This is a genomic window from Actinomyces sp. 594 (assembly GCF_019325145.1).
In the GTDB taxonomy this organism is placed as follows: Bacteria; Actinomycetota; Actinomycetes; order Actinomycetales; family Actinomycetaceae; genus Actinomyces.
The window spans coordinates 49,264-98,048 of the sequence record NZ_PIZC01000021.1 but is presented as its reverse complement, the minus strand read 5'-3'; the positions used below and the strand labels follow the sequence as shown (position 1 = coordinate 98,048).

Genomic DNA, 48,785 nt, shown 5'->3' with positions numbered 1-48,785 from the left:
ACGGCCGGCGCCGGCCGGGCCTCGGGACGACGGTCCCGAGGCCCGGCTGGCACACATCCTGCGCGTGCTGGTCGCCGCCCAGGGTCCAGTGAGCGTATTTGACCTGGCGGAACAGCTGCACGTATCCGAGTCCACGATCGAGGCCGACCTGGGCAAGGCCCGGCCGCTGGTGGCCCAGTTCGGCCTACGTCTGGCCCGCGACCACGAGCGGCTGTCGCTTCAGGGAGAGGAGCCCGCGCAGCGCCGCCTCATGCGGCGCATCCTCACTGGGGCCGCCGTGCGCCGGCCCCAGTTCATCGACGTCGAAGAAGTCGCTCACCGTCTCCAGGAGCCGGAACTGCTCGGCTTCAAGAAGCAGCTGCGTGAGGTACTGGATGACTTTCAGCTTTCCATCAACGAGTGGACGGCCGACGAACTGGTCGCCCACATCGCCATCATGGTGGACCGGGTGCGACATGGGCGCTCCGTGGACGCTTCCCGCCTGACGCCCGATGACGCACTCGCCCCGGTGTCCCGTGCGGTGAGCGAACTGGTGGCGAGAGTCTTCGGGGTGCAGGTGCCGGAGCGGGAGGTCGCCTACCTGGCGCTCCTGCTGCTGACCAAGGCCGCCCCCGCCTATCCGGAGGAGACGTCCAGCCCGGAGGTCAGGGCCTTCCTCGACGAGCACTACCTGGCCATGGTCACCCGGATCGTTGCGAAGCTCAACAACAACTACCTGGTGGACTTGTCCGACGAGCGTTTCATCGCTTTTCTCGCCATGCATGTGCGCAGCCTGGTGCAGCGGGCCGCGCAGCATGGCTCGGCGCGGATTCCCGTGGGGCAGTCTGTGAAGAACACTCACCCGCTGGTACATGAGCTGGCCGTGTTCATCGCCCGGCATATTCAGCTGGAGACCGGTATAGAGGTCAGTGAGGACGAGATCGGCTTCATCGCCTTCCACGTGGGCGGGCGCCTGCTGTCCATGCATGCGCAGGACGACGAGGTTGCCGTCGCCGTCGTCGTCCCCCGCTACTACGATGTCCACGTCTCCCTGGCACACGCCGTGGAGGCCGCGGTGGCGGGAACCGGGCGCGTGGACCGGGTGATCACGGATGTCGAGGACGTCGGGCCCGACCTGTCTGCCGACCTGATTGTCACGACGGTGCCGCTGCCCCGTGCGCCCGATGTGCCGGTGATCCGGACGGGGCTGCTGCTCACGGACGCAGACCTGGAGCGGATTCGGGAGATGACGGCGAACATTGCTGCCGGCCACAAGCGCTTCAAGGCCGCCGCGTGGCTGACCACGGTGATGGAGCCGGAGTTGTTCACCCGGATCCCGGGCGGGCAGGATCGCGATACGGCCCTGGAAACCGCGGCGAGTCTGCTCGCCCGTGCCGGTGCTGTTGGCCCGGAGTTTCTCGATCAGGTCAAGGAGCGGGAGCGGTTATCGACCACGGCCTTCGCCTCCGGTGCCGCGATCCCGCACACGATCGAGATGACCGCCGCGCGCACCGCGATTGCCGTGTGCCTGGCCGACCGTCCCGTCGACTGGGGCGGCACGCCGGTCAAGCTCATCGCCATGCTGTGCCTGTCCGCTGACAGCCGGGACGCCTTCGGGGATGTGTTCGACGCCGTGATCAAGGCGCTGGTGGATCCCGCCAAGGTCGCCCGCCTGGCCGCGGCCGACTCCTACGACGCCTTCGTGGCCACCATGCTGGACATGCTCTGAGCCGGGCGGGGTGTTTGCCGTGGTCTGTTGTGTCGCGGGACAACCAGGCACGTCCCTGTCACTAGATGCACCACATTCGCGTGCCCGGATGCTCATCCTCCCTGCCAAAGCCGCGGATTCATGCGGCTGTGCTGTCGCGTCCCGAACCCGACCGAGTGGAAAGTGGTGCAATACGTGACAGCTGCGAGCGTCCTCGGGCATTCGCGCGCGTCTAGCGCCAGGAAATCACGCGCAACGAGGATGATGTCGGCGTCTCCACCCCATATCGACCGACCTCGGTGAGGGGAGGGGCGGGGATGAACGGGGATGGGGGACAATAGGCGGCCTGATGAGTGACAACGAGCGACCAACCCGGCGCGCGGACCGCCCTGAAGCCGGCAGCAACAACGGCGATGGCAGGAGAGGGCGGCGTTCACGAGGGGCCCGCCGCGGGCGCGGCCGGCGCCAGTGGCGGGGCTTCACCCCCGAGCAGCTCGAGTCCCGCCGCGCCGCCGTCCCGGTGATCACCTACCCGGAGGAACTGCCCGTAAGCGCCCGCCGCGAGGAGATCGCCGCCGCCATTCGCGATAACCAGGTAGTGATCGTGGCCGGCGAGACCGGCTCCGGCAAGACCACCCAGCTGCCCAAGATCTGCCTCGAGCTCGGCCGCGGCATCACCGGCATGATCGGTCATACCCAGCCGCGCCGCATCGCCGCCCGCTCGGTGGCCGAACGCATCGCCTACGAGCTGTCCACCCCCATCGGCCCGGACGGCGTGGTCGGCTACCAGGTGCGCTTCACCGAGGAGACCGGCCCGGGCACACTGGTCAAGCTCATGACCGACGGCATCCTGCTGGCGGAGATCCAGTCCGACCCGCTGCTGCGCCGCTACGACACGATCATCGTGGATGAGGCGCACGAGCGCAGCCTCAACATCGACTTCATCCTCGGCTACCTGGCCCGGCTCCTCCCCCAGCGCCCGGACCTGAAGGTCATCATCACCTCCGCCACCATCGACTCCGAGCGCTTCGCCGCCCACTTCGGCCAGGCCGCGCCCGCCGCACAAGACCCTCCGCCCGCCGCGCAGGAGGCCCCACCCGCCGGAGGCGGCCGCACCGACGCCGCCACCCGCACCAGCACTTCCAGCCGCCCGGCGGGGCCCTCCCGATCACCGGCGCCGGTGATCGAGGTGTCCGGGCGCACCTACCCGGTGGAGATCCGCTACCGACCGCTCGTGCCGGACCCCGCGGACCCCGATGCTGCCGCCACCATCTCCGGCGCCCAGGACTCCTCCCCCGCCGCCCGGGGACGTCAGGGCACCGGGGCTACGCCCCCCGCGCCAGAGACCGAGCGCGACCAGGTCACCGGCATCCTCGACGCCGTCGACGAGCTCATGGCGGCCGGCAGCGGCGACATCCTGGTCTTCCTGGCCGGTGAGCGGGACATTCGCGACACCGAGTCGGCCCTCATTGACCATCTGGGGCCGCGCTACACGCCGCACGGGCGCACCGCCACGCCCGGCGCGGTCGAGGTGGTGCCGCTGTTCTCCCGCCTGTCCGCCGCCGAGCAGCACCGCGTGTTCGAGGCGCACGCCTGCCGCCGCATCGTGCTGGCCACCAACGTGGCCGAGACCTCCCTGACCGTGCCAGGCATCCGCTACGTCATCGACCCCGGGCTGGCGCGCATATCCCGCTACTCCAACCGCACCAAGGTGCAGCGCCTGCCGATCGAGCCGATCAGTCGGGCCAGCGCCAACCAGCGCTCCGGGCGGTGCGGACGCGTCGCCGACGGCATCGCCATCCGCCTGTACTCCCAGACCGACTTCGAATCGCGCCCGGAGTACACCGAACCGGAGATCCTGCGCACCTCCCTGGCCTCGGTGATTCTGCAAATGGCCGCGCTCGGTCTGGGGGACGTGCAGGACTTTCCCTTCCTGGACGCCCCCGACTCCCGCGCCGTACGCGACGGCCTCCAGCTGCTGGGCGAGATCGGCGCCATCGAGACGGCCGGCGCCGGAACCGGACGGCGACGGCGGAGCGGCCGGGGCGGCAGCGTCGGCGGGCCACGTCTGACCGAAGTGGGCCGGCGCCTGGCCCGCCTGCCCATCGACCCGCGGCTGGGGCGCATGCTGCTTCAGGCCGGTGAGCTCGGCTGCGTCAGCGAGGTCATGGTGATCGTGGCTGCGCTGTCCATGCAGGACGTGCGCGAGCGCCCGGCCGACCACCAGGAGGCGGCCGACGCCCTGCACCGGCGCTTCGCCGAGCCGACCAGTGACTTCCTGACCTATCTGAACCTGTGGCGCTACCTGCGCACCCAGCAGCGCGACCTGTCCGGCTCCGCCTTCCGGCGCATGTGCCGGGCCGAGTTCCTCCACTACCTGCGGGTGCGCGAGTGGCAGGACGTGTACAACCAGCTGCGGCAGCTCGCCCGCCCGCTGGGGCTCGCCGCCGCCCCCGTGGACCTGCCCACCGCGAGCGCCGTGCGCGCGGCCGCCGCCGGCCTGGAGCCGGGCACGCAGGCGGCAACCATCGCCCACGGGGACGTGGCGGCCGCCGTCGTCGCCCTGGGGCGCAGTGCGGACACGCCCAGCGCCGACGCCATCCACCGCTCCCTGCTGGTGGGACTGCTTTCCAACGTGGGTACCTGGGATGAGCGCCGCCGCGAGTATGCGGGCGCGCGCGGCAGCCACTTCGTGATCTGGCCGGGCTCGGGGCTGCGGCGCAAGAGCTACGACTGGGTGATGACGGCGGAGCTGGTGGAGACCTCCCGCTTGTTCGCGCGCACCGTCGCCAAGGTGGACGCCCGCTGGATCGAGGAGGCGGCCGGGGCGGCTGGGCTGCTGCACCGCGTGTACGGGGAGCCGTACTGGTCCACGCGCCGCGGCGCCGCGATGGTGCACGAGAAGCTGCTGCTGTACGGGATGACGCTGGTGGCCGACCGCCCTGCCACGCTCGCCTCGGTGGGTACGGCCGATGCGCGCGAGTTGGCGCGGGAGATGTTCATCCGCTCCGGGCTGGTGGAGGGCGGCTGGCACGCCCGGCACGGGTTCGTGGAGCGTAACCGGGCGCTGCTGGAGGAGCTGGCCGACGTCGAGCAGCGACGCCGGGAGCACGGGCTGCTGGCCGGCGACGAGGCCCTGTTCGACTTCTACGACGACCGCCTACCCGACGACGTCTACGGCGCGAACGACTTCGACGCCTGGTGGAAGCGGGAGCGCCACAACCGTCCCGACCTGTTCGACTTCACCCGCGAGCTGCTGCTGCCCGGCGGGGACGACACCACCGGCTACCCCGACACCTGGGTGCAGGGGGATCTCACCCTCGGCCTGGAGTACGTGTTCGATCCGGGTGCCCCAAATGACGGGGTGAGCGTGCTGGTTCCGGTGGAGGTGCTGGGGCGCCTGGAGCCGTCGGGCTTTGACTGGCTGGTTCCCGGGCTGCGGCCCGAGCTGGTGGTGGACACCATCCGCGCCCTGCCCAAGCGGGTGCGTCGTGCGCTGGTGCCCGCGCCCGACGTCGGGGCGCAGGTGTGGGAGGCGATCCGCCGGGAGGTGACTGGTGCGGCCGGGGGCGCGGGGGCGCCGTCGGCGCCGCAGGTACCCTTCCGCGAGGCCTTCGCGGATGCGGTGCTGCGGTTGCGGCAAGTGGAGATCACCGAGGCCGACTGGGAGGAGGCCGCCGAGCGGCTGCCCGACCACCTGCGCATGGCCTTCGTGGCGGTGGACGGCGCTGGCCGGGAGCTGGATCGGGACAAGGACCTGGTGTTGTTGCAGCGCCGTCAGGCGGGCCGCACCGAGGCGGCTGTGCGCGACGCCGTACACGGGGCGATCGCGCAGGCCATGGCTGATGCGCAGCGGACGCAGGGGCGACGCCGAGGCGGGCGTGGCAAGCGGCGCGGCGCGGGCACGGTCGCGCCGGGAAGCGCCCGGGGCGGCGTCGGCGGTCACGCCACGGGAGCGTCGAGCGGTGGTGCGAAGGGGATGCGCGGCGTCGGGCCGGGCCTGGCCGAGCGCGCGGGGCTGACGGACTGGCCCAAGGGCGTCACCGGCCTGGAGGGCCCGGATCGCTCCACCATTCCGGCCACAATTGAGACCCCGGGCACGGCAGGGCTGGTGGTGCGCGGCTACCCGGCCCTGGTGGCGACCGGGGTGCGCCGCGCGGATCTGCGGATCCTGCCCGACGCCGTCGCCCAGGAGCGCGCGCACGGCGCGGGGGTGACGGCGCTGGCGCTGGCCCGCACCGCCCTGCCCACGGCCCGCATCACCTCCCGGTGGAACCCCACGGAGACGCTGACGCTCGCGGCAAGCCCCTACCGGAGCACCGAGGCGCTGGTGGAGGACATGCAGCTGGCAGCCGCCCGGGTGGTTGCCGGTCGGTGGGCTGCCGCGCGGCGCACCTCCCTGGCGGGCGTGCGGGAGCAGGTCGTGTTTGAGGAGCTGGTGGCCGTCTTGCGGCAGGAGCTGGAGGATGAGGTCTACCGCGTAGCGCAGATCGCCGCCAAGACACTGGCCGCCCAGCGGGAGGTGGAGCGGGAGGTGTCGGCCCACACCTCGCTAGCGCTGCTGAATACGCTGCAGCAGGTGCGCGAGCATGCGGCGGCGCTGGTGAAGGACGGTTTCATCGCCGCCACCCCGCCGGAGCAGCTCCCGCACCTGCCCCGGTACTTGAAAGCGCTGGCGATGCGGGTGTCCAAGGCGGAGTCCTCCCCCAGCCAGGATGCGGCACTCGCCTACCAGGTAGAGCAGGCCGGGCAGCTCTTGTCCGATGCCCGGGCCCGGGCCGCGGCGCTTCCGGCGGACCCCGAGCGGGAGGCCGCGCTGGTCGAGGCGCGCTGGCTGATCGAGGAGTTGCGCGTGAGCCTGTTCGCGCAGACGCTCGGCACCGCCCGCAAGGTCAGCGTGCAGCGCATCAGCAAGCTGCTGGCGAAGGTATGAGCGGTATTCGGGGCAACCGTCACCGGAGGACCGGCCCAAACACGGGGCTTATTCGATACGCTGTCTGAGTTCGCGCGCCATACGGACAACACAATCGACCTCTGCCATGGCAGCTTCAAGCTCGCGGCCTGCGCGAGCCATCAGTAACATCGCGCCGTCGGCCTCATCTTCACCAGAGAGAGCGATAAGGGCGCGCTCAGAGGCGTCCAACACACCAAATACACTAAAAAGCCCTCGAGCGATGCCCTGCGAATCACCCGCGCTCGCCTCAATCGCACGGAGGCTGTCGCCAACAGCTGCAAAATCAGTGCCCACCGAGGCCGTCACCCGGATCATCATCGGCCTCAGCGTCAGGCACCCACCTCAACACGCTAATCTGAGAAGCACCACTTGCCGCGTCTCCGCAGAACGTTGAACAATTATGTATCTGAGCCGCTGCACGAGATGCTGCGGCATACATGTCTTCGCCACCAGGCGTGCCACCAACCGCCGCCTGAATACTAACACAAAGGTCAGCGCACTGACGGCCGAGCACAGCGAGCATGTCGTGCGCAGTCAACAAGCGATCGCAGGCCTCTTCGCGAAGCCGTTCTCGCACAGGATCGACTTCCCATCCCATGACAGCTCACTTCGTCACATCAGCGATGAACAGCTCGCTAACGGAGATGAGCCCCTGTAGCCTCGCCGCACCATCCCTGACCGCCCGTTGAGCCGAGTCGATCTCGGCGACCGCTTGCTCACCCGTCTTCGAGCCTCGAACTACCGTCATCAGTGATCGAGAATGCTTTCCGAGCGCGTCAGCACAAAGCACCGAACGCGTTACTACATCCTGGGCATCAGTGCTGACGCGATAGACTGCATCGACCACATCCTGAATCGACTGCACGAATAATACCTCCTCATAGCTGCTCAATACGGAAGAGCGCATCCTTAGCACGCCGCACCTGTTGCAGAGACTTCTTTAGTGAGTCATCCGCCTGCTGCAGGGCGGTCATCATTCTACGGTCATATCCCGTATTACTTCCGCTCAACGCATCCCGAACCTGACGCATTTGCTCTGAATTACGTCGAAGAAACCCGCTGATTAGAACCTCCTGGTCGTCGAGCTGTCTACGCAGATGGGACACCTGCGCGACGGCCTGTTGCAGCAGTGACATCGTATTCCCTCCTATGCACCATAGCTAGACACCTGGACAAAGTTGCTCAAAGGATGGGACCACTGTATACGGAATGATTGTACGCGGGTACGACATGCCTATAGCATCCCATGCAAGCATTCGATTATCACGAGGAGTCCATTCGAGTAGCGGGTCATCGAACAGACGGCGTGCGGACTGACGATCCAAGCCATATCCGAGTTTGACGTCGAAATGCGCAGCACCACCAAATCCCACCAAGTCCTGAAAGGCACCGAACTTCGACCACCAACAAACGAAATGAATGCCGTTGAGCGGGCCTTCCGCAATGAGCGACTCGAAGGTTGCGGACGACCTCAAACGTTCCATCCCCATTCCGACAACATATACCTCATGCTCCCCTGCACCCCCTGACCGCACAGCACCGATCAATTCCTCTAGATATCCCTCAACGCCGTTACCATCTATTGTGCGGACAACGGCACCACAAGAGCGTAGCCCCTCCACCCAGTCCTCATCATCCCCAGCAGTGTCGCGCATCGAATTCGACAGGTCGAGGATGGCGACCTCCGGCCGTCTGCCTCTACCTGCCGGTAGCACCAGTGAAGTAACGATGGATAGCAGCGGCGCGACAGCATTCGTCGGACCGACTAGCGCAATGTTGCGTCCTAGGCCGCGAGACATGTCGGCTTGAAGGCAAGTACCGTCAACATCGAGCTGTTGACCTATCCAAGCGATGGGGGGAGAGTCCTCGTGTACTGCGTGCTCGGCAAGCGCCCGGTCGTCAACCAGAGAACGAGCATCCTCACCTTGAAACACGTACGGTCCGCCCTGCCCCTGAAACAGAGAGAACCACTCATGTCGCTTCGGAGCCAGTACAGCCTCGTCGGCAAATGCGATTGCGACCTTCTTATTTGCCGCGGGCTCACCGTAATCAAGATTGACGATTGCCTCCCTGCTGCGTAGGTATGACGCAGCGGAGTTGTTCGGGCCCAGAGTAGCGTGCGACTCCGCCAATGAGTTCTTCAGCGCGACTCGCACCGGGACCTGGCCGAACAAGCCTTCGGCAGCGGCACCCATCAGGGAGGCGTTTCCGCCTATAGTTTGCGATGCCAGTATGATGTGTATACCGGCGGCGCGAAACAGCCGTACCGCCTTTTGAAGAAGATCGGCTATCTCATCGGAGACGCGGTCGCGCTCCGCGAACATCATCTGGAACTCATCTACTATGAATAGGACACGCGGCATCGCAGCACCAGGGCGCATACGACGATACTCGCGGATGTTCTGTACCCCAGCGGACTTGAAAGCGCGCATCCGTTCGGCATACACATCGAACAGGTGTCGCAGCACCGACAAACCAAACTCGCGATCTGCCTCCAACCCGATTACCCTGGCGTGAGGAAGGAAATCTCCCTTTGCATCGCCAGCGAATCGCTGGAGAGTGACCCCTTCCTTGAAATCAAGAAGATATAGCTGCAGTTCCTCGGGCGAGTAGCGCCCACATAAGGAGTGCACTATCACCGAGATCAGATTCGATTTACCCTGCCCAACTGCACCGGTAATCAGCGCATTGTGGCGCTGATTCACCTCATCACCGAGAGTTATTGATATGGATGCCAGCCCGTATCGCCCGATTGCAAACGTTATTCCTTCAGCCGAGGAATGCTGCCAGGACTCCCCAGCGGGCTCAATGTCATGGAACGGCACCACTGCAACCGACTGCGTACGCACCTCACGACTGACACGACGCGCCGTTGTTATTAATGAACGAGCGTCCGGTGGTGTGTAATGCCCCAGGTGACGGCCTTCGGCGGTGCGGACAACTGTGCCGCTGACATTGAGGCGTTCAAACATGCCGAGAACATACTCATTTACCCCTAGGTCCATCGAATGGACCAGAAAAGTCACTCCGTTCTGAGGCCCGACCTTCGAGAGGGTTACTAGGTCATTTTGTACGGCCTCGTCCAGCAGTCCGAAGTCAGTTGCGATCACAACAAGCTTGTATCCCTCGATTGGGAACTGAACGTCATCCCGAAAATCGACTAGGGAAGCACAGCGTCCTTGAACCACATTTTGTACACCCTGGATGTGTCCGCGCAGATACTCAATCATCTGCGAGAGCTCTTTAGAGTTGCTCACCACCCTAAGGAGCTTTTCGCCCCCATTATTGATGTCTTGAAACGGTGACGCTATGCCTGACAGCGCGTCATCGTACACAATCACCTCTAGTTGGCCGGCAGTCGTCCCTTGAAGCGCTGCGGCAGTCAAGAACTGGACAAATGCGGTGGATGATGAGTCCGTTAGCGAGTCATCGACCCAAAGATTGGATGCACCAATGAATGGCACGGAGCTGGCACCCAAGTTGACACTCCGACACACGCGAAGCACGAAGCGCCCCTTTCCCGGCAGGCTTCAATTATTTGATTGTGCGCCCAGCCTCTTGTCGGATTTTCTCATACAGCTCGTTGTACCGCCTGACTTTGCTCTCATATTCCTCGATCGCCTGCTTTTGCTGCGAGATCATGTAGAACCAGACGCCAAGGACGCCCAGAATCACGAACGCGACCAATATCGTCGCGGCACTGGGCGCAGCAAACAACACGATCAGAGCCACTACCGCAGCTCCGCACAACTTGACGGGGAACCCCCAGGGCTCTTCAGGCTTCTTCTTCGTCTCATTGTCCAAGCTGATGACTTCCAGGCATTCATCGATACACTTGGTTATCGTCATCTTTGCGCCCGAGTCCGCCCGGCTAGCGGCGATCTGGGTCTTCATTGCGCCGAGTGCACGAGTCGCGACCTCGTTGTCCTCATCGGTATATGTAAGAATAACAGCTTTGCACGCGTATCCTACCAACCGCTCATGTATTACGGGCAGCACCTGCTCACGCAAGGACAGCCCGGCAAGGCATGTTTCCCATCCCGCTTTGAAGTTTTTCAGGGCAATCTGCGCCAGCGACATCCGCGCATAGATCTCAGGCTTAAACGGGTCGGGAGCTCTTTTCAGCGCTCGCTCCAGACTCGCGAGTGCTTTATCATATTTCTCGTTCGCGATGAAAGTGGCACCGCGGACCTCATGTACTTCAACCGTGTCGTCGCCCTGTTCGTCAAGAACGTAGGCCTCCGAGGCGTATTCCTCAGCGCGCCTGGAGTCGCCATCGGCCATCTCGATCCAAGCAGACACGACGTAAGCGGTTGGATCATCTCCATCGTGCTGGCGCGCTTTTCTTGCGGAGACGCTTGCCGGCCCGTAATCTTCACTGAAGTAGTAGTTCCACGCCCTGGCGACCCAATCTACTTTCGTCTCGTCTTCAGAGGAGGGCGCGGAGCTAAGCTGCCTCCGATAACGAAGCATTGAGTCCTCATCGGCGAACACCTGGCTGGCAGCATCAATCATTGATAACTGCTGCCGGATCGCATCGCCGCGCTTCCCGGCGAGTGAAGCGCGCTTCTCCCATTGGGCACGAGTGCGGTGGAGTTTGTCCTGGATCTCGTCGATCGAGGCACTGCGTTCGATCCCGAGTTCCTTGAAGTAGTCGACTACGCCAGTCTGGTCACCAGGTGCTGGGGGGGGCAAACTGCGTCATAACTGTCCTTGTCATGGGATGTGGCGCCAAGCAGCTCGCTAGGCGATCTGGAAGTTACCAGTACGTCAGCTGTGCGTCAACCCGGTTCATGTTGCTCTCGTCACAAATCTCGCTGGTGGCACAGAAACTTCCTGATCCAGATCGTCGGGCTACCTCCGACCCCGAGCGGGAGGCCGCGCTGGTCGAGGCGCGCTGGCTGATCGAGGAGTTGCGCGTGAGCCTGTTCGCGCAGACGCTCGGCACCGCCCGCAAGGTCAGCGTGCAGCGCATCAGCAAGCTGCTGGCGAAGATATGAGCGGAGCCGGTCCCGCGGGGCCCGCGCATGTGGGGCCCGTGCAGATGTCTGCACGGCGGTCTCGCCTATGACCAGTTCACGTGTTCAGTCGGCATTGATCGCGTCTATGGCGGCATTTCCTGACCGCCTGAATAGCCCCGCCTCTAGTTAGCACTGATCGCGTCTATGGCGGTCTTGGCGGTCTTCAGGTCGGCCCCGGTGCGTTCGCGGTAGGCCTTGATCGCCATAAGCAGCCGACCAGAGGTCACCAACTCGATCTCGTCCGGGTTCGGTGGCGGGAAAGAGGAGGAAGGTCCGGCGGCTGGGGAGGCGACGGCCGGGGCGCGGCCCGCCGCGAGTTCAGCGGACGCCGCGTCAATCGCGGTCTTGGCGGCCTTCAGGCCCAGTCCGGTCCGCTCGCGGTAGGCCTTGATCGCCGCTATCGGCTGACCACTGGTGATGAGATCCAGTTCCTCGGCTGAGACTTCGGCCGCCCCGATGCCGGTATCCGCCCCGGCGGGCATGCTCGCAGCGGCGGTGTTGCCCCTGACTGCGTCGACGATGGGCGCGGGCGCCGACGTGGCCTTGGACTTATCGCGTCCGAAGAGCCAGGAGAACAGGCCGGTACGTGGAGCGTCACTCATAGCAGCGCAGCCTAGATTATGCGGGTCGCCGTCGGCGCGGATTCTGCCGGACAGGCGCCTGGAGTGTCCTAAACGATGACAAACGAGGTAGGCGGGCGTCGACGTCCGCGAAAAAACCTTGGAATCATGCGGGTGCCAGATCAGGCCCGGAGTGCAGGGCGGGTGTTTGTCATCAATTTTGACAACTAGCGAGCATCACCGCACCCCCGCGGGGCTTCTGCCGCGCGTTGAGGCACACCACCACGCGGCACTCACCCGGCAACCGCCACAGTCCATGGCCCCGCTGATGCTGAGCGATCACGAGCCCGGCCGTCGAAGTGAGTACCGCTGCCGTCGCCAGCACCACGGAGACGATGATGAACGCACTCACCGTGTGGGCGGCATCGGTCATGTCGCTGCGGATGGGAACGCCCCACTGGTTGACGCCGGTGGCCGCGGACGCAGACAACAGCGAGCCGCGCATGACCATGAATTGGCCGGATACGCACGCCCCGGCCACAACCGCGACCACGCAGGCCCAGGTCTAGGAGGAGGCGTGACGCCGCAGGTCGGCTAGCAGTAGGTGCATCATTGCGTCGCGCCCGCCCCTCGAGTGTGCAGAACGGCTCGGCCGACGGCGTCACCGCCCGGTATCACAGCCATGAGGCGACCCGCTGCCGCTCCCCGCCGCTGAGTTCGTGGGGCAGGTGGCGGTCCTGGCCGGTTACCCCCAGTCGTTCCAGGGCCGCATCGACGGCGGCAACGTCCGCCCGACGCCGCCCGGGCAGCGTGATTACGCGCCGGAGTGCGGTGATGTCGATCGCCGGGGTCTAGTGCCGGGCTGCTGAGATGTCGGCTAGTGGGGCGCCTGCGGGACCGCCCGCTGTCCGCGCCGCCATCGACCTGCGTGCCGCTTATCCAGGGCTGCCCGTTGTTGTCCTGTCCGCCTGTCCGCCTACGTGGCTGGGCCGTACTTGCGTTAGCTGCTGGATGGGTGGCCCCGATGCCGGTGCGGGTGGTGTCGGCTACCTGCTCAAGGAACGCGTCGGCCGGGTCGCGACTTCATGCGGAGCCTGGACGTGGTGGCGGCCGACGGGGTGGTGGTCGACCCGGAGGTGCTGTCCCGGCTCATGCGCGCGGGCTCGTCCCTGGAGCTCACTGACCGTGGTGACCCCGAGCCCGCGCAGGGGGACGCGCACGCCGCCGCTGGACGGCGCGCAGGGCGCCGTCACAGGACTGCGGACACCAGCCGGCACACGTTGTCGATGTAGCGCCGCCACCATGGCTCCTTGGCCCACTCCTCAACGGTCAGCTCGGTGGACACACGGCGGTAGTAGGCGTCATTGGCGCGCAGCAGGGCATCCAGGTCGCCGCCAAAGGCGAGCAGCATCATCTCGTAGTTCAGGGCGAAGGAGCGGAAGTCCATGTTGGCGCTGCCGATGACGCCGACCTCGCCGTCGACCGTCATGTACTTGGCGTGCAGGACGGTTGGGGCCGGGTAGCGGTAGATGCGCACGCCGGCAGCGAGCAGTGCCCCATAGTAGGAGCGCTGAGCATGGTTGACGATGAGGTGGTCGGACTCCTTGCCGACGAACAGCTCCACGTCCACCCCCCGGTAGGCCGCCGTGGTCATGGCCGCCAGCAGCGCCTCGTCGGGGATGAAGTAGGGACTGGTGATGGATACGCGCCGGGTGGCGTTCTGTATCAGGGACAGGAACATGCGCAGATTGGGCTCGGTGGGGTAGCCGGGTCCGGAGGGCACCAATTGCATGGCGTTGACAACCGCCTCGGGGCGTCCCGGCTGCGGAGAGGGGGTACCTACCGGGGGGCGGCGCTCCAGCACCTCGGTCACGTCCGGCGCGCCCGGAAGCGCGTCCTGCACCTGTAGCACCTCGCCGGATTCGAAGAACCAGTCCATGGCGAAGACCGTCTCCGCCTCCACCACGATGTCCCCCGTTACCTCCACAGACAGATCCGCCCAGGTCCGTCCAGCACGAATGTTGGAGCGCAGCCGGTAAGTGGGGTCGATGATGTTGTGCGAGCCGATGAAGGCGCGCTCACCGTCAACGGTGAGAACCTTGCGGTGGTTGCGCAGGTCGGGACGCCGGAAGCGGCGTTTGTGCGGCAGCAGCGGCATCATCAGGCGCCATTTGATCCCGTCCTCGGACAGCCGCCTGCCGAAGTCCTTCCAGCCGGGGTACTTCCGTGAGCCAAGGTGGTCCACCAGCAGCCGCACGGTCACTCCGCGGGCGGCGGCACGGGCGAGCGCGGAGTAGAAGACGTCGGTGACCTCATCCCAGCTCTGGATGTAGAACTCCACGTGGACGTGATTCTGGGCGGTGTCGATCAGACGGGCCATGGCCGCGTAGGTCTCCGCCGAGTCTGAGTGCAGGGCCACGACCTCACCAGTGACGCAGGGTAGGCCGGTGAGCTTGCGGTTCATGCGCAGCACCGAGCCGAGGTGGGGTGAGGGGCGCGCGCCGGCCGGAGCGTCGGGCATGCCCGCAGTGAACTCATTGACCGCCGTATTGGCCTCCAGCTGCTGCTGGTAGCGCTTGCCGTGCACCCAGGGGCTGCCCAGGAACACGTACAGCGGCAGGCCCACAACAGGCAGTAGGAAGATCAGCAGCAGCCAGGCAGTGGACGACGACGGGCGGCGGTTCTCCGGGACGGTTCCCAGCGCCGCGAACTTGATCACGTACTCCAGGACGACCCACGCAGTCGTCAGTACTGGGTGCCACTCCATATGAGTAATCCTCACACGTCGCCGTCACGCGGCGCATCGGCGCGCCTGGTGCCGGGCGAGCCTGAGACGGACGCGCGCAGCGTGTCACTGCGCAGTCGATGGCGTCGGGTCTCCGAAGAGCGCGCGGTAGTAGCCGTAGAAGTTCCAGTTTCCCCAGCTGGTGCAGTCATCACCGCCGGAGGCGGCGGCTGCGTTGGCCAGGTAGGGCGTGTAGTTGTACAGGCCCGCAGTCGCCTGATTGGCAGCGGTCAGCTCGCCGGTTCCGCACTGTGCGTCGGGCGAATACGCGAGCTGCGTCGTCGTACCCGCAACCACCTCGAATCGGTGGGGATCGAGCCGGTAGGTCTGGAACTGGGAGGCGGCACCGTATACCTGGCGGAAGAATCCCGCGTACTCGGAGTCGCACTCCTGCCCGTCGGGGCAGGCGTAGCCGGTGGCCGCCTCGTAGCGGCGAGCGGTCAGGCCCGAACCGGACGCGGTCAGCAGCCCCTGCTCCTTATGCAGCAGCACTAGCAGTACGCGCGGGTTGATGTCGCAGGAGTCAGCCACCTGGGAGATGATCTCGGCCGCCGTCTGCCCCTTCGCGGCGGTGTACCCGCCGGGGCAGGCGGTGGTGGCCTCGCGGTCCTCGGTGTCGAAAGTGGCGTCCGCCAGGCAGGGGGTGCCGTCTGCTCCGGTCTGGCAGCCCTCGTTCGCCGCGGTGATGAATGCGGCGATCTCGGCGCTGGTCATGGTGGTCGAGTCGTAGAAGACGTCGTCGTCGATGATGAGGCCCGCGTCAAAGCCGGTCATGTCACGCGTGATGGGAGTGGGCTCGGTGGGGGCGGCGGGCGGTGACGGAGACGGCGGGGTGTCAAGGGCATTCATGACCAGTAGGCCAAGCAGCAGCGTGATCAGGAATGAGCTGAGGAAGATGCCTACGGAACCGATGCGGCGGGGCTTGCGCCGCCCGCGGGTTCTACCGGGGTGAGGCGTGCGGGCGGAGCGCCCCCCGGCGCGAGCCGCATCGGCCAGCCGCGTGCCGCGAGCGGATGCGGGCGCGCGCCGCCGGTCCGATGCCGCCCGGTGGCCGGAGGAGGTGCGGCGCGGTGTGCCTTGCGGTGAGCGGCGCGTCGGTCGGTCGGCGGGGCGTGACATTGAAGTAATGCTGCCACAGCCTTTGCGGATGACGCAGTTACCCGCCCCCGGTTGCCGCAGCGCCGGAGCTCACATGGCGGGGCGACGGTCCTGACAGTCGATCGTCTACGCTCATCGCATGAATCTGTCCGAGGTGCTCCCGCTGGCCCGGCTGCTCATGGCCGAGCACGGGGTGGGCGACTGGTCGGTTTCCCTGGACCGGGCACGACGGCGCGCCGGCCTAACCGACCACTCCCGTCGGCGCATCACCCTGTCCCGGCAGCTGATGGCACTGTATGACGAGGCAGAGGTACGTGAGACGGTGCTGCACGAGATCGCCCACGCCCGCGTGGGAGCCGCCCACGGGCACGACGCCGTCTGGCGCGCAGAGGCCCGCAGGATCGGCGCCAGTGGCCGGCGGCTGGTCAGCGAGCGGGCGCCGCGCGTGCCGGGCCGCTGGGTCGGTACCTGTCCTGCCGGTCACACCGTTGACCGGATGCGCCGCCCGGCGCTGCCCTGCTCGTGCTCCCGCTGCGCTCGCGGCTTCAGCGCAGCCCACCTGCTGGCCTGGTCCTACGACGGCGTGCCCGTAAGCCCGCAGGAGATCAGTCCGGGATACGCCCGGGCCCTGGCGCGTCTGGAGAGTATGCGGGGTTGAGCCGTTCATCCCAGGTGACGACGCCGAATCCTCCACGGGGATGACCCCGCGGTGGACGCGGTGCCGCAGAATCGCGCAGGCAGGACCTGTCCGGCCTGTTTCCGCCCGCGAGTATTCAGGAGCGAACCGATGATTGTCACCACCACCCCCACCGTTGAGGGCTACCCCGTCACCCAGTACCTGCGCGTCGTATGCGGAGAGACGATTGCGGGCGTGAACATGTTCAAGGACTTTGCCGCCGGTATCCGTAACGTGGTGGGCGGCCGCTCCCAGGCTTACGAGAACGAGTTGATTCAGGCCCGGGAGACGGCGCTGGCGGAGATGGTGCAGCGCGCGCAGGAGCTCGGCGCGGAGGGCGTGGTAGGGGTGGACATCGACTACGAGGCCCTCGGCAGTGACAACGGCATGCTGATGGTGACCGCCTCCGGCACCGCGGTGCGCTTCTCCCGTCCCCAGTAAGGCCCCGGTAAGCAGCCGGTATTCGGCGCCGGCCGCCCCTGCACCAGTGCCGTGCCTAGCGGTGGAGGGAGCGGGCGGCGCTGATCACGACCGCGGCTGCCCGCCCACGGTGGATTCGCGTACCACCAGCCGCGGCGGGAAGGTGATGTGCCTTACCGCGGGGTCGTGGGACAGTAGCAGGTCGGCCGCGGCCGCCCCCATCTCCCGCATAGGCTGACGCACGCTGGTCAGCGGGGTGATGAGTTCCGCGGCAACAGAGATGTCGTCATACCCGACGATGGCGACGTCGTCTGGGATGCTTAGGCCGCGGCGACGGACTTCTCGCATGGCGCCGATGGCCAGCTGGTCGTTTGCGCACAGCAGCGCCGTCGGCGGCGTCTGCCCATCCAGCAAGGTGGCCGCCCCGACTGCGCCCGCATCCGCCGTGAATCCCTGGCCACCACTGACGGCCTCGATTTCAGTTAGCGCTTCAGCCGGGTCCAGGCCCGCCCCGGCCAGCGCGGCGACGACGCCGTCGCGCCGGTCGACGGCCTGCCGCACCGTCAGTGGGCCGTTGACGAATCCGATGCGGCGGTGTCCTAGCTCGATCAGGTGAGCCGCTGCCGCGCGAGCGCCGGCGACGTCGTCCCCGGACACGGTGGACAGCTCGGCGGAGATCGGCGGGTGATCCATGAGCACTACCCGGATGCCGCGGCCGGCCAGAACGGCGAGGTTGTCGAGGGTGGAGGCCGAGGGGGTGATGATCACCCCGTGGACGTCCATGCCGGCCAGCAGGCTCATGAGCTGATGCTCGCGCTCGGGGTCGGAGTCGGTGGAGCCGAGCATTGGCACGCGGCCGTCGGCGCGCAGCCGGTCCTCAATGCCGCGGGCAGCCTCCGTGAAGAAGGGGTTGGAGATGTCGTGGACAAGCACGCCCACCAGTGACGAACCACCGTGGCGCAGGCGACGCGCGGTTTCAGAGCGCACGAAGCCGAGCTCGTTGATGGCGGCGCGCACACGGTCGATCGTTGGCTGGGCGACGCGCTCGGGATGGTTTAGGACGTGGGAGACGGTGCCTACCGAGACTCCCGCCCGTTCGGCGACGTCACGCACCGAGGGACGTGCCATGCTCGCTCCTTCTGCTACCGGGGACGTCCGAGCCGTCCCGCTGCTCGCTGCCAGGTGTGATCGCGGCCGCGCGGCTCAGTCGCGGCCATGAGTCATCTTTCCAGGTTGTCGGCACGGACGCCGCAGGCAAGGCCCAGTCGTCGCCAGCCGGCGCCCGAGGAGCACGTCACCAATAGACAGCGAATCAACCGTATAATCAGTTCCCGACTGATTGGAGTTCAAAGATGACCGCCAGCAACACCCCTGAGTCCCGACCCAAGACGCTCGTCGTCCACTACTCCGCCCACGGGCACACCCGGCGCGTGGCGGAGACCCTCACGCGGGCGCTCGGAGCCGACGCCTTCGTGCTGACTCCCGCCGAGCCCTACTCCGAGCCGGATCTGGACTACAACGATCCGCGCAGCCGGGTCTCGCGGGAGCACGTTGATCGGAGCCTGCGGCATGTGCCGCTGGTGCAGGACGCCCCCGACGGCTTCACCGGCTACGACACCGTGCTGGTCGGATACCCCATATGGTGGGGCGAGGCCTCCTGGGTTTTGGGCGACTTCGTACGGAATAACGACTTCACCGGCAAGATCGTGGTGCCGTTCTGCACGTCCTTCTCCTCGCCAGTAGGCGCCAGCGCACGCGACCTCGCCGCTCTGGCCGGCACGGGTGACTGGAAGCCGGGGACCCGCCTGGAGGTGAGCACCAGCGCCGACGGCGTGCGCCGCTGGCTGGAGGGGCTCGGGGTCGCGGCATAAGGCTCCCGCGAGTCCCGACGGCGTCAGACGGTGCCCGGCCGCGAGGCCGACGTCCCGTCCGATCGGCGTCGTCGGGTATTCGCACGCCTGTGTCAGCGTGCGGCTGGCGGCCACACTTGCAGTATCGTGACACGGGCGTGATATGTGGGGTAGGTTGAGGCCGTTGTTGCGTGGGCTGCCCACCGCCCGCGCGTGCTCCTGTCCGGTACGCCCCGAGAGCCGAGGCCCCTTTAATGCCGCACTCCCCCACCCATGATGCAGACGACGCTGACGTCCGCATGGTCCCCAACAGGAAGCTGGAGGCGATCCAGGAAATCAAGTCCTACGCGGTGGGGTCACGCCACCGCCTGGACGCCCAGGAATTCACCTCCACCACGGACTCCGCCACCCACAACAGCGAGACCTTCGACGCCGGGCTGAGCGATGAGGTGTGGACCTCACCGGTGGCCGATGACTACCGCACCAAGATCGATGCGGCCGACTCCGGCGCCTACGACGCGATCGGTGACATCGTCTCGGACCTGACCGACGCGGAGAACGCCTTCTACGACGCCGGGCTGGACGTGGTTCCCGAGGACTCCGCCCTGGCCGTCTGGCCCAGTTCCTAGTACCTCCCGCCCCCGCGCCTGTGAACCGCACGCGAAGCAAGGAGCCGCAGCCCCATGGCCTTCATCAAGATCGACACTGACAAGATGCAAACCGTCGTCGACAACCTGGAAGACCGCGCCAAAGCGATCGACTACGAGCGCAGCAGCATCAACCAGACCAGCGCCTACTACCACGACCCGGTCCAGTCCGTGGCCGACGCGACCGAGTCCCTGCCCGGCTTCCTAATACCGGGACCCGGATCGGGAACCCTGGCAGCCTACGCATCAGCCATGCGCGACCTGGCCGACCAGCTGCGCTCGCGCCGCCAGGAGGCCATCGACATAAACGAGTCCGGCATCACCATGACCAACCCCGACGGCACCCTGTCCTACTACCTGCCCGACCCACCACCAGGCACCACCGACGAGGCCGCCTACTGGCGCAACACTGACACCGTGGCCAACGTCCACGCCTACAACACCGGCTCAGTCGAAACAGCCAAAGCCGAGGCCACAGAGCTCCAAGAAGCACTCGCCAACGGCACCTCCTCCCAAGGCCGCACCCCCGAACAAATCCTCGACCAAATCAACAAGCACCAAGACATCCCGATCTATGGGGCGGCGTTCGTCGACGCGCTGGGCACCGAGGAGTACCTGCAGCTCGTCTACGCGTTAGACGGGCATTATCAGGTCGGCTATGACGGGGACGATGGTGGCGAGCGGTTCACCAAGTCGTTGGAGACTCTCGCGCACATCCTGGCCGCCGCCAGCCAGGATCAGGCCGGTGGGGCGGGGCTCGCTGCCGACTTCGCCAACGCCGTCGATCCGACGGTCATTCAGCCGCAGCTTGAGAACCCGATGACGGCCCTCAATGCGCTGTTGTCAGTACCGGATACCGCGTACGGTACAGGGTTTCTTGGTGTGCTCTCGGACAATCTTGAGGACATCGACCCGGCCTCGGTCCCCTTCGCCGGTGCGCCACCGTTCGTGAATGGTGAGTTCTATACGGCGGACCCGTTGGCCGGCGTGCTGACCGCCATGGGTTCCAACTCCGAGGCCTCCTTGAACTATCTCACCAGTGATGGCACAAATGACGCCGAGATCGAGAAGCGTTGGGAGATGCTCAGGCAGCGCGACTGGGACTTCCACGGTGGTACCGGGCTGGACGGGTTGAGCGCGGCCACGGCCGCTGCCTCCGCCTACCGGGGCGCTGACGGCGACCCCAACGCGCCGGCCGACGCGGCCGAGCGCGCCACCTGGATGACCGCGCAGGCCATCCCCTTCTTCGTCAACGACGTTGAGGAAGCAGATTTCACCGCCACCATGAAACAGAACCTCGCGGTTCTGCTCGGCAACAGCCCCAAAGAACTCGCAGGCCTGGCCAAAGACGGCTCTCTGGAAACCGATCAGCGCTATGGGTTGTCTGGCCTAGTCACCGATGCGGAGTTCGAGACCTTGCTGTACCGCATCATCGATGACGAGAACGCAACCGGCACCCTGGCCGCTGCCATGGGCCAGTACCACCACAGCAGAATCGACTCCGAAATGTCCACATCCACGGATCCCGGAACGACCCTTGCCGTACAGTACAAGGATGCAGCCGCAACCATGGGCTATCTTGATGGCATTGCCGAGCTACGTGCAGGTGACAACAGCGCCGCGCGGGCCAACACCAAGTCCAATATGGGAACCGCACTGAGCGTGTTCTCTACGGTACTGGGCGCCGGGGTCGGCGCAATGACCGGAGGGACCAGTCTGGCGGTAGCTGGCCCGCTGCTGTACAGCACCGGCTCCACCGTCGCCAGACCCATTATCGTTGACCAGCTAACCAAGGATTGGAACACTCCGGACACTGTCGATGCAGCCGATATCGACACGGTACTGCGAGCCCAGGCCTATGTTGATGCCGCGAACTACGGCCTGCTCAGCGACGCCACCATGGAGGCGGCCGCCACCGGCAACAACGGAGGGCCATTCTCCTTCTACACCGAGGCCGACGGGCAACCCACCATCACCGCACCCGACCCCATGACACCACAAGCCGCCCACGAATACATAAACTGGGAAGACCTGGTCCACGACTCCGTCATGGACAGTCTTGACGTCAATATCGAAGCGGGTGATCAAACAGGCTGCAAGCAGGGCCATGGCGCAAAGGTCATCAAATGAGCCAGCAGAACACGTAGGCGTTATGAGGAACTCTCTTATTATGCGATCCGAAGCAAGCACACCCCGCCCCAGGCGCCGTCTGCCGGCTGCACTGATAACGCTACTACTGGCATGCGCGCCTTTGGTGGCGTGCGCGCATTATTTCGGAAGCGAACTGGACATTCCTGGTCTTGATCCAGGCACCGCAAGCAGTGACCAGGGCAATGCCCGGGCCGCCTTGGACTACCTCACTCCCGATGGCGAGACCAGCGACGGGAAGTGGATGCCGGGTGAACAGACCCAACAGCGGTGGGAGGCGCTCGAAGAAGGCCACTGGAACTCCACCTCCCTGGAGGAACTCACTGCCGCCATGGCCGCAGTCTCAACCATGCGCACCGACCAAGACGAGCAAACCGCCGCAAAGGCCACGTGGATAGTCGCCAAATCAATGGAGTTCGCTGTCGGCCAGGTACCCCTTAAGGACTACACCAGCACCATGAAGCAGAACCTCGCCGCCCTGCTCGCCAACAGCCCGAAGGAACTAGCCGGCTTGGCCAGCGGCGATTCCTTGGACGCTAGTCCACCGGGCTATGACCTGTCCGGCCTGGTCACTGACACGCAGTTCGAGACCGTCCTGTACCGCGTCATCGACGATGAGAACGCCGCCGACACACTGGTGACCACGATGCTCCAATACCACCACGACCAAGTCGGTTCCAACATGCCTACGGCCACGAACCTCGAGGCCACCCTACGCGGGAACTACAGGAACGCAGCCATGACCATGGGCTACCTCGATGGCATTGCCGAGCTGCGGGCGGGCGACAACACTCCGGACACTGTCGATGGGGCCGATATCGACACGGTACTGCGAGCCCAGGCCTACGTTGATGCCGCTAACTACGGCCTGCTCAGCGACGCCACCATGGAGGCGGCTGCCACCGGCAACAACGGTGGTCCCTTCTCCTTCTACACCGAGGTCGACGGGCAACCCACCATCACCGCCCCCGACCCCATGACACCACAAGCCGCCCACGAATACATAAACTGGGAAGACCTGGTCCACGACTCCGTCATGAACAGTCTTGACACCGAGATTAATGCTGGCTACAGCCTTGGCTACGACGAGGGACAGGCAGCCAAAGCCATCAAATGAGACCGTCTAAAGCTCTTGTCCTGAGTGCCGCATTTTTGCAGCACGCCGTTACGTTGCGACGCGATACGCATGCACACCTGGGTGCAGTCACCCTGGAGGGTTATTCATGGGGGGTGTGGGGGATTTGCGACACGCGCGTGTGGCGGGTGTGTGCTAGGGCGGCTCGTTCCTGCGAGGATTCGTTTGTCCATCGAATATCCTCTAAGAACGAGCCGCCGATTATGAATGCTAGCACGAAGCTTGACCGCCACCAGCTCGCCGACCTGTGCCCGCCCTACACAAGCACGGTGAGCTGCCCAAGGTCGGCAGCCGGGCCCTGGGCCTGTACCAGCGGGTCAAGCTAACGGTCATGGCGCTGCGCCACAACCTCACCCAGCAGGTCCTGGCGGAGTCCTTCGACGTCTCCCAGCCCACCGTCTCCCGCATCATCAGCTCCTACAAGCTCTCATTGCCGATGCCCTGGCAGACAACGTGCCCGCGGTGGAGGACATCGACCCCACCCAGGTGCTGATCATTGACGGCACCGTGCTGAAAACCTGGGACTGGAAGGACACTCCAGGACTGTTCTCCGGCAAGTACCGCACCACCGGGCTGAACGTCCAGGTCGCCTGCACCCCCTCCGGGGCGATCGCCTGGGTCTCGGACCCGCTGCCCGGCTCAGTGCACGACGCCGCCGCGCTGCGCGCCAGCGGCCTACTTGACCTCCCGCCCGACCACCTGCCCCACGGGCAGACCCCGCCAACGCATATCAGCGACAAGGGCTACATCGGGCTGGGCATGACCACCCCAGCCAAGAAGCAACCCGGACAGCCCCTGCCAGAGGCCGACAGGGCCTACAACACCTCCATCAACCGCATCCGCCACGTCGTAGAAAGAGCCATCGCCAACCTCAAGACCTGGCGCACCCTGCACACCGGCTACAGAAGACCCATACAAACCTTCCCAACAACCATCACCGCCACACTCGCCCTCACCTTCACATACACCCCATGAATAACCCTCCAGAAAGATGGCGCACCACCAACGAGTTCAAGCAACACTACTGCCGCGACTGGTGAAACAACAAGCCGAGTTCCCTGCTCTTACAGATAGAGCGGGGAAGGGCTACTCATGGTTCGGTGGTGGGTCTGGTGTTGAGCGTCTGGATCTCGGCTACCGGGATGGTGGTGGTTGTGGATGTGGTGTGGGTGTCCATGGTTCCGGTGGCGCCATCAGAAGCTGTGTACTCGATCGCGTAGGACACCTTGACATCCACCGGCGTCACAGAGTCCTTGAAGTGGGCGCTGGAGCGGTTGAAGATGATCTTGCAGTCCGTGCCCCTGGAGTCGTTGTCCTGGCTCCACGGGACCCCGAACCCCGTGCACTTGGCAGTGCCGTCCTTGGGCTGGAGGGTTAACCGCTTGGCAGTAGCCGTGATCGTAGCGGTGGTGGCACCCGCTGTAGCCGTCACGGTCACTTCCCTGGGCGTGTCGCCCGTGGCCCACACCCAGGTATCCCAGCCCACAATCGTGGCCTGCATGTCCCCGACCATGGGGTTGTAGCCGATCGTGGCGGTCGGGATCGTCACCGCATCCCACGCCGCCCGCGCCAACGTCTCACCATCTATCTCGGGCTCCGGGGGCGAACTACCAGCAGGAACCCATACAGCCATGTTCCTCTCAACCCAACTCTTTGACAACGCGCTGAAGTCCGCAAGATCATCCCCCCTGTAATACTCGGGAGAGCACTGGGGAATGTACCAATACCCCCCTGAGTCGGACGCATGAGACTCGTAATCCGGGAAACGAGAACGATACTCTTCCAGCGTATGACCACTAAAACGGGTGACGTTATAGATGGTAGCGTCCGACTCCAACAAGCTAGCGGTTTCCTCGCCCGTCCTAAAGGGAATATGCCAGCACATCGGCTGCACCGTAGTAGTCACCGACTGCGACCACGACACCGCCCCACCACCAGGGCTGCCGCCCGAGCCGTCAGCGGCGGCCGACGTGGAGGTTGCCGTGACACTTATCGTCACCGAGCCATCCCCGCCCTGGGCAACCGAACCAGACGACGAACCAGGACCGGCATGGACGTCTTGTATCTCTTTTGCATAAGCGGCTGGAACAATACCGACCGACACAGCAAATAACAGTACCATGACGTAAGCTATTGACAGCAATCGCCCCTTGAAGCCCACCATTCTCACACCACACATTCGTTTACAGTCAGAGTTGCCTCATCCGATTCCTTCCAAACCCCATCCTCATACACCATGGCAATAACGGTCCCATAACGCCCTTGGAGGGTCTCCGGATTACTGATGTCATTTCCGTCCTCGTCATAGGAAATGAGATCAGACTGGTCGCCGCAGATCACGACCTGCGCCTGCATATAGGCAAGGACGGTAACCGCCTCAACTGAAACTCTGACTGTCCCATCGGTATGCCCATCGCCGAGTTCCTCAAGACCGTTCGTGAGTCTTTGGTATGCCTCTGTGGTCATGAGGGGTTGGGCGTTCTCTGCGCCGGTGCGGGTGAACCAGATGTTCCAGGTGACCTGGTCGTAGTGGATGAAGGCCCTCAGCACCTCGGTCTGCTGCTCGTCCAGGTCCTCGGGGATGGAGGTGACCTGGTAGCGGTCGGTGGACAGCGACTCCGCCGTCACCACGCCTGCGGCCTCCGCCGAGGCCGCGGCGGAGGCGGACGCCGCCGCAGCAGCAGCCGACTCCGAGGCCTTGGCCGAGGCCATTGCCTCGGGGTCGAAGGTACCGATACCCAAGGGGTTGTCGTCCGAGTCGGAGGAGCATGCCGCCAGGGGGGCGCACGCCAGCAGCAGCGCCGCAGCACCCGCAGCGGTGCGGCGCAGCCCGGACGAGCCGGTCGGGAAACTCGGGAAATGATGCATGGGCAGCTCCTCGCATGTACTGGCCAACGTAAGGGCAACGTCATCAGGACGTTACAAAGCCTCGCACGGCCCCGGCGTGTGCGCAACCCGGCCGGGGCCGGCGGAGGCGGGCTTCAGCGCCTCCGCTGCTCCTGTTGTCCCTGTGCGTGAGCGCCGGCGCCCCTGCCGGGCCGTTGCCGTCAAGCCAAACGTACTAGTCGGCCAACCAAATGGGGCGTCGGGCCCGCGCCCGTGCTCCCGAAAAGAGGGAGCCTCACGCAGGACGAGGGGGCCTCGTGCGGGACTTGTCGTGCAGGCCGCCACCATCCACCAGCTCCGAGGAACAGGGCACCACGCACCAGTAGCCCTCGACACCGTCCGCACAGGACTCACAGTCGGGGCAACGCGTCTTCTGCTCCTCCAGCCCCTCCGGGTCGTCGTTGTTGTTATTGCGGCCGAACAGGCCGAACAGCGGCGCCATCCGGAGACTCCAGCCACTTCGCCTTCTCCGCGCCAGCACTACTCTGCGTGTACCAGCACACCGGATGCACCGTGGCGGTCACCGACTGCGACCACGCCGTAGCACCACCACCAGAACCAGCTGAGCCATCCGCAGCCGCCGACACGGACTCCACACTGACCGCTATCGTCACCGAACCATCCCACCAGCAGACACCGAACCAGACGACGAACCACCAGCGGCGTCCTTCTTCTGCCAGTCTGCGTAGGCCGGAGTCGTGGTCACGAGTGGTGCTGCCAGCAGGAGCGCTGCGCCCGCCAGCGCGGCTAGCTTTCGAGTTGTCTGCCGCATGGGGCTCACACCGTGCACTCGTTGATCGACAGGGTTCCCTCGGAGGCTTCCTTCCAGGTGCCGTCCTCGTACACCATGGTGACGCGGATAATGCGCCGCACCTGAAACGTCTCAGGATCACTGATGTCATTGCCCTCAGCGTCATACTTCACCAGGTCGGTCTGGTCGGCACAGACCTCAACCACGGCTTCGGGCCGCACAGCATCCAGCGACGTCAAGTACACCGACGTCACCGCGACCCTCACCGTACCGTCGGTCCTGCCTGCGGCGCCTTCTTCAAAATAGTCCGTAAAAGCCTGGTACTCCTCCGCGGTCATGAGGGGTTGGGCATCCTCGATGCCGGTGCGGGTGAACCAGATGTTCCAGGTCACCTGATCGTAGTGGACGAAGGCCCTCAGGACCTCGGTCTGCAGCTCGTCCAGGTCCTCGGGGATGGAGATGACCTGGTAGCGGTCGGTGGACAGCGACTCCGCCGTCACCACGCCGGCCGCCTCGGCAGAAGCAGCAGCCGACGCAGACGCCTCGGCCGCCGCGGCCGACTCCGAGGCCCTGGCCGAGGCAGCCGCCCCCGGATCATAAGCCGGAACCCCCGAGCCGCCACCAGGATCCTGCGAGCACGCCACCAAAGGCCCGCACGCCAGCAGTAGCGCCGCAGCACCCGCGGCGGCACGGCGCAGCCCGGACGAGCCGAGCCCGGATGAGCCGGTCGGGAAACTCAGGAAATGATGCATGGGCAGCTCCTCGCACGTACTGGCCAACGTAAGGGCAACGTCATCAGGACGTTACAAAGCCTCGCACGCCAGCATGTCGCGCGCAAGCAACGACCGCACCCGGCAGTTCCCGCCCACACCTTGACGAACACCCAGCCAACGGACTAGAGTCGATTGCGTTGAAACGGTTCATGCCGTTGACCGGCACCGTGAAAACCACGGCGCTCGAACCGAACAAGGACGTTCCATGACCGACTCCCCCACCGCCGACGCCTCCGCCTCGGGCACCACCAAGCAAGCGGCCCTCACCGAGTTGCTGAGCGCGACCACCGCCCGTTCCCCTCACCGTTGCTGCTTCCTGCTGCACGTGCGCCCGGACCGGCTCACCGACTACGTCGAGGTCCACCAGCGCGTGTGGGAGGAGATGCGCCAGGCCCTGACCCGCTGCGGATGGCGCAACTACTCGCTGTTCCTGCGCCCCGGGGACGGGCTCGTCGTCGGCTACTTCGAGTCCGACGACGTCGACGCCGCCCAGGCCGCCATGAACGATGAAGAGGTCAACACCCGCTGGCAGGCGGAGATGGCCCAGTACTTCGTCCAGCCCGACGGCGGCACCAACGAGATCCTGCCCCAGTACTTCTATCTTCCCTGACGCCCCCGCCCCACCCCATCCCCCACGACTCAAGGAGGAACCCGTGGCACGTAAGCCACTAACCGGCTGGAAGGCGACCGCCGCCGTCTCCATGTCCAACTACATCGACTCCGGCTCCATCATCGCCATCGCCACCTCGCTCGGCTTCTGGAGCGCCGCCTACTTCCCCGACGACGACGGCACCATCGCCGGGCTCCTTGCAGCCTTCAGCTCCAACGCCTTCGGCGCCGCCATCGGCGCCCTGATCGGCGGCCCCCTGTGCGACAAGTACGGGCGCAAGTTCATTTACACCTACGACCTGCTGCTGTACGCGCTAGGCGGCCTGATCGTCGTCTTCACCGTCAACCTGCCGATGCTGTTCACGGGCTTCGTAATCGTCGGCCTGGCGGTGGGTGCTTCCGTCCCCGCCGGCTGGACCTACATCGCCGAATTCGCCCCCACCGGTCAACGCGGCAAGCACATCGGGGCCACTCAGCTGGCCTGGTCCTTCGGCCCGTTCATCGGCTTCGGCCTCGCGGCCGCCCTCGCCCCGCTGGGTCTGCTCGGCAGCCGCATCGTCTTCGCCCACCTGGTCGTGATCGCGCTGGTCACCTGGTACATCCGGCAGGGCTTGGAGGAGTCCGAAACCTGGCAGAATGCCAAGGGCGGGGCACAGGCCAAGCCGCCGTCGATGTGGACGGCGTTCCGCAAGCTGTTCAACCGCCGCGTCAACATCACCGCGCTCATCTTCCTGGCCGTCATCTACACCTGCTGGAACCAGGCCGCCTCCCAGAACGGCATCTTCCTGCCCACCATTCTCGGCTCCATGGGCTACGAGACCATCCAAACCGACCTGTTCTCCATGCTGTCGTGGGGCTTCGTCATCATTTCCACCTTCATCTTCATGAACCTGGTGGACCGCGTCCCCTACCGCTGGCACTATCTGGTCGGCGGCCTGGCGGCTATCCTCTCCTGGATCATCCTGGTGTTCGGCCCCTCCGACGCCGCCTGGACCGCCTTCGCGTACACCATCATCTGGGGCCTGTCCGCCGGCCCGTCCGCCCAGGCCTTCTACTCGGTGTGGTCACCAGAGCTCTTCGCCACCCCGTACCGCTCGGCCGCCCAGGGCATTGTCTTCTTCGCGGTACGGCTCGCCTCCGGACTGATCTCCCTGATCTTCCCGGTCATCCTCAAATGGGAGAACGGTCTGATGATCGACGGCCTCATCCTCATCGGCTTCCTCGTGGTCTCCACCCTGGTGGGCACCATCGGCGCTCCCAAGACCCAGGGCAAGTCCCTGGAGGACATCGAGCTGGAACGCTACGGCGAGCGCGTCACCAACGCCAACGCCTGAGGGCCGGCACAGCAACCACCAACCACCGCCTCACGGAACCAACCACAGGACCACCAGCATCCATCCACCCCCACGAAACGGAGAGAAACCATGACCGGCAACACCCCCTCGCTATCCGACCTCAGTGATGAGGCCCGCAGCCTGCTGCAGACCCAGTCGATCGAGCTGCCCAGCTGGGCCTTCGGCAACTCCGGCACCCGCTTCCGCGTCTTCACCACCGCCGGCGTGCCCCGCGACCCGTTCGAGAAGATCGACGACGTCGCCCAGGTCAACCAGTACACCGGCGTCACCCCCCGGGTCTCCCTGCACATCCCGTGGGACAAGGTCGACGACTACGAGGCGTTGCGCGCTCACGCCGAGGACCAGGGCGTCACCATCGGCAACATCAACTCCAACGTCTTCCAGGACGAGGACTACAAGCTCGGCTCCCTGACCAACTCCAATGAGCGGATCCGCCGCAAGGCGATCGACCACCACCTGGAGTGCATCGACATCATGCGCGCCACCGGCTCCCCGGCTCTGAAGATCTGGCTGGCCGACGGCACCAACTACCCCGGTCAGGACTCGATCCGCGCCCGCCAGGACCGCCTGGCGGACTCCCTCGCGGAGATCTACGCCGCCCTCGACGACGATCAGGAGCTGGTGCTGGAGTACAAGTTCTTCGAGCCGGCCTTCTACCACACCGACGTGCCGGACTGGGGCACCTCCCTGGTGCACTGCCTGGCACTGGGAGACCGCGCCAAGGTCGTCCTCGACACCGGGCACCACGCCCCCGGCACCAACATCGAGTTCATCGTCGCGCAGCTGCTGCGGCTGGGCCGCCTGGGCGCCTTCGACTTCAACTCGCGCTTCTACGCCGACGACGACCTGATTGTGGGCGCCGCCGACCCCTACCAGCTGTTCCGCATCATGAACGAGATCGTCGCCGCCGGTGCACTGGCACCCGACTCTGGGGTCAACTTCATGCTCGACCAGTGCCACAACCTGGAGGAGAAGATCCCCGGCGAGATCCGCTCCGCCACCAACGTGCAGGAGGCGACCGCCAAGGCACTCCTGGTGGACCGTGAGGCCCTCGACCAGGCGCAGCGCGCCGGCGACGTGCTGGCCGCCAACGACATCCTCGTTGACGCCTACAACACCGACGTGCGCCCGCTGCTGGCGGAGCTGCGCGAGTCCCAGGGTCTGGCCCCCGACCCGATGAAGGCCTTCCTGGAGTCCGGCTACCTGGACAAGGTCCGCTCCGAGCGCGTCGGTGGCACCGCCGCCGGCTGGGGAGCCTGAGAGAGGTGCCGACCATGACCAACGCCCGCCCCATCCACGTCGGGGCCGTCGACCTGGGCGCCTCATCCGGGCGCGTCATGGTCGGCACCATCGCCGACGGCCGCATCGAGCTGACCGAGACGCGCCGCTTCGCCAACGGCCCCATCCCCCTGCCCGGGCCCGGCGGCGAACGCCTGTTCTGGGATGTGCTGCACCTGTGGGACGAGATCCGCCAGGGGCTGCTCGCCGCCGTGCGCGACGTCGGCCCCCTGTCCGCCGTCGGTATCGACACCTGGGGCGTCGACTACGGACTGCTCGGCCCGGGCGGCCTACTCGCCGGGCAGGTGGCCTCCTACCGCTGCCCCCGCACCCGCGGCGTACCGGCGGAGGTCTTCGCGGCCATCCCCGCCGCCGAGCTGTACTCGGTCAACGGACTGCAGGTACAGGACTTCAACACCCTCTTCCAGCTGGTGGCCGAGTCCCGCGACGGCGGCCTGCCCCGCGCCGCCGCTCCGGCCGACGGCGGCGTCGCCCCGGCGGCCCCGGGCGCCTGCTCCGCCCAGCGCACCATGCTGCTGCTGCCCGATCTGCTCACCTACTGGCTCACCGGCAGGCCGGTCGCCGAGATCACCAACGCCTCCACCACCGGCCTGGTCGACTCCCGCGAGCGCACCTGGTCCGCGCCACTGCTTCAGCGGCTGCGCACCGACCTGGGCCTCGACCTGGACGGCGTGCTACCGGGCGTCGTCGAGGCGGGCACCGTCGTCGGCCCGGTGCGCCGCGACGTCGTCGACGTCTTCGGACCCGACGGCACCCCGACGCCGGTGGTGGCCGTCGGCTCCCACGACACCGCCTCCGCGGTGGCGGCCGTGCCCGCGGCCGGAAGCGACTTCGCCTACGTCTCCTGCGGCACCTGGTCGCTGGTGGGGCTGGAGCTGGACGCGCCGGTGCTCACCGAGGCCTCCCGGCGGGCCAACTTCACCAATGAGCTCGGCGTGGACGGCACCGTGCGCTACCTGAAGAACGTCATGGGGCTGTGGGTGTTCAACGAGGCCGTGCGCACCTGGCGTGAGCAGGGTCTGGAGCTTTCCTACCGGGAGCTGGACGCCGCCGCCGCGGCCGCAGACCCGCTGCGCACCATCGTCGACATCAACGATCTGGTCTTCTTCGACCCCGGCGACATGGCTGCCCGCATCGACGACTACGCCATCCGCACCGGCCAGCCGCGCCCGCGCAGCGTCGGCGAGTACGTGCGCTGCATCGACGACTCCCTCGCCCTGGCCTACCGGCGCGCGGTGCGCGAGGCGAGCGAGCTTTCCGGCAAGCACGTCGGTGTGCTGCACATGGTCGGGGGCGGCATCAGCAACCGCCTGTTGTGCCAGTTGGCCGCAGACGCGACCGGGCTGAAGGTGGTGGCCGGGCCCGCCGAGGGCACCGCCCTGGGCAATATCGTCGTCGCCGCCCGCGGTGCCGGGCTGATCGAGGGCGACCTGACCGCGCTGCGAAAGCTGGTGCGCGCCTCCTGCGACATCACCGAGTACGCCCCCGACCCGGCCGCGGCCGCCGGCTGGGACGCCGCCGAGCGCCAGCTGTTCGGCTGAGCGCACCGGCCCCGCGGGGTACGGGCACCACCCGCGCACCCCGCCGCAACATCCACCACTTCCCACGGAGAAGATCATGACCGATGCTCCCGGCGCCGCCCCATCGACGCCGCAGCCCACCACCACCCGCGACGGCGTGCCCGTGGCGCCGCTGGCCGGCGGCTTCCTGCCGCCCTATGCCGAGCGCTTGCACCTGATCGCCGATTTCCCGGCGCCGCGCGCCGAGGACCTGGCTGCCGCCGATCCCGCCGCGGCCGCCGGGGCGCCCTTCGCCGCGGAGGCCTTGGCCGCTATGGAGGCATGGGAAGCACCCTTCGGGGAGCCGGAGCCCACCCGCGCCGCCGTCGAGGACTGCGAGCTGCCCGGCCCGCACGGGCCGATACCGGTGCGCATCTACCGCCCCGAACCCGGCTGGGCCCCGCCCACGCCCTCGCCGGCCACGGATACGGGCCTGCGGGCCGGACTGGTGTGGTACCACGGCGGCGCCTTCATCGGCGGTGACCTGGACATGCCGGAGGCCGACGCCGTCGCCCGGGGCCTAGCCACCCGCACCGGCGCGGTCGTCGTCTCGGTCTTCTACCGGCTGTGCACCGGCGGCATCCACTACCCGGTCCCGCACGACGACGCCTACGCCGCCTACCGGTGGGTGCGTGAGCACGCCACCGAGATCGGCATCGACGCCGCCCGCATCGCCGTCGGCGGTGCCAGCGCGGGCGGGAACCTGGCCGCCGGGGTGACGCTGCACGGCGTCGACGACGGCGCTGCCCCCTGGCAGGCGCTGCTCGCCTACCCAGTGGCCCACGGCGGGCTCTGGCCCACCCCCAGCCCGGAGCTGGCGGCGCGGCTGGAGCAGATGCCGCAGATTCTGCGGTTACCCACCGACGTGATGGCGGCGATGAACACCAACTACCTCGGCGCCCCGCTCGACGCGGACGCACCCGCCTACGCCTTCCCCGGGGACCTGGACGCCGCCCGGCTGGAGGGCTGGCCGGCCACCTACATCGAGAACTGCGAGAACGACGACCTGCGCGCCTCCGGCGAGGCCTTCGCCCGCCAGCTCCGGCAAGCGGGAGCCGATGTCGAGGTGCTCACCTGCGCGGGTGTGCCCCACGGGCACCTCAACGCCGTCGGCAGCCCCCTGACTGCCGCCAGCCTCGACCGCTTCGCGGCCCGGCTGGGCCGCGGCTAAAACCAGCAACCACGACCGCCGTCGACGGGCTCCGCACCAACCAGCCATCTACCAACAACTCCCCAGAAACAAACACCGAAAGGACGATTCACCGTGACCACCATGCCCCTGTCGGAGATCCTCGCCCAGATGGGTGCCGCCGGACGCCGCCTGGACCACATGGGCGCCGTCGAGGCCGGCGCCGGCAACATCTCCGTATCCATCAACGCCTCGGCCGATCAACTAAGGCTTACCGACCGCTTCCCGCAGGTCGTCCCCGGCACCGAGCTGCCGCTACCCGCCCCCGCGCTGGCCGGCCGCACCGTCCTGGTGACCGGCTCGGGCTGCCGCCTGCGCGACGTCGCCGAGTCCCCGGAGGCGAATGTCTCCGCCTTCGTCGTGGACGAGGGGGGCGTAACCGGCACCTGGTACACCCACCCCGACCGCGCCTACGTGCGCCCCACCAGCGAGTTCAACTCCCACCTGGCGGTCCACAACGACCAGGTGGCGCAGCGCGGCGTGGACTTCCAGGCCGTCATCCACGCCCAGCCGCCCTACCTGGTCCAGCTCAGCCACATCAAGGACATCCGCAACACGGCGGACTTCAACCGCCGCATCCTGCGCTGGGAGCCCGAGACGATCGTCCAGCTCCCCCAAGGCATCGAGGTGCTCGACTTCATGGTGCCCGGATCGGCCACCCTCATGGAGAACAATGTGCGCGCCCTGCGCGACCACGTGATCGTGCTGTGGTCCAAGCACGGCATCATGGTCCGCTCCGACGTCGCCCCCCTGGCCGCCGTCGACAAGGTCGAGTACGCCGAGACCGGTGCGATGTACGAGGTCCGCAACATCATGGCCGGCGGCCTCGGCGAGGGCGTCACCGACGCCGAGCTGCACGCGGTGGTCGAGGCCTTCAACGTCGACACCGACCTGTTCTGACCCGCCTCTTCCCCGAGACCGGCACAATTAACACACCGAGACCGGTCGAAGTTACGACGCGGTGCCCAGCTTGTCCGAATTCGGCATGAACGGCATCGAGTGCCCACGACGCCGGGGCAGAAATCGCATGATTCCAACGGCCTGCACATAGCGTTTCAGCGGCGTAGGCGCGTTCGTGCCGAATTCGGACACTTTTCTAAGAGGACTTCAAAGGAGAATCCCATGACCGAACCCGCCAGGGCGCCCTTCACCGGCGAGGATGCGCGCAACACGGTCCCCGCCGCAGGGCCCACTCTGTCACCCACGCTGGACGCGCTGCGGGCCGCCATCGCCGAGCCGCCGATCGAGTACCGGCCGGAACTGCGCTGGTGGCTGGCGGAGGGGCTGCACACCGACGCCACCATCCGCCGCGAGATCGCCGCGGCCCATCGCCTCGGCTTCGGCGGCATGGAGTTCCTGGCCATGCCCGAGGAGAACATCGACGAGACCCGCTACGGCTGGGGCAGCGAGGAGTGGACCCACGACTCGCACATGATCGTCGCCGAGACCACCGCCCGTGGCATGTCCTTCTCCTTCACCTCCGGCACCAACTGGTCCAACGCGAATCTGCCCACCATCACTCCGGACGATCCCGCGGCCGCCCAGGAGCTCAACGTCGCCCATGAATCCGTCCGCGGCGCCCGCTCGGGCCCTTTGCCGCGCATCGATCTCGACGCCGATCACGGCGCCGGCGGGCTGCCGGGATCCCGGGTGGCTCCGAAGCGGCAGCACTTCGTCGCGGCCGTGGCCGGCGTCGTCGTCCCGGATCACGTCGACGCGTCCGACGACGCCGCACCCAGCACCGTCGGCCCGACCGGAGCCGCCTCCCCCGCCGCCCAGCAGCCCGCGCCGATCCTCGACGTCGACACCCTCACCGACCTGACCGCCCACGTGAGCGGACATGAGGGTGCCGAGGCACTGGACTGGACTCCGCCGGACTCACGTGACTGGCGGCTGTTCGTGTTCTGGATGCACGGGACCGGGCAGACCGCGAGCCCGTCAGCGAGCGTCAACTACACGGTCAACTACCTGGATCGCGACGGCGTCGACGCCGTGATCGACTACTGGCGCGACGTCGTCCTCACCGACGCCCTGAAGGCAGACATCGCCCGCAACCCGCGCGCACAGATGTACATGGACTCCCTCGAGCTGAACACCTGGGGCGAAGGCGGCATGTTCTGGGGCCGCTGCGTGGCCGAGGAGTTCCGCACCCGCCGCGGCTACGACATCACCCCCTGGTTGCCGCTGCTCACCCGGTCGGCACCACTGATGGCCGTGTCCACCCGCTATCGCTTCGAGCCCGACGCCGCCCACGGCGTCGAGGTGACCAAGGTCCGCCACGACTACGTGGCCACACTCACCGACCTGTACATCGAGCACATGCTCCAGCCCTTCGCGCAGTTCCTGCACGAGTACGGCATCTCGCTGCGCGCGGAGATCTCCTACGGGCTGCCCTTCGAGCTGACCCGCCCGGGCGCGGCCGTCGACGGCATCGAGACCGAGTCCCTGGAGTTCGGCGCGCAGATCGACGCCTACCGGCTCATGGCGGGACCCGCCCACCTGCTGGGCAAGCAGTACTCCTCCGAGACCGGAGCCACCACCCGCAACCACATGCTGCCCCACCGCTTCTACGACCAGATCATCAACACGCAGCTGGCGGCCGGCATCACCAAGACCGTCCTGCACGGCTGGTCCAGCCCGGCGGGTGCCGCGGGGACCACCGAGTGGCCCGGTCACGAGGGCATGCTGCCCATGTTCTCCGAGCGCTTCGACACGCGCCAGCCCGCCGCGGAGTTCTATCCGCTGTGGAATCGGGCCGTCGGGCGCATGCAGCAGGTGCTGCGTCGGGGCCGCCCCCGCATCGACGTCGGCATCCTGCGCACCGACCACTTCACCGACAACTCCTCCGGCATGATGTTCTACGACGGGGACACGCGCATACCCGATGAGGTCGCCTACGGGACCATGTGGATGCGCAACCGCCAGAATCACTGGTGGCGGGACCTGGGCATGCAGGACGCCGGCTGGGGATACGAGTTCTTCGACGGCTCACTGCTGCTGCGTGAGGACATGACCTTCGCCGACGGCGTCGTCCAGCCGGACGGGCCCGGTTACCAGGCCCTGGTGGTGTACCAGGAGGCGCTCGACGCCGACGTCGCCGCCCGGCTGCTCGACTGGGCGCGCGCGGGCCTGCGGGTATTGATCGTCAACGGGGCTAGCGAGCTGAAGCGGCTGGAGACCGGCGAGTACTTCCACTATGCGGCCGCGGCCGCCCGCACGCCCGGGCGCGACGGGCGAGACGAGGAACTGGCCACGACCATGACCGCCCTCAAGGCGCTGCCGAGCGTGGCCAAGATCGACGACCCCGCCCATACTGTCGAGGCGCTGCGGAGCCTCGGGCTCGTCGGCTACCACGAGTTCGGCGTCCCGAACCAGAACGTACTCGCCTACGAGCGCATCGACGGGGACCTGACCCACGTGTACGTCTACCACTTCCTGTATGAGACCGGGCAGGACACCGAGGTGGCCTTGCACCTGCCCGGCGCCGGCACGGCCTATTGGCTGGACCAGTGGAGCGGCCGGTTCCACGAGCTGGGCGATGCCCACGCCGAGCCGATCGGGCCGGATCGCTCCGATGTCACCGTCGTCCCGGTCCGCCTGCGCCCCGGCGAGGCCGCCATCATCACCCTTGACCGCTCCGCCGGGTACTCCCTGGGCGAGTCCGGAACTGCGCCCGCAATCGTCGTCGAACTGCCCGACTGGGAGATCACGGTGGACTCCTGGGACGCCGGCCCCGATGAACTGATCGAGGAGGACCGCGGCCTGGGCTACGTGACCCGCGAGGTACTCCCCACCACCGTCACCACCCGGCTGCGGGCAGGCGCCAGCGCACTGGAGCCGTGGAAGGACCTGGACGGAGTGGGCCCGGAGGTGTCCGGTGTGGGCGAGTACCGCACCACGTTCACCCTCGCGGCGGTGCCCGCGGGACGCCTGGTCCTCGACCTGGGCGACGTGTGTGGCGGCCTGGGATCGGTGAGCATCAACGGCGGCGCACCGATCGGTTTCGACACCTCGGCGCCCCGCGTGGACGTGACCGGCCTGCTGCACCCGGGCGGCAACGACGTCGTCGTGCGCGTGTCCTCATCGCTGTCCAACCGGCTGCGCGCCCGCGGCTACTACGAGACCATCCCGGACATCTCCGCCGCCCTCAGCGGCAAGGCTGAGGCCACGCACGACGTGCCGGTGCGCAGCTACGGCCTACTCGGCCCGGTGCGCCTGCTCGCCCGGAGCTGAAAGTCGCCCGTCGCCCCGCAGGCCGGGAGGCGCGCGTAACCGGCCTTGGCCCCGTCGTTAGTGCCGGTCTCGACACGTCGTTAGTGCCGGTCTCGACACGTCGTTAGTGCCGGTCTCGACACGTCTGGGGGCCGGGAAATCGGGGTGCGGGCACAGTGGCACGCTCGATCACCCGTGCCAGCGTGGTGGGGACAGCGGGTACTTCTGTCCCATCGAGCACTGCCCGCGCCCGAGCCGCCAGGTACTGCGCGAAGGCCACCATATCGGGAGCCACCGTGGTCAGCGGCGGATCGAGGAACCTGCCCAGCACCTCATCGTCCGCCCCGATCACCGCCAGTTCGCCGGGCACGCGCAGCCCGGCGCCCCTGGCGGCGGCAAGTGCCAGACCCGCATGCAGATCGTTGAAGCAGACCACGGCGTCAACTCCGGCTTGTGACCAGTCGTGCAGAACCCCCGTGAACTCGGCAACCGCATCCTCGTCCAGAGGGCCGACGGCGTACTCGCGCGGGACGGGAAGCCCCTCCTGCCCGCAGGCGGTCAAAACGGCCCGCCTGCGAGAGGCGACCAGAGGCTCGAGCCCGGGCATGCGCGTGGTCAGATAGGCGGGGGCGCGCAGGCCGTGTTCAGCCAGGTACTGCACCTGCAGGACCGGCAATCGGCCAAGCACGAGATCTGAAAGCGGACCGCCCCGCTCGTCGCGGTCCACCACGGACGCGCCCACCGCGGCGACCACATCCGCCTCGTCCTCGTCCAGGCCCCCCGGGGCTATGACGAGTGCGGGATCCACGTGTTTGAGCACATCGGCGATAGGCGTATCCGAACCGCAGGAGACGAGGGTCATGCCCCAGGAGTGAACCTCGCGGGCCAGGGCGTCGCGCAGTAGCCCGGCCAGGGATCCCAGCGGAAGCACCTCTTGCCCCTGCGACGGTATGTGTCCCGAGTCGCGCAACAGCACCACCTGGGACCGTCCCGAGCCCAGCGCGGCGCCCGCAGCCGATGGGATGTAGCCGAGCTCCCGCGCCGCCTCGATGACGCGACGTCGTGTCTGCTCGGAGATCGTCTTGTCGGGGCGGCGGTTGAGGACGTAGCTGACGGTGGCGCGAGAGACGCCGGCACGCCGCGCCACATCGCTGCTGAGCACCCGGGCCATCCATGCCTCCATCTGTTTGCGGGAAACCTCGCCGGCGCGTGGGGCGTCGCGCAGCTTTGGAGTCCACCGACGGCCCTGGGCACCCTGTTCGAGACGCCACACTTGCACCCGCGCGGCAGACACTCTATCGTGAACCTTGTGGTTACTCGTGTAACCTCGTGTCAATCCTAAGATTGGAACGAATCAATGGATGATTCCTCCACCGCGTGCGCGCCCGCGCGTGTCGCCGCGCCCATCGGCCCCACTTGATACGCGACGCACCTACCGACGCGCCCATGCACCCCGCACCCCCGCCTGCAACCAGTTCAAAGGAGAACACCTCTATGGCGACATCACTCGCAACACCTCACGACGATCCCGACGCCCGGCTCGGCTGGGTCGAGCGCGTGGGATACGGCTCCGGTCAGCTGGGGATCAACGCCATCAATGGAATAATCGGCTCATTCCTAACCGTATACTTCACGAATGTGGCACTGCTCGACGCAGCCGTCATTTCCACCATTATCGCCGTCTCGAAGCTGTTCGACGGCGTCTCGGACATCATCGTCGGACGGCTCGTCGACCGCACGAAGTCGAAGATGGGCAAGGCACGCAGTTGGCTGCTGCGAGTCTGCATACCATTCGCCGTGGCGGTCATGCTGCTCTTCCTGGTGCCGCCCAACTGGCCCGGCGCCGTGAAATACGTGTACGTGTTCGTCATGTACAACGCGGTCAATGCCGTCTTTCTGACCTCGATGCTCGTTCCGTTCTACTCGATGATCTCGCTGATGACGCGCAACTCCTACGAGCGGGGTCTGCTGGGAAACATCCAACAGATCTTCCAAACGCTCGGCAATGTCATTGTCAACGCGGTATTTGTGACCATGCTGGCGAGGTTCTCATCCGACGCCGCCAATCCCAACACCCAGCAGGCCTACACCCTGACCATGCTGTGCTTCTGCGCGGCCATGGTCCTGTTCGCGCTCATCTGCGTATTCACCACAAAGGAGCGCGTGCACGAAGGCGGCGGCGCCCAGCCCGAGCCCACGGCGTCCACCGACGGCGCGGGGTTTTGGACCACGGTCAAGGCGCTGCTCACCAACAGGTACTGGGTGATGATGTTCATTGCCATGCTGGCGATATTCTTTGCCATCATCTTCAACGCGGTGGGAGGCATCTACTACTGCCTGTATGTCTTCTATGATATGACCCAGTACGGCTGGCTGTCGAACTCAGGCACCATTGCGCAGTTCGCCATCATGTTCGCCACCCCGTTCCTCATGGCGCGGTTCGGCAAGGAGAAGGTCTACATCGCCGGAATTGCGGTCTCCATGGCAGGCTATTTGGGCTTCGGCCTGTTCGCCTTCAACGTTCCCGCAATGATCGTATACAATATCCTCAAGGGTGCCGGTATGGGAATGGCCGGCGGTATGGCGATGGGCATCGTCGCCGACACCCTGACGTACGGCAGGCTCCGGACCGGCATCGACGCCGTGGGCATGGGCAATGCGGGCATGTCCGCGGCCCAGAAGATCGGCATGGGGCTTGGCACGGCGGTCTTCGGGTGGGTGCTGTCGGCGTCGGGATTCGATGGCGCCCTGGATCTGGAGGGTGTGCGCCAGCCCGCCACGGTGACCACCGCCGTCGAACTCATCTACAACTGGATCCCGTTCGGGCTGTTCCTGATCGTGTTCCTCATGCTGGCCTTCTTCTTCCGGCTCGAGCGCGATCTAGCGGCACTCAAATCCAGGAACGCGGCGGACGCCCCGGCCGCGTAGCCGAGGAGAGGGCTCGCCGCCGATCCCGCGAACATCCTCAACGATCCACGGCGCATGCGCATCGACCCGACGGGCGGCCGCACCACACAACCAGGAGTCAGGACATGGCAGAGCATCTTGTACACACTACCTCCGGCACCGTACGCGGCACGCGTAGGGGAGACCGAGTCGACTACCTCGGCATCCCCTACGCGCAGCCTCCGGTCGGCCCGCTGCGTCTGAAGCGCGCGGTGCCGGTCACCCCCTGGGACGGCGTCCTGGACGCGAGAGACTACGGAGCCTGCCCGGTGCAGTACAACAACGGCGCCGTGGTGGGACGGGAGGACTGTCTGACGGTCAACGTGCAGCGCCCCCTAAGCGGAGACCGTCTCCCGGTCTTCGTCTGGATATACGGAGGCGGCTACAACACGGGGAGCTCATCCGACGAGATGTATCGGGGCGAGGCCTTCGTCCGCGACGGCATTTTGTTCTTCTCATTTAACTATCGCACGAACGTACTTGGTTTCTACGATTTCACCACATATCCGGGATGCGATGACACAGACTCCAACTGCGGACTGTCGGATCAGATTCTGGCCCTGAACTGGATCCGAGAGAATGTGGAGGCGTTCGGGGGAGATCCGGACCGAATCACCATCGGCGGAGAATCGGCCGGCGGCTCCTCCGTCATCAACATGCTGGCGTGCCCCGGCGCCAGAGGCACCTTCACCCGGGCGATCGTCGAGAGCGGTTTGCCGAACTGCGTGATGACGCACCGGACGGCGAGGGAGAACATCGACCTTTTCCTGGAGGGCATGCATTGGAGCACCGCTGACCTGCACCGACTGCACACCGAGGACCCGCGCCTGTTCCTGAACGGACACGAGTACGTAACCGCCAGACACCAGTACAAGAATCCCGGGATGTTCCTGCCCGGACCGGTTCAGGACGACCTCATGCCGCTGCGCCCCCTTGAGGCCATCGCGCAGGGCTCGGCCGACGGCATCCCGTTGATGATCGGCACCAATATGCACGAGGGCACCATGTTCGTCCATCCGGAGAACACCGGTTTCCCCAACAGCTGGAGCATGATTGCGCAAATGCTGGAGAAGAACGACTGCGCGGATCGCCTCCCGCCGATCGCCTGGTACTACCACAAGCAGTCCCAACGTGCCCGCGAGGCGTTCCGGACCGCCGCATCCGCGACCCCCGCCATCGGAGATGCGCGCGGATTCGACACCGAACCCTTCATCAGGTTCGCTACCGACTACGCCTTCGAGATGCCCGCGATCAGAACGGCCTCGGCGCAAAAGAGGCACACCAATGACGTTTGGATGTACCGCTATGAGTTGATAACCGCTGCCGGCTACGAGACGGGGATGGGCGCCTCCCACGCATTCGAGCTCCCTTTCGTGTTTGAAAAACCCGACCACCACTTCTCACGTATGATGCTGCGGGGGGAGTCGGCCAATCTGTTCACGAGAATGACGCAAACCATTCACGGCGATTGGGTGTCCTTCATCAAGACCGGGGAGCCCAACAGTGATTGGCCCCGTTTCGAAGGCGCCGACTCGCCGGTGCGCATATACGATCGAATCACCCGCACCGAGCGCCTCGACCGCCGGGAACTGATGAACATTTGGGCGGATATGCATTTCTACGAGGACTGAGCCGGCGCACAGTCGGCCACAGTGGCACTCTCCGTTGCCGCAGGCCTCGCAACACTCCGCCTTGACACGCCACTGCCGAACAAAGGAGTTCCATGCCCGCCGCCCCCGTCAACCTGACCGTCGACCACCAGCACGCCCCGCTCGGAGTGGCGGTGCCGCGGCCGGTACTGTCCTGGCAGGTACCCGGCGAGGCACCCGCGACCGCCTACGAAGTCGAAGTGCGCCGCCTCGACCCGGCCACCGGCATCGCGCTCACACCGCCGGTCTGGGCCACCGGCCGCGTTCAGGTCCCCGACCCGCCCGCCTCGCCCTGGCTGCCCTACGCCGGTGAGCCCCTAGATTCGGACACGGACTACTCCTGGCGGGTACGCATCTGGACCGACTCCGACTCCGCACCCTCGCCCTGGGCCGAGGCATCCTTCTCCACCTCCCTGCTGGACGGGGCCGGCGTCGTCGCCGACTGGGTGGAACCCGCCCAGACGCCGGTGGAACTGGAGCCGCCGGCCTCCTTCGCCACCCTGTTCGCCCCGCGCGACCCCCAACCCGCCGGCGAGCGGCTGCACCCGGTCAAGCTCATCCGCCAGGACCTGCCCCGCGCGAGCGTCAAGGACGCCCCCATCACCCGTGCCCGCCTGTACTTGAGCGCTCAGGGCGTGATCGAGGCGAGTATCGACGGCATCCCGGTGGGCGACACGGTGCTGGCACCGGGCTGGACCAGCTACCACACCTACACCGAGTTCGAGGTCCACGACGTCACCGCGGCCCTCGTCGACCCCGCCGGGGCACCCCGGCCCCATACGTTGGGCCTGCGCCTCGGCGACGGCTGGTTCGCCGGCCGAGCCACCATCACCGGAGAGTCCGGCCAGTACGGCACCCTGCTGCGCGGCTGGTGGCAGCTGTCGATCACCCGCGCCGACGGCGCCCACCAGACCTGGGGGCCGGACGCCACCGCCCGCGGCACCACCTCCGGGCCGCTGCGCTACAGCGACATCATGGTCGGCGAAAGGCGCGACGACCGGCTGGCCGCCGCCGTCGCCGGTTGGGACTGTCCCGGCTTCGACGACTCGGGCTGGGACCCAGTGCGCATCGTCCCGACCTCCGAGCTCGACCCGGCCACCGCCCTGGAGCCCTTCCGGGGCGAGCCGGTGCGGCGCCTGGCGGAGCTGCCCGCCGCCCGGGTGATCACCACCCCGGCCGGGGAGACGGTGCTGGACTTCGGGCAGGTGATCGCCGGGCGCGTGCGGCTGCGCGCCGTCGGCCCGGCCGGCACCGAGATCACCCTGGAGCACTCCGAGCACCTGGCCGCCGACGGAAACTTCTTCTCCAACGTGCAGGGGCCGAACAAGGACCAGCGCGACGTCTGGATCCTGGCCGGCACGGGCACGCCGCAGGCCCCCGAGGTCTACGAGCCGACCTTCACCTTCCACGGCTTCCGCTACGCCCGGGTGACCGGCTACCCCGGCGAGCTGCGCACAAGGGATGCGGTCGCCGTCGTCGTCGGCTCGGACCTGGAGCCGGCGGGCGACTTCGCCTGCTCCGACGAGCGCCTGACCCGGCTGCACGCCAACACGGTGTGGTCCCAGCGCGCCAACTTCCTGTCCATCCCCACCGACTGCCCCCAGCGGGAGCGCGTCGGCTGGACCGGCGACATCCAGGTCTTCGCCCCGGCGGCCACCAACAACGCCCAGGTGCACACCTTCCTGGCCCGCTGGCTGCGTAACGTCCGTGCCGACCAGCTCGACGACGGCCGCGTGGTCATCATCTCCCCCTTCGCACCCCGCCAGGCGGCCATGGAGGGGCAGCCCGGCATCGGCGGCATCACCGCCGCCGCCGGCTGGGGCGACGCGGTCATCCGCGTGCCGCTGGCCCTGTGGGAGCGCTACGGCGACGTCGACACCCTGCGGGCCAACTACCCGGCCATGCAGGCCTGGGTTCAGCTGCAGTCCCGCCAGGCCGCCACCGAGCTACCACCCCGCCTGCGCGGCTCTGACTGGGAGGACACGGACCGCACCGCCGGCTGGGATGCGCTCGACGACGCCACCGCCGCCCGGCAGCGACTGCTGTGGAACTCGCGCATGCACTTCGGCGACTGGCTGGCGCCCTCCACCCTGGCCAGTGGGGCACCGGACGCGATCATGACGGCGCCGCACCTGACCAGCGAGTTCGTCGGCGCCGCCTTCCACGCCGAGGCACTGCGCACGCTGGCCGAGGTGGCGCGGGTGCTCGGCCATGACGACGACGCGGCCGCCTATCGGGAGCGCTGGGAGGCGGTGCGGGCGGCGGTGGCCGCGGAGTACATCGGTGCCGATGGCGCCATGACCCCGGACCTGCAGGGCATGTACGTGCTCGCCCTCGCCTTCGGCATCGTCGCGGCCGATGATCCGGACGGCGGCGCGCGGCGTCGGGCCGTGACGGATCGGCTGGTGCGGCTCGTGCACCAGGCGGGCGACCACCTGGACACCGGCTTCCTGTCGGTGCCGTTCCTGCTCGACGTGCTGGTCGAGTCCGGAAACGCCGACGTGGCCTGGGCGGTGCTCATGCAGGACACGGTGCCCTCCTGGCTGTATGAGGTGGCCGAGGGGGCCACGACGATCTGGGAGTCCTGGGACGCCGTCGCCCCGGACGGCACCGTGGGGGCGATGAGCTTCAACCACTACGCCTTCGGCTGCGTGGACGACTGGCTGTTCCGGCGCCTGGGCGGGATCGCCCCCACCGAGCCCGGCTACCTGCGCGTGCGGGTGGCGCCGCTGACCGACGGGCCGGTGTCCTGGGCGCGTGCGCACCGGGACACGCCCTTCGGCAGGGTGGAGGTCGCCTGGGAGCGCGCCGACGGCGAGGCGCTCGGGGCCGCCGGGGCGGACTCACCCGCCGCGGGGACGCCGGTGCGTTACGAGATCACCCTGCCGGCCGGGGTCACCGGTGAGCTGGCGACGCCCGACGGCAACGTTCGCGAGCTGGCCAGTGGGCGCACGGTGCTGGTCGCGTAACCGCCGCGGAGGCACCACGCACACCGGCTGCAACCAGTTTCATGTCGTTACTGAAAGCATGACAGACTGCACACTCTCAGGGCTGGATCGGGCGCCGACCGATCGGTACATTTATGGGCGTCGGCAGGAACAGCCAGCCGACCCCGGTCGGAGAACCGGCCGGGAGAACTCAACCGAAAGGAACCGAACATGTTCTTCGACATCGATCTGGCCGTCCGTGCCGCTGCCGCCCGTGAGCGCGAGCTCGAGCGCGCGATTGCCGCCGAGAACGAGCAGCGCTGAAAGCGACTGCAACCGGTGACCGCCTGAGGCGGATCACCCCGCGGGCGCTCCCGCGACGGCCGTAGGCCACGGAATACACGGGGCGAGGACGACGAGGTCCTCGCCCTTCTTGCTGGCTGGCGACGCTGTACTTCCTCTAAGACCACGCAATCCGCGGACGAGCGCAGCCGCCATAACGACCGACCTCGATGCGTAACTACTACCGACCTCGGCGGTTATATCTACCGGCCTCGGCGCGGATGGTGAGCGGGCCCGACCGCCGGGCACACGGCCGGGCCCGCTCACCTCAGATCCGCTCGCCTCAGCTCCAGACCAGCGCCGCCCCGTTGGACAGGGCGATCTCCCCGAGCACATGGGCACTGGGCTTGGGGGTGCGCGCCTGCGTGTCCCGGTCGACGGCGATGATGCCGAACTTGGGGCCGTAGCCGAATATCCACTCGAAGTTGTCCATGGCCGACCAGCACATGTAGCCGCGCACGTCCACGCCGTCCGCGATCGCGGCGCCGACCTCACCGATGGCGGTGCGCAGGAAGTCCACCCGCTGGGTGTCGTCCTCCGTGTTCAGCCCATTCTCGGTGACGTAGATCGGCATCTGGACCGCGTCCCAGGCCTGGCGGACGACGGCGCCGATCGCCCAGGGCCAGATCTCCTCCCCGCCCTGGTTGAGCACTGCGCCCTCGGCGGGCGGGACCGGGCCATTGGGGCCGAGCACCGTGCGGTTGTAGGTCTGCAGCCCGACGAAGTCGTCACCCTCGCTTACGCGCAGGTAGCGCAGGTTGTTCTCCTCGTTCATACGCGCCACTCGCTCCTCGCCGCCGGGAGCCGCGTGGAAGTCGGAGTTGGCCAGGGTCCAGCCGACCTGCATCTCGGGCTTGACGGCCTTGATGGCCTCAACCGCCGCCTTGTGGGCGGCGCACTTGATCTCGTAGGCCTGCGGCGTGGCAGACAGCTGGAAGCCGGCGACCTTGTCCGCAGTCGTCCCCAGGGCGCGGGCGGCCCCCTCCCAGGTGGGGTTGCCGAGCCGCTGGGCCGGATCTCGCTCGCACATGCCCATCTCCCCCAGCAGGATGGCGAGGTTGGGTTCGTTCATGGTGCAGGCGACGTCGAACAGGTCGCCGAGTTCCTCGGTGACGCGGCGGCAGTAGCGGGCGAACAGGGCGGGGGTGTCGGCGTCCTCCCAGCCGCCGCGGGCGATGAGCCACTGCGGGGAGGTGAAGTGGTGGTAGGTGACGATCGGGGTCAGTCCGTGCTCGCGGCAGGCGCGCAGCATGTCGCGGTAGTGCGCGATGGCTACGGCGGAGAACTCCCCCTCGGCCGGCTCGATGCGGCTCCACTCCAGGGAGAAGCGGTAGGAGTTCAGTCCCAGGGAGGCGAGCAGGGCGATGTCCTCCCGGTAGCGCGTGTAGTGGTCGCAGGCATCACCGGAGGACTCGGCGTACATGGTGTTCGGCACGTGCTCGTACAGCCAGACGTCGTTGTTGGTGTTGCCGCCCTCCACCTGGTGGGAGGCGGTGGCGGTGCCCCAGAGGAATCCCTCCGGGAAGGGGGTGGTGCGAGTTGCAGCAGAGGAGCCGGCGGCGGGTGCCGGCGAGGATGCAGGGGAAGTCATGAGGTGATTATCTCCGTCATGTTGTTGATTGTCGGTGGTGGGGAAAGCTGAGATCGAGTATGGAGGCCGTGCGGCGGGTCCGCACACGACCAATCGGCCTCCGCCGACGGGCGGCGGCTGGGAGCAAAGGACACCGACCGCCGCCCGTCGGCCCGCTTACTTGACGCCCCTGACGAACGGCATGAGCAGGGCGCCTGCGAAGACGAGCGCAGCAGCCGTGCCCCACAACAACGGGTAGTTGTTTGACGCGGGACCGAGCAGCGTCGGGGCAACGGCCGGCACAAGCACGTTTCCGAGGTTGAGTGCGAGGCCGAAGACGGCCATGTCCTTGCCTGCGTCAGCCTCGTTGGGCAGGACCTTGGCGCACAGGGCGAGGTCCACCGTAAGGTACATGGGCTGGCCGACGGCGAAGATCATCCAGGCGACGGTGAATCCGGCGATGGTGGTGGAGGTGGCGGCGACGACCAGGCCGACCGCCATGATGATGGCGGCGAGGGCGACGAGGGGCTTGAGCATGCCGAGCTTGTCGGAGATCCAGCCGGAGCCGATGAAGACAACGATGGAAACGGGGGCACTCATGAGGGACAGGTGCCCCGCCTGGGCACCCGCCTCCGCGGGGCTCATATGCAGGCCGATGATGAGGTAAAGGACGAAGAAGCCGAGGAAGGCCGCCATGCCCGCGCCGGCGAGGAAGCGTGCGAGCCAGACGATGCCGAAGTTCGGGTACTTGACCGGGTTGACGAACATGTGGGCGAACATGTCCAGGGTGCCGCCCTGCGGGATCTCCTCGCGGCTGTGCTGCGGGTCCTTGTAGAGGAGCAGGAGCGGCAGGGCACTGATGATCGCGAGGCTCGGGGGCACGGTCATCAGCAGGACGGTGGAGATGTCAACGAGGGCGCCTGCGATGTAGGAGCCTGCACTCATCGCGAGCGCGCCGCACAGGCCCATGAAGCCCATGATGCGTCCACGCATGTTGGCGGGAACACCTTCGACGGGAATGACGGAATAGGCGTTGAATCCGGCCTGGGCGGAGGCGATGCCGACGATGTAGGCGCCGATGATGACGATGGAACTCGTCGAGTATCCGATGACGAGGAAGCACGCGAAGGCGACGAGGTAGCCGCCGACAATCCAGGGGCGCCGGCGTCCGAACCGCGAAAGAGTCCGGTCACTCAGCGCCCCCACGATCGGGACCACGGCGAGCATGAGCAGGGCGGACAGGGACGTGGCTCGCGAGTAGACCAGCGTGGCCAGTCCCTCGTCGATGACACTCAGGCGCAGCTGCAGAGCCGTGCCCATGCCCATCATCATGATGTATCCGCCGATGGCCGCGACTAGCACCAGCCATATGGTCTTGCGCGGGTTGCCGAACTTGGCGGTTATGCGCGCCGCCTCCTCATCCTCTGGGCTCATGGCGGCGGCGCCGACGGGGTAGGCGTTCACGGCCACCTGCTGTGAGTAGGCGCCGTCTGCGGCGGAGGGGGCGTGGGGAGCATCGGCGTCTTCACGCCTGGTGCTGGGCGGGGTAGTCATCGATCGTCCTTGATGTGCGGCCGGCGGCAGTGCCGGCGACGGCGCGCTCGCGGAGCCCGCGGCGCCTTGCGGGCAACACCTTAACCCAACATGCACCACTTTGGTCAAGATCTAGATCACTTCCAATGCGGGCTAGATTTTCTGCGCGGCTCACAGCCGGTCGCGACCACCGCGCCCCCGCAG

39 protein-coding genes are annotated in these 48,785 nt (G+C 66.9%); 22 read left to right on the top strand and 17 right to left on the bottom strand.

What is annotated here, in order from left to right; translation table 11 throughout:
- Together GZ998_RS03230 and hrpA are read left to right on the top strand one after the other, a co-directional pair.
- On the top strand, positions 1 to 1,708 hold a 1,708-nt coding region (locus tag GZ998_RS03230), incomplete at its 5' end, for a transcription antiterminator (protein WP_219109006.1).
- A 328-nt stretch (positions 1,709 to 2,036) separates the two neighbouring features.
- Entirely contained in the window at positions 2,037 to 6,620 is a 4,584-nt protein-coding gene (hrpA, locus tag GZ998_RS03225; protein ID WP_219109003.1) for an ATP-dependent RNA helicase HrpA, read from the top strand.
- Between the two features lie 48 nt (positions 6,621 to 6,668).
- Here hrpA and GZ998_RS03220 read toward each other — a convergent pair whose 3' ends face one another.
- From GZ998_RS03220 to GZ998_RS03200, 5 genes are all read right to left on the bottom strand, one after another.
- Positions 6,669 to 6,959, bottom strand: a complete 291-nt coding sequence (locus GZ998_RS03220; protein ID WP_219109000.1) for a hypothetical protein — start codon at positions 6,957 to 6,959, stop codon at positions 6,669 to 6,671.
- Positions 6,960 to 7,245: 286 nt separating this feature from the next.
- Complete coding sequence (locus GZ998_RS03215) at positions 7,246 to 7,506, bottom strand: hypothetical protein (RefSeq protein ID WP_219108997.1); 261 nt, start codon at positions 7,504 to 7,506, stop codon at positions 7,246 to 7,248.
- Positions 7,507 to 7,519: 13 nt separating this feature from the next.
- Positions 7,520 to 7,777, bottom strand: a complete 258-nt coding sequence (locus GZ998_RS03210) for a hypothetical protein (RefSeq protein ID WP_219108994.1) — start codon at positions 7,775 to 7,777, stop codon at positions 7,520 to 7,522.
- 24 nt (positions 7,778 to 7,801) lie between these two features.
- Positions 7,802 to 9,976, bottom strand: coding sequence for an FtsK/SpoIIIE domain-containing protein (locus GZ998_RS03205; protein WP_308807146.1), 2,175 nt, complete (start codon positions 9,974 to 9,976; stop codon positions 7,802 to 7,804).
- 199 nt (positions 9,977 to 10,175) lie between these two features.
- Complete coding sequence (locus GZ998_RS03200) at positions 10,176 to 11,336, bottom strand: M48 family metallopeptidase (RefSeq protein WP_219108990.1); 1,161 nt, start codon at positions 11,334 to 11,336, stop codon at positions 10,176 to 10,178.
- 23 nt (positions 11,337 to 11,359) lie between these two features.
- On the opposite strand from GZ998_RS03200, the gene GZ998_RS13465 reads away from it, so the two are divergent.
- Positions 11,360 to 11,641: a DUF3418 domain-containing protein gene (locus tag GZ998_RS13465; RefSeq protein ID WP_306823031.1), complete on the top strand. Its 282-nt coding sequence runs from the start codon at positions 11,360 to 11,362 to the stop codon at positions 11,639 to 11,641.
- A gap of 143 nt (positions 11,642 to 11,784) precedes the next feature.
- Here the strand turns inward: GZ998_RS13465 and GZ998_RS03190 are convergent, their stop codons facing one another.
- Together GZ998_RS03190 and GZ998_RS03185 are read right to left on the bottom strand one after the other, a co-directional pair.
- A complete protein-coding gene (locus GZ998_RS03190; protein ID WP_219108985.1) occupies positions 11,785 to 12,264 on the bottom strand; it encodes a hypothetical protein in 480 nt (159 codons plus the stop codon).
- A gap of 172 nt (positions 12,265 to 12,436) precedes the next feature.
- On the bottom strand, positions 12,437 to 12,775 hold the full coding sequence (locus GZ998_RS03185) for a hypothetical protein (protein ID WP_219108982.1): 339 nt from the start codon (positions 12,773 to 12,775) through the stop codon (positions 12,437 to 12,439).
- A gap of 532 nt (positions 12,776 to 13,307) precedes the next feature.
- Here GZ998_RS03185 and GZ998_RS12985 point away from each other — a divergent pair.
- Positions 13,308 to 13,514 carry a hypothetical protein gene (locus GZ998_RS12985; protein WP_237564261.1) on the top strand — a complete coding sequence of 69 codons (207 nt, stop codon included), beginning with the start codon at positions 13,308 to 13,310 and terminating at the stop codon, positions 13,512 to 13,514.
- On the opposite strand, the gene cls is transcribed toward GZ998_RS12985, so the two are convergent.
- On the bottom strand, positions 13,472 to 14,989 hold the full coding sequence (cls, locus tag GZ998_RS03175; protein WP_219108979.1) for a cardiolipin synthase: 1,518 nt from the start codon (positions 14,987 to 14,989) through the stop codon (positions 13,472 to 13,474). The two genes, GZ998_RS12985 and cls, sit on opposite strands and share 43 nt — an antisense overlap.
- An 84-nt stretch (positions 14,990 to 15,073) precedes the next feature.
- Positions 15,074 to 16,126 carry a hypothetical protein gene (locus GZ998_RS03170; RefSeq protein WP_219108976.1) on the bottom strand — a complete coding sequence of 351 codons (1,053 nt, stop codon included), beginning with the start codon at positions 16,124 to 16,126 and terminating at the stop codon, positions 15,074 to 15,076.
- A gap of 118 nt (positions 16,127 to 16,244) precedes the next feature.
- Here GZ998_RS03170 and GZ998_RS03165 point away from each other — a divergent pair, with 118 nt between their 5' ends.
- Positions 16,245 to 16,763, top strand: a complete 519-nt coding sequence (locus GZ998_RS03165) for a SprT-like domain-containing protein (RefSeq protein WP_161923532.1) — start codon at positions 16,245 to 16,247, stop codon at positions 16,761 to 16,763.
- 129 nt (positions 16,764 to 16,892) lie between these two features.
- Positions 16,893 to 17,222 (top strand): putative heavy metal-binding protein, encoded by a 330-nt coding sequence (locus GZ998_RS03160; RefSeq protein WP_161923531.1) that lies wholly within the window; start codon positions 16,893 to 16,895, stop codon positions 17,220 to 17,222.
- Positions 17,223 to 17,306: 84 nt separating this feature from the next.
- Here the strand turns inward: GZ998_RS03160 and GZ998_RS03155 are convergent, their stop codons facing one another.
- Positions 17,307 to 18,329: a LacI family DNA-binding transcriptional regulator gene (locus GZ998_RS03155; RefSeq protein WP_161923530.1), complete on the bottom strand. Its 1,023-nt coding sequence runs from the start codon at positions 18,327 to 18,329 to the stop codon at positions 17,307 to 17,309.
- A gap of 224 nt (positions 18,330 to 18,553) precedes the next feature.
- Between GZ998_RS03155 and GZ998_RS03150 the strand changes: the two genes are divergently transcribed.
- From GZ998_RS03150 to GZ998_RS12975, 6 genes are all read left to right on the top strand, one after another.
- Positions 18,554 to 19,072, top strand: coding sequence for a flavodoxin (locus tag GZ998_RS03150; RefSeq protein WP_219108973.1), 519 nt, complete (start codon positions 18,554 to 18,556; stop codon positions 19,070 to 19,072).
- 233 nt (positions 19,073 to 19,305) lie between these two features.
- Positions 19,306 to 19,680 (top strand): hypothetical protein, encoded by a 375-nt coding sequence (locus GZ998_RS03145; protein ID WP_219108970.1) that lies wholly within the window; start codon positions 19,306 to 19,308, stop codon positions 19,678 to 19,680.
- A gap of 54 nt (positions 19,681 to 19,734) precedes the next feature.
- On the top strand, positions 19,735 to 21,828 hold the full coding sequence (locus tag GZ998_RS03140; RefSeq protein ID WP_219108967.1) for a DUF6571 family protein: 2,094 nt from the start codon (positions 19,735 to 19,737) through the stop codon (positions 21,826 to 21,828).
- 40 nt (positions 21,829 to 21,868) lie between these two features.
- Positions 21,869 to 22,963 (top strand): DUF6571 family protein, encoded by a 1,095-nt coding sequence (locus GZ998_RS03135; RefSeq protein ID WP_219108964.1) that lies wholly within the window; start codon positions 21,869 to 21,871, stop codon positions 22,961 to 22,963.
- Between the two features lie 265 nt (positions 22,964 to 23,228).
- Positions 23,229 to 23,474 (top strand): transposase family protein, encoded by a 246-nt coding sequence (locus GZ998_RS12980; protein WP_257504956.1) that lies wholly within the window; start codon positions 23,229 to 23,231, stop codon positions 23,472 to 23,474.
- On the top strand, positions 23,444 to 23,956 hold the full coding sequence (locus GZ998_RS12975) for a transposase family protein (RefSeq protein WP_308807145.1): 513 nt from the start codon (positions 23,444 to 23,446) through the stop codon (positions 23,954 to 23,956). Before GZ998_RS12980 ends, GZ998_RS12975 begins: the two co-directional genes overlap by 31 nt.
- 115 nt (positions 23,957 to 24,071) lie before the next feature.
- On the opposite strand, the gene GZ998_RS03125 is transcribed toward GZ998_RS12975, so the two are convergent.
- From GZ998_RS03125 to GZ998_RS03110, 4 genes are all read right to left on the bottom strand, one after another.
- Positions 24,072 to 24,530: a hypothetical protein gene (locus GZ998_RS03125; protein ID WP_308807144.1), complete on the bottom strand. Its 459-nt coding sequence runs from the start codon at positions 24,528 to 24,530 to the stop codon at positions 24,072 to 24,074.
- Between the two features lie 617 nt (positions 24,531 to 25,147).
- Positions 25,148 to 25,849: a hypothetical protein gene (locus tag GZ998_RS03120; protein WP_219108961.1), complete on the bottom strand. Its 702-nt coding sequence runs from the start codon at positions 25,847 to 25,849 to the stop codon at positions 25,148 to 25,150.
- Between the two features lie 253 nt (positions 25,850 to 26,102).
- Positions 26,103 to 26,309, bottom strand: a complete 207-nt coding sequence (locus GZ998_RS03115) for a hypothetical protein (RefSeq protein ID WP_219108958.1) — start codon at positions 26,307 to 26,309, stop codon at positions 26,103 to 26,105.
- Positions 26,310 to 26,644: 335 nt separating this feature from the next.
- A complete protein-coding gene (locus GZ998_RS03110) occupies positions 26,645 to 27,370 on the bottom strand; it encodes a hypothetical protein (RefSeq protein WP_219108955.1) in 726 nt (241 codons plus the stop codon).
- A gap of 226 nt (positions 27,371 to 27,596) precedes the next feature.
- Here GZ998_RS03110 and GZ998_RS03105 point away from each other — a divergent pair, with 226 nt between their 5' ends.
- The 7 genes from GZ998_RS03105 to GZ998_RS03075 all read left to right on the top strand — a co-directional run bounded on the left by GZ998_RS03105 (position 27,597) and on the right by GZ998_RS03075 (position 37,635).
- A complete protein-coding gene (locus tag GZ998_RS03105) occupies positions 27,597 to 28,001 on the top strand; it encodes an L-rhamnose mutarotase (protein WP_219108952.1) in 405 nt (134 codons plus the stop codon).
- A 43-nt stretch (positions 28,002 to 28,044) separates the two neighbouring features.
- On the top strand, positions 28,045 to 29,334 hold the full coding sequence (locus tag GZ998_RS03100; RefSeq protein WP_161923517.1) for an MFS transporter: 1,290 nt from the start codon (positions 28,045 to 28,047) through the stop codon (positions 29,332 to 29,334).
- 90 nt (positions 29,335 to 29,424) lie between these two features.
- Positions 29,425 to 30,615, top strand: a complete 1,191-nt coding sequence (gene rhaI / locus GZ998_RS03095) for an L-rhamnose isomerase (protein ID WP_219108949.1) — start codon at positions 29,425 to 29,427, stop codon at positions 30,613 to 30,615.
- 14 nt (positions 30,616 to 30,629) lie between these two features.
- The gene (locus tag GZ998_RS03090) at positions 30,630 to 32,195 is read left to right on the top strand and encodes a rhamnulokinase family protein (protein WP_219108946.1); all 1,566 of its coding nucleotides are present in this window, start codon (positions 30,630 to 30,632) and stop codon (positions 32,193 to 32,195) included.
- Positions 32,196 to 32,271: 76 nt separating this feature from the next.
- On the top strand, positions 32,272 to 33,384 hold the full coding sequence (locus GZ998_RS03085) for an alpha/beta hydrolase (RefSeq protein ID WP_219108943.1): 1,113 nt from the start codon (positions 32,272 to 32,274) through the stop codon (positions 33,382 to 33,384).
- A 102-nt stretch (positions 33,385 to 33,486) separates the two neighbouring features.
- The gene (locus GZ998_RS03080) at positions 33,487 to 34,302 is read left to right on the top strand and encodes a class II aldolase/adducin family protein (protein WP_162678910.1); all 816 of its coding nucleotides are present in this window, start codon (positions 33,487 to 33,489) and stop codon (positions 34,300 to 34,302) included.
- Positions 34,303 to 34,524: 222 nt separating this feature from the next.
- Positions 34,525 to 37,635: a glycosyl hydrolase gene (locus GZ998_RS03075; protein ID WP_219108937.1), complete on the top strand. Its 3,111-nt coding sequence runs from the start codon at positions 34,525 to 34,527 to the stop codon at positions 37,633 to 37,635.
- A gap of 103 nt (positions 37,636 to 37,738) precedes the next feature.
- On the opposite strand, the gene GZ998_RS03070 is transcribed toward GZ998_RS03075, so the two are convergent.
- The gene (locus GZ998_RS03070) at positions 37,739 to 38,785 is read right to left on the bottom strand and encodes a LacI family DNA-binding transcriptional regulator (RefSeq protein ID WP_162678867.1); all 1,047 of its coding nucleotides are present in this window, start codon (positions 38,783 to 38,785) and stop codon (positions 37,739 to 37,741) included.
- 323 nt (positions 38,786 to 39,108) lie between these two features.
- Between GZ998_RS03070 and GZ998_RS03065 the strand changes: the two genes are divergently transcribed.
- The 3 genes from GZ998_RS03065 (at position 39,109) to GZ998_RS03055 (ending at position 45,178) form a co-directional block, all read left to right on the top strand.
- Positions 39,109 to 40,542: an MFS transporter gene (locus GZ998_RS03065; RefSeq protein ID WP_219108933.1), complete on the top strand. Its 1,434-nt coding sequence runs from the start codon at positions 39,109 to 39,111 to the stop codon at positions 40,540 to 40,542.
- Positions 40,543 to 40,646: 104 nt separating this feature from the next.
- Positions 40,647 to 42,191: a carboxylesterase/lipase family protein gene (locus GZ998_RS03060; protein ID WP_161923510.1), complete on the top strand. Its 1,545-nt coding sequence runs from the start codon at positions 40,647 to 40,649 to the stop codon at positions 42,189 to 42,191.
- A gap of 92 nt (positions 42,192 to 42,283) precedes the next feature.
- Positions 42,284 to 45,178 (top strand): alpha-L-rhamnosidase, encoded by a 2,895-nt coding sequence (locus GZ998_RS03055; protein WP_219108928.1) that lies wholly within the window; start codon positions 42,284 to 42,286, stop codon positions 45,176 to 45,178.
- 583 nt (positions 45,179 to 45,761) lie between these two features.
- On the opposite strand, the gene GZ998_RS03050 is transcribed toward GZ998_RS03055, so the two are convergent.
- Positions 45,762 to 47,069 carry a glycoside hydrolase family 1 protein gene (locus GZ998_RS03050; protein ID WP_219108925.1) on the bottom strand — a complete coding sequence of 436 codons (1,308 nt, stop codon included), beginning with the start codon at positions 47,067 to 47,069 and terminating at the stop codon, positions 45,762 to 45,764.
- Positions 47,070 to 47,225: 156 nt separating this feature from the next.
- Complete coding sequence (locus tag GZ998_RS03045; RefSeq protein ID WP_219108922.1) at positions 47,226 to 48,602, bottom strand: MFS transporter; 1,377 nt, start codon at positions 48,600 to 48,602, stop codon at positions 47,226 to 47,228.
- Positions 48,603 to 48,785: the final 183 nt, after the last annotated feature.

What these genes read in the sequence shown, in the direction of transcription:
- GZ998_RS03160 (WP_161923531.1), top strand. Translation starts at nt 16,893, where the DNA reads ATGATTGTCACCACCACCCCCACCGTTGAGGGCTACCCCGTCACCCAG.
- GZ998_RS03210 (WP_219108994.1), bottom strand. Translation starts at nt 7,777, where the DNA reads ATGTCACTGCTGCAACAGGCCGTCGCGCAGGTGTCCCATCTGCGTAGA.
- GZ998_RS03140 (WP_219108967.1), top strand. Translation starts at nt 19,735, where the DNA reads ATGGCCTTCATCAAGATCGACACTGACAAGATGCAAACCGTCGTCGAC.
- GZ998_RS03080 (WP_162678910.1), top strand. Translation starts at nt 33,487, where the DNA reads ATGCCCCTGTCGGAGATCCTCGCCCAGATGGGTGCCGCCGGACGCCGC.
- GZ998_RS03165 (WP_161923532.1), top strand. Translation starts at nt 16,245, where the DNA reads ATGAATCTGTCCGAGGTGCTCCCGCTGGCCCGGCTGCTCATGGCCGAG.
- GZ998_RS03135 (WP_219108964.1), top strand. Translation starts at nt 21,869, where the DNA reads ATGCGATCCGAAGCAAGCACACCCCGCCCCAGGCGCCGTCTGCCGGCT.
- GZ998_RS03190 (WP_219108985.1), bottom strand. Translation starts at nt 12,264, where the DNA reads ATGAGTGACGCTCCACGTACCGGCCTGTTCTCCTGGCTCTTCGGACGC.
- GZ998_RS03145 (WP_219108970.1), top strand. Translation starts at nt 19,306, where the DNA reads ATGCCGCACTCCCCCACCCATGATGCAGACGACGCTGACGTCCGCATG.
- GZ998_RS03220 (WP_219109000.1), bottom strand. Translation starts at nt 6,959, where the DNA reads ATGATGATCCGGGTGACGGCCTCGGTGGGCACTGATTTTGCAGCTGTT.
- GZ998_RS03120 (WP_219108961.1), bottom strand. Translation starts at nt 25,849, where the DNA reads ATGCATCATTTCCCGAGTTTCCCGACCGGCTCGTCCGGGCTGCGCCGC.
- GZ998_RS03055 (WP_219108928.1), top strand. Translation starts at nt 42,284, where the DNA reads ATGCCCGCCGCCCCCGTCAACCTGACCGTCGACCACCAGCACGCCCCG.
- GZ998_RS03105 (WP_219108952.1), top strand. Translation starts at nt 27,597, where the DNA reads ATGACCGACTCCCCCACCGCCGACGCCTCCGCCTCGGGCACCACCAAG.
- GZ998_RS03090 (WP_219108946.1), top strand. Translation starts at nt 30,630, where the DNA reads ATGACCAACGCCCGCCCCATCCACGTCGGGGCCGTCGACCTGGGCGCC.
- rhaI (WP_219108949.1), top strand. Translation starts at nt 29,425, where the DNA reads ATGACCGGCAACACCCCCTCGCTATCCGACCTCAGTGATGAGGCCCGC.
- GZ998_RS03110 (WP_219108955.1), bottom strand. Translation starts at nt 27,370, where the DNA reads ATGCATCATTTCCTGAGTTTCCCGACCGGCTCATCCGGGCTCGGCTCG.
- cls (WP_219108979.1), bottom strand. Translation starts at nt 14,989, where the DNA reads ATGGAGTGGCACCCAGTACTGACGACTGCGTGGGTCGTCCTGGAGTAC.
- GZ998_RS03085 (WP_219108943.1), top strand. Translation starts at nt 32,272, where the DNA reads ATGACCGATGCTCCCGGCGCCGCCCCATCGACGCCGCAGCCCACCACC.
- GZ998_RS03065 (WP_219108933.1), top strand. Translation starts at nt 39,109, where the DNA reads ATGGCGACATCACTCGCAACACCTCACGACGATCCCGACGCCCGGCTC.
- GZ998_RS03070 (WP_162678867.1), bottom strand. Translation starts at nt 38,785, where the DNA reads ATGGCCCGGGTGCTCAGCAGCGATGTGGCGCGGCGTGCCGGCGTCTCT.
- GZ998_RS03075 (WP_219108937.1), top strand. Translation starts at nt 34,525, where the DNA reads ATGACCGAACCCGCCAGGGCGCCCTTCACCGGCGAGGATGCGCGCAAC.
- GZ998_RS03115 (WP_219108958.1), bottom strand. Translation starts at nt 26,309, where the DNA reads ATGGCGCCGCTGTTCGGCCTGTTCGGCCGCAATAACAACAACGACGAC.
- GZ998_RS12985 (WP_237564261.1), top strand. Translation starts at nt 13,308, where the DNA reads ATGCGGAGCCTGGACGTGGTGGCGGCCGACGGGGTGGTGGTCGACCCG.
- GZ998_RS03150 (WP_219108973.1), top strand. Translation starts at nt 18,554, where the DNA reads ATGACCGCCAGCAACACCCCTGAGTCCCGACCCAAGACGCTCGTCGTC.
- GZ998_RS03170 (WP_219108976.1), bottom strand. Translation starts at nt 16,126, where the DNA reads ATGTCACGCCCCGCCGACCGACCGACGCGCCGCTCACCGCAAGGCACA.
- GZ998_RS03045 (WP_219108922.1), bottom strand. Translation starts at nt 48,602, where the DNA reads ATGACTACCCCGCCCAGCACCAGGCGTGAAGACGCCGATGCTCCCCAC.
- GZ998_RS03155 (WP_161923530.1), bottom strand. Translation starts at nt 18,329, where the DNA reads ATGGCACGTCCCTCGGTGCGTGACGTCGCCGAACGGGCGGGAGTCTCG.
- GZ998_RS03060 (WP_161923510.1), top strand. Translation starts at nt 40,647, where the DNA reads ATGGCAGAGCATCTTGTACACACTACCTCCGGCACCGTACGCGGCACG.
- GZ998_RS03050 (WP_219108925.1), bottom strand. Translation starts at nt 47,069, where the DNA reads ATGACTTCCCCTGCATCCTCGCCGGCACCCGCCGCCGGCTCCTCTGCT.
- hrpA (WP_219109003.1), top strand. Translation starts at nt 2,037, where the DNA reads ATGAGTGACAACGAGCGACCAACCCGGCGCGCGGACCGCCCTGAAGCC.
- GZ998_RS13465 (WP_306823031.1), top strand. Translation starts at nt 11,360, where the DNA reads ATGGGATGTGGCGCCAAGCAGCTCGCTAGGCGATCTGGAAGTTACCAG.